The following is a 57,671-nucleotide window of genomic DNA, read 5'->3' as shown; positions in this document are numbered from 1 at the left end:
CGATGATGTCTCCCGCTTCCCCGGTGATTGTCGAGAATAACGGAGAATAGAAGTAACCATCCGGGGACGAGATATTCACGTCCAGCACGTTCGTGCCTGCATGGATGGCGCTTGTCCCCGAGGTAAAGCCCAACGTGGAATTGACGAAGTCCCATTGATAGAGCGTCGTGGGCGAAGTGCCTTGCATCCGGATGTCCGTCGCTCCGCCCCCGGTGGAGGTGGTGTACGCCTCCGTCCCTTTGCCCCCGCCATTCCAGCCTCCATTCGCCCCCTGCCCGCCGGCGCCTCCTACGTACACGTCCAATTGCTGCCCGGCGGCAAGGCTCACTTCGCCCTTGGCATACCCGCCCAGCCCCGGCATGCCGTAATTGCCGACAGTATTATAGTAGGTCCTTCCGCCTTCCGCTCCCCACACTTCCAAGGTGTAGGTCCCCGTTGATGGAGCGGTAAAAGTCTGAACGCCTCCCGTGTAGTCGAAGGTCCGGGTGGTCCCCGCGGTGGATTGGGCCGGCACGTAATCCGGGTTGGCCACTTCCTGCGTCATCGCTACCGGTTCTACCTCGACGAATTCTTGCTCATTCACATTGACAAGCGACAGGTTATCGACAAACAGGTAATCATAGGGGTAAGCGGTGCTTGCGTTCGGCCCTTTATACAGATGAACTCTTACGTAAGAGACATTGGACGGTGTCGTGAATTCGTAGCTTTGATGCACTGGGCTGCTCGTCGCCGTTACATAGCTCGTTTTGCCTAATCCTCCGCCTGCCGCTGCCTTGCCCGCCGTGTAGTAATCCAGCACCGTCCCGCCTGTGCACCGGTGGCAGCTCACATCCGCATCGAACTTGTATTTGGTATTCGGCTTGACCGGGATGTCCTTCCAATAACCGCCCGTTGCGGTTGACGTCGCGAGCGAGAACACCTCGAAGCTTCGCGTACCGGCTATCGTCCAATCCGGATCGTTGGCTCTCGTCGTGTAGGCGATGTCGGAGGCCGATCCTGAATTCCGATACGTATTCCATCCGGCCGCTGTCCCGTCGACGTTGGCATATTCGGCATCCGGGTTGGCGATCAGGTTCTGCCTGTAGGCCGGATTCAGAACCCGCTCGTATTCGGCCACCGCCTCCTGGGTGTTCCCTCCGATCGCCTTCGACGCCGTTGTTCTCTGATCGAGACTGGCGGGAAGCGAGATCACCGTCGCGTTCTGCACCGAGACAGGATCGTGTATCACCACGTTGTTGACTTTCTGATGCGACGCGGAATAGGCAGAAGCAAACTCTTGTCCGTTGTCCGAATAACGCGAATTCATCCCGGTGTTGTAAGCGATCGATTGATGGTCCGGGTTATACGGGGGAAACATTAACGTGTAGAAGACCGAGGCGTCTCCCGTCAGATACTCCCCGTTAGCCAACGTATCCGGCACATCCAGTCCGGTAGCCATTACCCTCATATACGGAGACGGTCTGGAAGGTCTGACTAATCCCGCAGGCAGCGTATCGAAAATCGTCGCAACCGTTCCCGAGGCCCCGCCGGAGTACTTATTCGCAGGGGTGCTGAAATTGCCGTTGTAGGAGCCGACCTTGATGGTGGTCTTCGGGTCCCACTTGGCGGCAGACAACGCGTTGTTCGTCCACATCGTATCGAAGTCCGTCGTAGGCACATCCAGTTGCTCTGTCGTCTTGGCTGTATTCGACTGCTTCTGGAAGTACATCACGGACTGATCCCCCTGAGAAGTCTGAAGAATCAGAAAATCAGAGACGGCTGTCACGTTGACGGACTTCTCTCTTCGCTCCTTGAACCTCGTCTGCTCCACCACCGGCCCGGCCGTAATGCTGTTCGACAAGCAATTGTCGGAATTGCCTTCCTGCCACACGACTGCATCATGCTGGTTCGGCTCCAGCGAGTATCGCAAGCGACCCGCTGCACTCGTATTGCTGCTGGCAATGTTGTAGAAAATAGTCGGATCGCCCTGGGTGACCGAAGCCGTGACCTCGTTCGTCTTCACCAAGGTCGTCATCCCATCCACCTTCGACTTCTCCAGCTTCCAGACGGCGGCTTTGTTGATCTTCATGTAGTCGAAGGTCACCGTCTGCGTCCAGGAATCCGATTCGCCGCCTACCGTATGGGAATCGTAGCCGCCCTGCACCCACCAGTAATCCATGTGGGATTCTTCCGGTTCACCGCCCACGCATGGATCTCCGCTGCAAGGGACCGCGGCTTTCGTCACATGCTTCGCACTCTGAAGCGTGACCGACTCGGTGTAAGGGGCCGCACAGGAATCCACCTTCGTTCTGGCCTCGGGCTGGCTCGGCACGGAATCATGCGCCGCACTGCCCGTGATTTTCTCCATGGCCCACCCATTAACCACAGCCGTGTACTGGGATTTATAGGTTCGCGTCTGCGTCACTTGGGGCACATATTCGACCTGAATATCAACGATGAATTCGGAGCCGCCCGAGGCGAAGTAAAGGCTTCTCGTCGTCGGAGTGCCCGACATCGCATCGAACGTCTCGTTCGAGCCGGTTCCCGTAAGCTGCGGGCTTCCCTCCTTGATCTCGGAGAAGTACTTCGGCACGCTTGTAAAATGGCCTACCTCCGGTTTATCCTTCACCGGACGATTCCAGGTGATATCGACAGACTGGGAAGGAACGGCGCATTGCTTCGTGATGGTGTTCCCGCTCTTGTCCTTCGCCGTGATATAAACGGAAGCGTTGTACAGGAAGCTGATCTTGCCGCCTTCCGGAATCGGATAATTCGTTAGGTCGTCGTAGTAGAGAATCTGACTCGCCGCTCCGCCGCTTAGATACGAGATAAGCTGCGCTTGCGTGACCGATATGGCGGTGTCCGGCGTCAGCAGACTCAAGGTCGACCAACTGGGCGGAGCTCCCGTATTCGAGGTATTCTCGGCCGCAGGATTGTCCGATCGCCATAGCTTAATCCGGATCGTGAAGTTTGTTTTGTCGGACGACCAGGCCTTCCACTTCTCCAAGCTTGTCGGATCGGCGGTTTGGGAGAGGTTAACCTGGACGGTTACTTTCTGTCCGATGGTGGTGCTGGTTGCCGGAACCTCGCCGCTGATCTCGGCTTTGGTAGGAAGTGTGGTCTGTGCGACGCAGTCGCAATCGGCAGTGCTGTAGACAGCCATGACGTAGGTGCCGCCTATGTAGGCTGCAGGATTTCGTTCGGTGACGGAGCTGTCTGTCATCCAGGAAGGCTTGGCTTGCGCTGCGGTGTCTCCGCATGTCGTTCGCTTAGGATCTCTAACGTAGGTAAGATAAGAACACTTTAGCGTGTATGTCACTCCGCCGGATGTTATGGTGGAGTCGAGTATTACGCCTTTGCCGTCTGCTGTGAGAGACTTGCTATATGAGCCTGCTGGCCAATAGCCTGTCGTGTAATTAATATCATTAGGTGGACCATAGGCACTCATAATTTGACGGTCATCTTTAATCTTGATGTCTTGATTGCTTTCCAACACAGAGCGGACAATGATCGGATATGAAGCATAGAACGTTACTGGTTTGTCATAATAATTGCGGAAGTACGACGGATTAGCCCAAGACTCCGCATCGTATATGCCTTTGCCCGAGCTGTCATCTCTGGACTGAGTATAGATTTTGCCGGCATTGGCAGTAGGCCCCTTCACGGTAAGGATGGAATTCATATATACGGTCATACCGTCTTCATAGCTTCTGAAGAGAGCATGCCCTAACATCTTTTCTTCCAGAACAGCTCGGCTCATCGTGAATTTCGATACAACAATGTTATTATTGCAATTAGTCCAGTAGTAATAAGAGCATTCTGACACATCATCCGACACGTCGAATAAGCTAAGGGGCAACTCAAGATATTGAGAAGCTCCTCCAGTAGCCGGTTTACATTGTGCTGTTGATGCTTGACTTGTACAGGCCGTACCTGTTCTCAAGTAAAACCCTGTTGTCTCATACCGGATACTCGAAGATGCTTTCTGATTATAGGTGACGAATACTAATTTGCCATCTTCGAACCAAGCCCCTGTTGGGTAAGGTTTAGTAGAATCCGATGTTACTATTTCCGCTGCCGAAACCGAATCGATTGTTAATGGTATACACGTTGTAATCACAATAATGATAGACACGAATAGTCCATAAAATCGATACATGAGTAAGAAACCTCCTCCGTCGATTGGTTACTTGTCGTAATCGTAAAAAAACATATCAAACGAAAACATGTTTTCGAGAGTTCTCAATCCAAACTTATCACTCCAACTGTCATTCGCTCCGACACTGGTCATACTTATAACAGAATAGCCATTGTACCAAACTCCAGTTTTTAATTTAAATGATTCAGAATTCGAAGAAACATTCCAGTTATCTGCAAAAGTCTGAGCCGTATCTACTGAAGAGAGAATCATAAACTTAAAATGGACTGGATACCATACAATTGGTCCTAATATGGTAAATATGGCCATAGGCTCCGGATCGGCGTATCCTTTGGCAATCACTTTGTTCTTCTTGACCCACGCCACATACGATTTCAGAACCTTTGTCCACTCCGACTTTAAATACGCATCCATCGTGATTTTTCCCGAAGCGCTCTTCATGAATGCATTAACGAAATCCGTCTCATTGATCGTGCGGTAATCAACATTAAGCTGTGCTTCATAGTACGAGCGAATCTTGTTTGCAAGGACGTCAGCGTGGTCCTTGTAGATATCGTTCCTAGCATACTTAGGAGTGATAAAAGTCCGACTCGTCTTATACTGCGAATAGAACGAATAGAAGTTCGTCGGCTCCAAATCCGTAAGACGATACCAGCTCGTGTCTTGAGTTTGGCTCAGCTCACGTCCCCATGGATCGAGTTCGACTTCCCCGGAATCAACCTTCGCCTTGTAGGCAGCATCCGTTACTCTCACCGAGTGCGCCCCTTGATCCCAAATGACTTCGGAGCCGAGCACCTCGCTTACGAAGCGAAGCGGAACCATCGTGCGCGTATCGTAGATCTCAGCCGAAGTGTCGAGCGTCGAGACGACGCCGTCTACGGATACTTCTTTAGAGCCGACCGACATCCTGATGTTCTTGCCGTTATAAGAGATAAGAACCGTTTGCGTCGTGTTGTCCCACTTCACATCGGCGCCAAGCTTCTCGCTAACGAAGCGAACAGGAACCATCGTATTGCCGGCTGCGCTGATGTATGGCTCCGTATCCGGGAACTTTACCTTTTGTCCATTGACGATCACAGGGATAGCCTTCAGATCTGTGCCGGGAGCGGCGAACGCTGGAATTGCACCGAAGATTACCGACGCCGTTGCTACAATCGCGATTGTTTTCTTGAACATATATCATCGTCTCCTTTTGGTTTCTTATATCATCCCGTTCGGGGTAATCAAGCAATTGTTGGAAGCCCCTGCTCAAGTAAAATTTAGTATAACCTGGGAGTTGCGTAAATTGAATACCTTTGTCGCGAAATGGCCGTAACTCGACGCGAAATGGCAAATGAGCTCACAAAAACAAAAAAAACGCCCGAAATGGGCGCGAAAATCGTCGCGAAATGCCACCTCTCTGTTCGTCATTACATTCGAAATTCAGTAACGATAGTCCTCGGGAATGACCCCAATACGGCTTCTACAATGTCTGCATCATAATCGACCTGTTCAACGTGGTTGATTGATGTGTTCATTCGGCACTGGGTGGCCCCCACGAATAAACCGTCTAGCCTATAAACACAACGGCATCCTTACGCTGAAATGCAAGTGGCAGTTTATCTTGGAGTCCTGATATCCTTTCGAACATTCTCTCTTTTTGTTCATCAGTTAAGTTTTTTACAGCCCATTCTTTTATCAAGACTAGTTCCCCAAATATAGATGGTACATCCTCCATCTCTACATCAACTCCTGTTGAAAAAAGGGCTGTCCACTGTAACCCAAGTGATTTAATTGCAGGTTGCCAACATTCCTTAAAAAACGATTCCGTAGAAACTGGAACAAAGAAACTCTTTTCAAAATCATTTTGTGGTTCATGTATTACAGCACTGATGGACATCTACTTATTCACCTCCAAAAACCGCACTAAATTTGTAATCCGGAAACTCTTCCTTAAGTTTATTTATGCTGTTATTAACAGCTTGACGTAATTCAGACGTATCACCATCTAGTCTAAAAACAAACTCTTTAATATCCTTTATGTCCTCAAGTTTCGGTATCTCCTGTGACCCATTAGCAGTTGTTCTTGTCGATGTGGCGTTCTCTAGAGCAGAAATCCGGTTGCGTGTTTTGGTTAGTATCTGTTTGTCTGCAAATTCCTGCGCAGTTTGTGCAGGTAATCCGGTTTTAGGGTTAACTTTATTTAGACCTTGAGCAGACTTATCTTCATAGAAGACCCCTTTATTCAAGTCAATTTCATCAAACTCACCAAGAGATTCTCCTCTTTGGTTGACTATCTCAACTTCTTTTGCACTCTTAACCTTAGCAACATTTCCCGCACCCTCAACCGCCGTCCCCCCACTCTTCCCGACCACCGGCAGGTCGTCGATCAAGCCTTCGGCTTTAACCGCCGCCGACTCCGCCTTCTCGGCCGCCGTTGCGGTCTTGGCCCCTGCGCCCAGAGGAATCAGCAGCTCCAGCAGCTTCTCCGTCCCGAATCCTATCATCTCGGCTTTCCGGTTCGTGTCCGCTTGCCCGTATTCCTCCAGCATACTGGAAAATGCGTTTTTCGTCGCCTCGTACGTTGCTGAAGCCCGCTCGGGGAACGTTCGAATCTCCAGCACTTGGCTGGCCACGTAGGCGATCAGGTCCGCCTTCAGCTTGCCGAGCGGATCGTCCGCGAATGCCGTCTCGTAGACGTAGCCTATCGCTTCCAGCCCCTCCGCTATCGGCTGGTATGCCTGGCGGGTCGCTTGCAGCCCCAGCTTCGCGAAGCTGCCGATGGTATCCAGCACGCCCTTGAGCACGCCGGATTTGAAGAAGGCCCCAACCTCGGTCGCCCCTCCCATGATGTCGAGCGTTCGCAGGTAATCGATCTGCCGGTTGCCGTAAGCCAACGCTTCGTCGATGAAGGCGTTGCCTTGGCCGAGCCAGCCGTCGAGCGTGTCGCCCACAAGCTGCAGATCCCCGCCGAGCTCCCGAATGCCCGCTCTGGCGCCGTCCGCCCGCTCCTTCAGCCAGCCCCATACGGAACCGCTCTTGCCCGAGACGATGCCCGACGCCGACAACAAGACCATAATGTCCTTGTCCGCGCGCTCGTAACGTTCCACGGCGGAGAGGATGTACGCCGACAGCGCGCCGAGCCGGCTCTCGATTCGCCCGATGCCGCTCGCGCTGCCGCCGATCCGGCCGGACAGCCCGCGCCGGGCGAGGATCGCCCCTTCCACGCGGCTGCCGACCGTCGACACTTCCTTGGCCACCGTGGCCGCTCTTCGTTCCATTCGTTCGACATCCTGCCCGATCTGCGTCAATCGCGACAGCTCCGCTTGAATACGGGACATGCGACAGCCTCCCTTCTCGTTCCAGCCGACCCATCCGCTTGGTGCATCCTGCTTAATAAGCAAGCACTCTCCGGAGGAGGCTCCCTCCCAAGTAAAAATTAGTATATATTGGGGTCTTCGCGAATTGAATACCTTTGTCGCGAAATGGCCGTAACTCGACGCGAAATGGCACACACGCTCACAAAAACAAAAAAAACGCCCAAAATGGGCGCGAATATGGTCGCGAAATGCCACCTCGCCATTCAACCGCGCTTGACGGTTCCGCCTGCGTTAACACACCCCGAGAATCCAGCCCTCCCGCGTCTGCGCCAGCTCTTTCTCCTCCGCTGCAAGCGTGTCCGCCCGCAAGTATCGCTCCAGCGTGCCGTTGCGGTCCCGATCCCGGAGCCAGCGCGCGATGACCAGAGCATCCTGAGCGTCCCTCGGCCATTCGCGGGGGAAGCTGCGGTCGTACTGCTTGTACCGCTGATACAGCAGCGCCGGGTACGCTTCCGCGAGCAGATGCCGGCCCGGAGCCGGCAGCCAGCCGTCGTACGGCCAGACGTGCAGCGTATCCCGGAACTCCGCCCTCAGCTCGCGAATCCAGGGCAATCCCGCATGCGTGGAATACGAGACGGCGCCCGTCATCTGGTCGAAGTTCCACGCACTCTTCGCCGACGAGGTGAACGTCTCCGTCAACCGCAGCTCATGGGCGTTCCGGTAGGGAGGAACGCGCTCCCGGCAGGCTCGCACCGAATGCTCCTTCGTCTCCCACAGCTCGCAGAAGTGCCGGAGGAACTCGTCCCAATCCCGCAGCCCGTGCCGCTCGAAGTAAGAGCCGGGGAACGACAGATTATGGTCGATTCCGATCGCAAGCGGACCGTCCGCCGCCGCCAGCCGACCGCGCACATACTCGTACAGCTCCCTCCGCGACCAGTTGTACGTCTTCCCTCGGCCGGCCGGGGGCGAGATTCGCATGACGTTCCCCTCGGCATCGGCCTCCACCGCCTGAATGCCGGCCGTGCGCTCGTGCGGCTCCCCTCTTCCCGAATAGTCGATTCCGATATAGCGTTCAAAGCTCGCCGCCCGCTCCATGACCCTTCCCCCTCGTTCCGCCTTCGTACAACGCCCCATAAAATAACAGCCGCCAAAAGCCGCACAGAGGTTGCTTCCCCTCCCATCATACGCTATACTGTTGCCCATATCGATATCATGCCGATGATGAGAATCCAACTCGGAGGCGTCTTCGCCAAGGGGCCGGTCGTCCAGACGTCCGAACGTTCCCCTAAGTTTACCGGGTCCGCCCGTTATCGCGGAATCAAGTGGGTTGAGCGGCGCGTCCGTTCAATCAATTTGGGTGGCACCGCGAATATAAATGATTAGCGCTCTTCGTCCCAATCGGATGAAGGGCGCTTTTTGCATTTTACTTGGGTAAAGGGAGCGGATCGCCATGTTGGACATCAAGTGGATCAGAAGCAATCAGGAGCAGGTGCAGGAGGCCGCCGAGCACAAGGGAATCGCCGTCTCGATCGCGGAGCTTGTTGCCGTCGACGACCGTAGGCGCGCGCTTCTGCAGGAGGTCGAGCAGCTTCGCATGGAGCGCAACCGGATGGCGCAGGACATCACGGATCGGATTCGGAAGGGGGAACACGCCGCCGAGCCGCTTAAGATCAGGGTGAAGGAGATCAACGGGAGATTAAGCGAGCTGGAGCCGGAGCATCGGGAGGAGGAGCGGCGGTTCAAGGAGCTGATGCTGCTCGTGCCGAACGTTGTATCGCCGGACACCCCCATAGGGCAATCGGACGCGGAAAATAAAGAGGTGAAGCGAGTCGGCGAGCCGACCCGCTTCGACTTCGAGCCGAGAGATCATGTGGCGCTTGGGGAGCTGCATCGGCTGTTCGACATCCCGCGCGGAGTGAAGACGGCCGGCAGCCGCAACTATTACTTGACCGGCGCGGGCGTCGCCCTTCACCGGGCCGTGCAGCAGCTCGCCGTCGATTACCTCGCGGAACACGGCTTCACCCTTCTCGAGGCTCCGCTTATGGTTCGCACCGACGCGATGTACAACACCGGGTTTTTCCCGCTGGGGCAGGATCAGTCGTTCCGCATCGAAGGCGAAGACAAGTGGCTCGTCGGCACGTCGGAGGTGCCGCTCGTGTCGTATTACGACAACGAGATCGTCGACGTGGCGGAGCCGATCCGGATGGCCGCCGCCACCCTCTGCTTCCGCAGCGAGATCGGCTCGGCGGGCCGGGACGTGCAGGGCTTGTACCGCGTCCATCAGTTCGCGAAGGTCGAGCAGGTCGTTCTCTGCGAAGCGGACATCCGGACGTCGGAGCGGCTCCATCAGGAGATTACGGCCAATGCCGAAGACATTCTCCGGCTGCTGGAGCTTCCGTATCGCGTGATGGCCGTCTGTACCGGCGACATGTCGCAGAAGACGTACAAGCAGTTCGACATCGAGACGTGGATGCCGAGCCGGCAGGCGTACGGGGAGACCCATTCGTCGTCGAACCTGCTCGACTTCCAGGCGCGCCGCTCGAACATCCGCTATCGGGATGCGGAGGGCAAGGCGCGCTTCTGCCATACGCTGAACAACACGGCCGTCGCCTCGCCGCGCATCCTGATCCCGCTGCTGGAGAACCATCAGCAGGAGGACGGCTCGATCCGTATCCCGGAAGCCCTCCGCCCGTATATGAACGGGCTGGAGCGGCTGGAGCCCCTCTAACGGACAACTGCCGCGTCCAGCTCCTGTTCCAGCTCCTCCGCGTAATCGCGGACCTGCTCCGCGGAGCAGCCAAGCCGTTCGGCCATGAAGCGAACGACCTCCGCCTTCCACCGCCGCACCCAGGCGATGTCGAAGAACAGAGCGCCGGTGCGGCGGATGAAGAAGTCGACCGGCTTCAGCGCCAGCTCCTCTTCGATTGCGTAGAGGAGCTCGGCCTTGATGTCGGCCGGAAGCCCGGAAGCCGCAGCATGGCCGGAAGCGGCGCCCGGCACCCGTTCCAGGACGTCGCGCGCGTTCGAGCCGTACCGGCGGGCAATCCGCTCGGCCGCTTCCGCGGAGAGGCCGCGGCGCATGCCCTCCTCCGTCATCCGCTTCACGTGCGCCGGATAACCCGCCGAGCCGCCCACATCGCCGCCCGAGATCGGCAGCGTCTTCGTGGCGCACGGCGCGAACGGCCCGCGCCCTTCCTCCCGGAGCTTGCGTGCCAGCAGGTCCGTCACCGTCTCCGCCATCTTCCGGTAGCCGGTCAGCTTGCCCCCGGCAATCGTGACAAGCCCCGAAGCCGAGACGAAAATCTCGTCCTTCCGCGACACCTCCGACGGGGACTTGCCCTCCTCGTAAATGAGGGGGCGCAAGCCCGCCCAGCCGGATTCGACGTCGGCGGCGGTCAGCGCCAGGCCGGGGAACATCCCGTTCACGGCAGCCAGCACATAGTCCCGATCCTTCCGCTCGATGCGCGGATGAACCTTGTCGCCTTCGTAGTCGGTGTCGGTCGTGCCGACGTACGTCTTGCCGTCGCGCGGAATGGCGAACACCATCCGCCCGTCCGGCGTGTCGAAGTAGATCGCCTGGCGCAGCGGGAAGCGCGAGCCGTCGAAGACGAGATGGACGCCCTTCGTCAGCCGCAGCGTCTTGCCCTGCTTCGAACGATCGAGCTCGCGCAGCGAATCGACCCACGGTCCGGTCGCGTTCACGACCTTGCGGGCGCGAATCCGGAACGTGCCGCCGCCGATCATGTTCCGCGCGACAACCCCGGCCAGCTTGCCGTCCTCGTACACCAATTCCTCTGCCCGAACATAATTCGCGACGCTCGCCCCCGACTCGATCGCCTTCTTCATGACCTCGATCGTCAGCCGGGCATCGTCCGTCCGATACTCCACGTAGTAGCCGCCGCCCTTCAGGCCTTCCCGGCGCAGCAGCGGCTCCTTCCCGAGCGTCGTCTCCTTGCCGAACATGACGCGCCGCTCCTCCCGCTTCACCCCGGCGAGGAAGTCGTACAGGCGCAAGCCGATCGACGTCGTGAACGCCCCGAACGTCCCCCCTTGATAGAACGGCAGCAGCATCCATTCCGGCGTCGTCACGTGCGGGCCGTTCTCGTATACGACCGCCCGCTCCTTGCCGACCTCGGCGACCATCTTCACCTCGAGCTGTTTCAAGTAGCGCAGCCCGCCGTGGACAAGCTTCGTCGAGCGGCTCGACGTCCCCGCCGCGAAGTCCTGCATCTCGATCAGCGCGACCGACATCCCCCGCTTCGCCGCATCAAGCGCAATCCCCGCCCCCGTAATTCCTCCTCCGACGATCAGCGCGTCGAACTCCTTATTTTCCAAGGCTGCTATCCGCTCCATCCTGCCCATATCGATGCCTCGCTCCATCTCCATCATCCTTCTCTCTTATATTATGCAACAAAGAGAACCCCGAAGCCCCCGGCTGCATGCTCGCAGCGGGTTCCTTCGCGGTTCTCCGGGTTCTCCTACCGATATATGAACTTGTGATTGTTAACCGCTGCCGCACTTACGGCTTGAACGCCATCGCCGCTTGAACGGCCTTCTTCCAGCCCGCGTGCAGACGCTCCCTCTCGCCCTCCGGCATCGCCGGCTTGAACGTTCGCTCCAGCTTCCAGCCGTCTGCGATCTCCTGCTTGCCGCTCCAATACCCGACCGCCAGCCCGGCCAGATACGCCGCTCCGAGCGCCGTCGTCTCGTTCACGACCGGACGTTCCACGTCCGCGCCGAGCAGGTCGCTCTGGAACTGCATCAGGAAGTCGTTGCGCACCGCGCCGCCGTCGACGCGCAGCCCTTGCAGCTCCAACCCCGAGTCCAGCGTCATGACGTCCAGCACATCCTTGCTCTGGTACGCCAGCGATTCCAGCGTCGCCCGGATGAAGTGCTCCTTCGTCGTGCCGCGCGTGAGGCCGAACACCGCGCCGCGCATATCGCTGTCCCAATACGGGGTGCCCATGCCGACGAACGCGGGCACGACATACACGCCTTCCGTCGACGGCACCCGGCTGGCATACGCCTCGCTGTCCGCCGACGTCTTCAGCATCCGCAGGCCGTCGCGCAGCCACTGCATCGCCGAGCCCGCCACGAACACGCTGCCCTCGAGCGCGTATTCGACCTGGCCGCCGATGCCCCACGCAATCGTCGTCAGCAAGCCGTGGCTGGAGCGGACCGCCTCGCTTCCCGTGTTCATCAGCATGAAGCAGCCCGTGCCGTACGTATTCTTCGCCATGCCCCTCTCGAAGCAGGCTTGCCCGAACAGCGCCGCCTGCTGGTCGCCCGCGATGCCTGCAATCGGCACCCGCTTGCCGAAGAAGTGGTGCTCCACCGTATGCGCGTACACTTCGGAAGAGGAGCGAACCTCAGGCAGCATCGAACGCGGAACGCCGAGCACGCCGAGCAATTCATCATCCCAAGCAAGCTCGAAAATATTATAAAGAAGCGTCCGCGAGGCGTTCGAGTAATCCGTAACATGAGCCTTGCCGCCGGACAGCTTCCAGACGAGCCACGAATCGATCGTGCCGAACAGCAGATCGCCGCTCTCCGCCCGCTCCCGAGCGCCTTCCACATGGTCCAGCAGCCACTTGATCTTCGTCCCCGAGAAGTAGGGGTCGATGAGCAGCCCTGTTTTCCGCCGGATGAGGTCTTCGTGGCCTTGCCGCTTCAGCTCCTCGCAGATGTCCTGCGTCTGCCGCGACTGCCAGACAATCGCGTGGTGGATCGGCCGGCCCGTGTGCCGGTCCCAGACGACGGCGGTCTCCCGCTGGTTCGTGATGCCGATCGCCTTGATGCGATCCGGCGCAATCTCCGCCTGGGACAGCGCGGAAGCGACGACCCCGAGCACCGACACCCAGATCTCGCTCGCGTCGTGCTCGACCCAACCCGGCTTCGGATAATATTGTTTGATCTCCTGCTGCGCGGTACTGACAATGTGCCCCTGCCTGTCGAAAATAATCGCCCGGGAGCTCGTTGTCCCCTGGTCGATAGCCAGCACGAAGCCCTGCTCCTGCGCGTGTTCCGTCCCTTGCTCCCGTTCGCGCCCCTGCCCCTGTTCCTGCGCCACTCAGCGTCCCTCCTTCTGCCCGTTCGGCTCAAAGTGCTTCCACAGCTCGTAGTTGGACGTCGTTACGGCCGTCGCCCCCGCGCCGAGCGCCAGCTCGACATCGCTCACCGTCCGGATAAGCCCGCCGGCGAAGATCGGCACTCCCGTCCGCTGCGACACTTCCGCGATAATGTGCGGAATGACGCCGGGCAGCACCTCGATGAAGTCCGGCTTCGTCCGCTCGAACAGCACGTAGCTCTTCTCCAGCGCGTTCGTGTCGAGCAGGAACAGCCGCTGGATCGCGAGCAGGCCGTTCTGCTTCGTCTTCGCAATGACGCCGGCCCGGGTCGACACGATGCCCGCCGGCTTCACGATCTGGCACAGATACTCGGCCGCGTATTCGTCGTTCTTGAGGCCCTCGATCAGATCCGCGTGCAGCAGCGGCTTCTTGCCGTGCGACTTCGCCAGCTCGACGATCGGCCGAAGCTGGTTGATGTGCGTGTCGAGAACGACGATGTATTCGTACGACAGCTTCATCAGCTTCTCCAGATCCTTCGGCTTGCGGGCGGCGGGCAGAATGCGTTGATTGTGGAACCCCATGGCGCTGGCAACCTCCTCATGACGAATGGCGAATAACGAACGGCGAATGACAAATAACGAATGACGACAAAAAAGGAGAATAACGAAACCGGCCCCAAGGGGCCTTATTCGCGTGTTCTCCTTCTCTCCGCCACTTGTATGAACTTGAACCCATTATAGATCAGCCTCCCCGGAAGTGTCTATGCTTAAAAACAGTTAATTTGCGGGATAGGCTTGAATGTATCAGTGATACACAATAGTATTAATTATGAATCACTAATACATAACATGGAGGATAAGCAATGCCCGCGAATATCAAGCTGGGAATGAACCTCGGATTTGCGATCAATAAGTATGTGGAGCCCGAAGTGTGGGCGAGGCTCGTCGCCGAAGAGATGGGCGTGCGGAACGTGCAGCTTGTCGCCGATCTGCTTAATGTATACCTTCCCGACGATTACATCCAAGAGCAGATCGAGCGGATCAATGTCAGCACGCAGCGCCACCGTCTGCAAGTGACTTCCACGTTCACAAGCGCGTTTACCCGGGTGAACCACTTCATGCATCCGGATGCAGCGGCGCGCCGGATATGGCTGGAATGGTTCAAGAAGTTCGCCAGAGCGTCGGCGGAGCTTGGCGCCAAGTCCACCGGAAGCCACTTCGGCATTCTGACCTTCGCGGACTATGACAACCGCGATCGCAGGGAATTTATCATCGCAGAAGCCTTAAAGCTATGGCAGGAGCTGAGCTGGTATTGCCGCGATCTGGGGATGGACCATGTCCTGTTCGAGCCGATGTCCATCCCTCGCGAGATGGCGAACACGGTGGCGGATACGAAGGAGCTGCTGGAGCGGCTCAATGACGGAGCGGGCTTGCCCTTCCGGCTCTGCCTGGATGTGGGGCACGCGCCCCACCCGGACGACCGCGACCCTTACCGCTGGGTGAGGGAGCTGGGAGCCGTGTCTCCGATCATCCACATTCAGCAGACGGAGCTGAACCATAGCCGCCATTGGCCTTTTACAGACGAATACAACGCCCTCGGCATTATTCACGGCGACAAGCTGCTGGCGGCCATCGAACAGTCCGGCGCCAAGGAGGCCGAGCTCGTATTCGAGCTCTCGCATCGGGAAGCGTGGTCGACGGAGTTCCGAATTATCCAGGATCACAAGGAATCTGTGGCCTATTGGCGTCAGTTCGTCAAGGACTAGGAGGCAGCGCGCGAATGGAGACAATGAAAGTTTCGACTATGGCTTCGATGATGAAGGCTTATGTGCTGAACGCCATTGGCGATTTAAGGCTGACCGAGGTTCCCAAGCCAACGCCCGCTGCGGGCGAGGTGCTGCTGCGGATCGCCGCCTGCGGAGTATGCGGCTCGGATATCCCGCGGATCTACACGAAGGGCACGTACCGGTTCCCGACCATTCCGGGGCACGAGTTCTCGGGCTATGTGGAGGCGGTCGGGAAGGATGTCGACGCCGGACTGATCGGCCGCTTGGCCGCCGTATTCCCGCTGCTGCCTTGCCGCAAGTGCCCAAGCTGCGAGGTCGGCTCCTATGCGACATGCAGCGCCTACGATTACAGAGGCTCGCGGTCGGACGGGGCCTTCGCCGAATATGTGTGCGTTCCGGCATGGAACCTCATTCCGGCTCCCGAAGGGCTCGGTGCCGAAGAGGCGGCCATGGCCGAGCCCGCCGCCGTTGCGCTCCATGCGCTTCGACGCGGGGGACTGGATATCGGCGATAACGTGCTGATCAGCGGCGCCGGCCCGATCGGCTTGCTGCTTGCCCAATGGGCGCAGGCATGGGGGGCGTCGCAAGTGCTGCTCGCGGATGTCGACGATCGGAAGCTCGCCTTCGCCAAGCAGCTCGGATTCGACCAGGTCGCGAATCCGCTGCTGGAGGACTTGCAAGCTTGGGCGCTGGAGCGGACCGGCGGGGCGGGGGTCGATCTGGCCGTCGAAGGCGCGGGCCATGCCTCTTCCTGGGAGAATTGCCTGCGTGCCGCCCGGTCGGGAGGCCGGGTGGTGCTCATGGGCAACCCGACCGGAACCATGACGCTGACGCAAACCGGCTATTGGGAGATGCTCCGCAAGCAACTGACGGTGGTCGGCACGTGGAATTCGGACTATTCCGACTTCCCCAAGAACGAATGGAAGCTGGCCGTGCAGGCGATGGCGGAGCGGCGAATTCAGGCTTTGCCCCTGATTACTCATCTCGTCTCATTGGAGCAGCTTGGGGAAGCCATCGCCATGATGAAGGATCATTCGGCGTTCTACAGCAAGGTCATGTGGACGAATACCAAATAAGCATTAAGGGAGAGATCGCGATATGAGAGCGGCTGTGTTGGAGAAGCTCGGGCATATGGCTCTGAGCGATGTGGCGATGCCGGAAGTCGATAACGACAGCATTCTGATGAAGGTGGAGGCGGTAGGGATTTGCGGCAGCGATATTCGCATCTATCGCCACGGCAATAGCCGGGTGCAGCTTCCGCAAGTATTGGGTCATGAGGCTGCCGGGCGAATCGTCGCTGTCGGCGCTCATGTGACCAGGTTCAAGGTCGGGGACCGGATCAGTCTGGGCGCGGATGTGCCCTGCGGAGAATGCCTGTTCTGCGAAGCGGGCATCGGCAACAACTGCCAAACCAACTACGCGATGGGCTATCAATTCGCCGGCAGCTTCGCCGAGTATGTGCTGCTTAACAAGATGATGGTCAACTACGGCCCGATCCACCGGATAGCCGATGGGATCGGCTATGAGGAAGCGGCCCTTGCAGAGCCTCTTGCCTGTGTCCTGAACGGGCTCGAGCTGTCGCAGGTCAAGCTGGGAGACACGGTTGTCGTCATCGGCGCCGGCCCGATCGGCATGATGCTCGTCGAGGTGGCGAAGAAGATGGGAGCCGCCGTATTGCTCGTCAATCGTTCCCGGCAGCGATTGGAGATGGCGCGGCATCTGGAAGCGTCCGCTTATATTTGCTCAAGCGAAGAGAATGCCGTGGAACGGGTGCTGGAGGAGACCGACGGGCTGGGAGCGGAGGTCGTCATTACGTGCAACCCGTCGCCGGAATCGCAGATCGATGCGATTCATATGGCGAGGAATCGCGCGCGCGTCAACTTCTTCGGCGGATTGCCCAAGGACCGCTCGCTGGTCACGCTGGATACGAACCTTATTCATTATAAGGAGCTGTTCGTGCACGGTGCCCACGGCTCCCTGCCCCGCCACCACCGACAGGCCGTCCATCTGATCAACAGCGGCTTGATCGATATGAAGAAGTTCATTACCCACCGTTACCCCTTGGAGCAGATCGAAGAAGCCATCCGAACCGCCGAGAGCCATGCGGGGCTGCGCGTCATTATTAATCCATAGAGAACGGGGGACTCGCATATGGCAGGCAAAATTTCACCCTCCATGATGTGCGTTGATTTTCGCCGGTTGGAGGAGAGCGTGAGAGCCATGGAGCAGGCCGGCGTGGAATATCTCCACTTCGACATTATGGACGGCCACTTCGTTCCGAACTTTACGCTCGGACCCGACTTTATCTCCTGCGTCCGGGAGATGACGAATATCCCGTTCGATTATCATCTGATGGTCGAGCGCCCGGAGCTATTGTTATCCGTATTCGATATCCGCAAGGGGGACATCGTCACCGTCCATCAGGAAGCCTCGATTCACCTGCAGAGGACGCTGCAGCAGATCCGGGATATGGGGGCCAGGCCTTCCGTCGCTTTGAATCCCGCCACTCCCGTCTATGCCCTGGACGAGGTGATGGACGACCTGGAGCTTGTCCTTATCATGACGGTTAATCCGGGCTTCGCCGGACAGAAGCTCGTTCCCTCGACCATCCGCAAGATCGCCGGGCTGAAGGAGAGGCTTCGCGCAGGCGGGCATTCCCATGTCGAGATCGAGGTTGACGGCAACGTCAGTTGGGACAATGCGGCCAAGATGAGACATGCGGGCGCGGATATATTTGTGGCGGGCACCTCAAGCGTATTCCGCAAGGACGAGGATATTCAAGCGCTGCTCGCTAAATTCAGAAGCTGTATTGCTTAACCTCCCGGGAGAAAGGAAGCAACGACATGACAGACAGAGCTTACCGTCTATTCGAAGAACGGCAGCAGGCAAGAGGAATCGACTTGGACGACGTCAAGGCGAAGCTGAAGTCGCTTAAGATCGAGCTGCCCTCATGGGGGTTCGGCGATTCCGGCACCCGCTTCAAGGTATTCAAGAACAAAGGGGCGGCGCGAACGCCGTACGAGAAGCTTCAGGATGCCGCCGAAGTGCATCGGGTCACCGGACTGTGCCCGGCCGTCGCCATTCATATCCCTTGGGACAGAGCGGACAGCTACGCCGATCTGCGTCGCCATGCGGAGGCGTCGGGCATATCGATTGGCGCGATCAACCCCAATCTGTTCCAGGACGAGGCTTATATGCTGGGAAGCGTGACGAACGCCGATGCCGCGGTCCGCAAAGCGGCGACGAATCATCTGCTGGAATGCGTCGATATCGCCAAGGCGACGGGCTCGCGGGACATGAGCCTGTGGTTCGCCGACGGCACCAATTATCCAGGCCAAGGGGATCTTCGCGCCCGTAAGGCCTGGATGCTGGAGGCGCTGACGGAGGTGTATCGCGCGATGACGCCGGAGATGCGGATGCTGATCGAATATAAGTTCTTCGAGCCGGCGTTCTATCACACGGATCTGGCCGATTGGGGAATGGCGTTTAACCTGGCGAACAAGCTGGGACCGCAAGCCCACGTGCTTGTCGACACCGGACATCATGCGCAGGGGACCAACGTGGAGCACATCGTCGCGTATTTAATCGACGAATGCCGACTGGGCGGCTTCCACTTTAACAGCCGGAAATATGCGGATGACGATTTGATTGTCGGATCGGCCAACCCCTACGAGCTGTTCCTTATTTTCTATCAAATCGTCAGCGCCTCCCAAGACCCCGACAGCGCTATTCGCAGCACGGCGGACAACATTGCCTACATGATCGACCAATCGCATAACATCGAACCGAAGATCGAGGCCGCCATCCGATCCGTGCTGAACGTTCAAACGCAATATGCGAAGGCGCTGCTGATCGATTTGACGGAAGTGAGCGACGCGCAGCGTCGTCAGGACGTGCTCGGAGCCGAAGCCGCGGTACGAGGAGCATTCGAGTTCGATGTCTCCCCCCCTTCTCGAAGCGGTAAGAGAAGAACAAGGACTCGCTCCCGATCCTATGCAGGCTTACAAGAGCGGTCGTTACGCGAGGCTCGTCGAACAACGGGGATAAGGTGCTTGCTGCATCGTTCCACATCAACGGCGATTGCTATATAATACATCTAATACATAAATGTATTATGAAGGAGTCGCAGGATGAGTGAGAAGCTGAAGAAGGGGCCGGTCGTTCTTTACGAGCAGATGAGGGTTAAAATACTGGAGCTGATTCGGGAACGCGGGCTTAAGCCTCACGATCCCGTTCCTTCGGAGACCGAGCTGGCTCAGATGTACGGCGTAAGCAGCCGGACAAGCAAGGAAGCGTTGCTGCAATTGGCACGCGAAGGAATTGTGTACCGTATGCCCAGAAGGGGAACCTTCCTGTCCAAGCTGCCGGAGGACGCCGCGCCGGGGGATGTCCGCAGCAGGCTGAAGATCAAGAGCAGACAGGCGGCTGGCGTTCTGCTGCCGAATATGGATGAGTATGTAGGCCGCGTGCTTCAGTCGCTGACAGAACAATTGCTTGCTTGCGGCTTCGAGCCGCTTGTTCGTTTTACTTCGGGTTTGTCGGAAAAGGAGGATGAGCTCGCGCGCGAACTGGTGGAGGAATACGGGGTGTCGGGGCTTATCGTATACCCTGGGCATCACGATAAATTAAGCGATCTGCTCCTTCAGCTTCATGCGAAGCAATTCCCCGTCGTCATTGTCGATCGGGCTTTCCGGGAGATCGGCATCCCCAGCGTTTATCACGACCATCTGAATGGCGCCGCCGAGTTGACCGCTTATTTAATCTCGCGCGGGCACCGCCGAATCGGGTTCGTCACCGAGGCCTTCGGCGGCGTCATGAGCAGAGAAGATCGGTTTAACGGCTACACGCAGGCATTCCTGAACGATTCGTTGAATTTGGATTTAAGCCTGGTGTTTACCATGGAGACGCCGAACCGTTCCGCTTGGGACACGGCGTCTCCGCTGGATCGTTATATTGCGGCCAATAGGGATATGACGGCTATCGTCTGCTCGAACGACTACGTTGCCTTGGCTGTCATGCAGTCCGCTCACCGGTTGGGCATCGCCGTTCCGGACGAGCTGTCGGTTGCCGGATTTACCGACTTCACCTTCGCCGAGCTGCTGCCCGTCCCTCTGACTACCGTCGAGAAGACGGCGGCGGAGCTCGGCGTTGCCGCCGCGCGGATGCTGTCCGAACTGGTCGGCGATCCGGCGGCTCGCCGTTCCTCGCTTGTCATTGCCACCCGGTTGAAGGAACGCCAAAGCGTCAGGCCGCTGCCTGTGCCGAATGAATCGATGTAACAAGACAATCCCCATACGACAGCAGGCCATGATCTCGCCTGCCTGCCGTATGGGGATTGCTGCGTGCGGCCGGTTAACGGCCGTTCCTTACCCGCTTACTTGCCGGTTCCCTTGAACACTTGTTTGACCGCTTCCAGATAACCGTAGCCATACAGGTCATCCGGCTGCAGATAGCTTGTCTCCGTCCACTCGTTCCAACTGTTCACCGTTACGAGAGGCGGCAACTCCGGATGGGCATCGAGGAAGCTGCGCGCCAGTTCAAACCCTTTCCGCACGTTATCGGGAGTATTGTTCCTGACGACGCCCGGGCGGAATGCCTCATATCTCGGATTGTTGTCCCAGCCGAGCGAGATATGCGGGAAATAAGGGATATCGTAATGCTCGTCAATTCGTTCCCACTCCTTGACGACATCCGCCATAATCTCGTTGTAATCCCGGTCGATATCGGTAAAATGAACAAACTGGTAATGCGTGAGACTGTCGAAGCCAAGCGGGCTTACCAGCTCAAGCGTTGTCGCCGTCTTGTCGCCGTCCACCCCGCTAAGGTCGAAGCTGCGTTCGTTCCACATCGTCAACTGAAGATGCAAGCCGGGCAAGCCCGCTTCGACGGCCCGATTACGGAACCAGTCGAACGCTTCCCGCGTCTGCTCCACGCCGCCCAAGCCGCGGAGCAGGTTCGCGAGATCATAGATCATAAAGACCGGCTTGCCGTCAATCGTATAATAGGTCGGATGCTTGAAGTAGCTTGCGATCAGCCTGTCTGCGATCCGTTCGAATTCCGCACGATCGACGGCGGCATCCCAGATGATGTTGCCTTCCTGATGGGACAAGCGAATGTCCCACAGATGATTGACATTATGATTGGCCCACATCAAATAAAATTTGACCTTATCGTTGTTGCGAGCCTTCAAATATCCGTCGTTCAGGCAGTTCTCCAGGAACGGACGTTTGTCGTACCAGTACCAGTCATAGATGAACACATTGACGCCGTGATCGGCGGCCGCTTCGATCTGCATCTCCATGATGTAGGGGTCGGCCTCGTTCACGTAGCCCCAGAGCGGCTTGCGGGGCCAGTTATGCTCCGGATACTTCCGGGCGGCTCGCTTAACCGTCTGCCATTCTCCCATCCCTTCCGGCCAGAACATGAGCGTGCGCTGCTCGTCCCCGGTATAGGCGGGCCAGATATAGGCGGCGACATCATACGATTTGTTGCTCATTTCCTGTTCTCTCCCTTTGAACAATATGGCTTAGCCATTGCCTTGTTGATCGGCCGCTTCAGGTCAGCGGGTGTAACCGGAAGTGCGGGCCATGTAAATGATCAGGTTCGCCAACGCCTTGGCCGCTTCTTCGCGCGTGACGACGTCGTTCGGCGCGAAGCTCAGGCCGTACTGCCCCGATGCGGGCTTGCCCGTAAGCAGTCCCGCTTGTTGGACCCATTCGGAAGCCGCCAGCGCGTAGCCGGGAATGGCCGCGACGTCCGCGAACGGCTCGCGCTCGCTCGCTTCGGGCCGGGCTGCCGAATAAGCGGTCATGAAGCGGGTCAGCATGACGGCCATCTCCGCTCGGGTCATCCCGGCTTCCGGCATAAAGGCGCCTTGCGGCGAGCCGTTGACGATGCCGCCTGCCGCCGCCCAGGCGACGGCATCCGCATAATACTTAAGCGGCGAGACGTCGGCGAACGGCGCGGCCGCTCCGGGTGCCGCCTGATCCGCACCGGCGATGCGCGCCAAGGTCAGCACGAAGTCGGCGCGGCCGACAGGCTGCTTGCCGGCGAATTGGCCTTGGCCGACGCCATTCACGATGTTCCGCGCTGCCAGATAGACGATCTCGCTCCGGGCGAAGCTTGAGCCGATGTCGAGCAATCCGACCGGTCGGTAAGCGATGCCGTACGTCGAGAAGCGGGTGATGTTGAACGTCACCGTGCCGTCGGCCGCATCGAATCGGCTGTTGTACAGCAGACTCGGCTCGCCGTCCTCCGGCATGTCATATGCGAGCACCGCCTGGTCGGCTTCGCCCGGCATTCCCGCATACGGGAGCGCGACCTGCACGACGCCGCCGGCAAAGCCCGTTACAGGACCGGCCGCGCCGGCTATCGTCAGCTCGAATGCCGGATGGTTCGCCGTGATCAGCGGAGCGAATCGGCCTGCCGCCTCATCCGCCCGCCGGTCTCCGGAAGCGTCGCCGTGCCGCGATATCGCAATCGTTATGTCGCCCTGCGCCCCGGCTGCGATGGCGGCAATCGCCCGGCTGTCGAACGTGAGCGTACCGATGCCGGTATCCACTTGGACCGCGGCGATGACGCGGCCGGCGATCTGCCCGAAGGCGCCGGCTGGGAATAGGATGCTGCTCCGGTCGGCGTCCCGGGACGCGTCGGAGACGAAGTGCAGCACGATCGACTGCCCGTCGTTCGCGGCCTCGGCCGCTTCAAGCGCCGCCTTCATCTGCTCCCCGCTCAGCGCCGCCGTATAAACGCCGGAGCCGTCGTTGTGCGCGGCGACTGCGGAGCGCACAACGGAGGAGCCGCCGCTATGCGAGACAGTCGGTTTCTCCGCGGCAGGGGGCGGCGTTGTCGCCGTCGGCGAAGCAGGCGGGTCTACCGGGTCTACCGGATCTACCGGGTCTACTGGGTCTACCGGGTCTACGGGATCTACCGGGTCGTCCGAAGGGAGGACCAGCCGCAGGTTGTTGTAAGACGCCGCATCGGCGATCTTGTTCGCTCCGTAGCCGAAGTCGGCGATCAGATCAAGCCTGCTGCCGTCGGACGCATAGCTTCCGATCAACACGCCGAAGCCGAGCGTCGTTCCTTCCGCCGCCGCGATGCTCTCGCCGCGTTTGCCGAGCGCCTGCCACGGGATGTACACTTCCAGCGTATAGCCGTCCTCATTCAGCTTGCCTGCCGTGCGAACGCCGGCAGCGGCGTTCATCCCGCCCCACTGCCAATGCTCGTACCAGGCTGACGGCCCCGTTTGGTCCGGACCGGTCGCCGGCACGACATCGAAGATATAAGCATCCGCATTGCCGACATGCTTGGCATTCAGCGGGTCGAACAGAAGCTGCACGACATCGTTGTTGTTCAACGGCTGACCGGCCGTCATCGGATTGTAGAAGCCGTTGTCCTTCACCTCGGCCCCGATATACAGACCGCCTTCATCCCACAAGTATTTGAACTGGCCGGATGAGCCGGACGTCGGCAGATTAAATATCGAAGTGCCGCTTCCCCGTTCGATCGTATTGGCGTAATCAAGGGCGCTCCACGAAGCCGATTGCCAGACGGACTCGTCCAGCGCGCCGTCCAGCTCCGGTGCGGTTGCCGTCTTGACCGCCAGTCGATCCACAGCCTGCGGCGCCTTCGCCTTGCCGAAGAACAGCCCGTTCAGAACGGCGCCTTGGCCGTTGAGGTCCTGAATGTGCAGCTTCATCGGCCCGCCGAACACCTTGAAGCTCACATATATACCGCCCGAGAAGGAGCTGATCTCCTTCTCGCCCATGGCGTTGCCGAGCGCATCCTCCAGCCAGATCCGCTGGTCGCGTCCGGCCGAATCCCAATCGACCATATATAAAGCCAATTGATGCGGCGCGTCGTCTGTTACGTTGATGTCGAACGTCAACGTGCCGTTAGGCGCCGAGGACAGCGCGGCGGCTGTTCGGGTATCGTCTGCCAGCTTGGCCAGCGCCCGCGAATCGGTCGTCGGCGTCTCCCAGATCAGCTCATAATCGCCGGCAGCGACCTGAACGTCGGCATAATCCGGCTGCTGAACGGACGATTCGCCCATTATCCAGCTTCCGTCATAGCCGTACCGGTTCATCCAGGAGCCGCCCGTGAAGTCGTCGGTATCGGTGACCACCGCCGCAGCCCGCGACGGCAAGTAGGTCACATCCTCGATGTCGAATCCTTCGATCGAGCTGTTCGCTACGAGATGGGGCTGATGCGTTCCGCTGTTGTCGATCGTAACCCGGCGCACGGAACCGCTGCCGTTCCCGCTGGCGCCATAGAAGTGAATGCCCGCGTAGTTGGACGTCTTGCCCGGATTCCGTCCAAAGTTGGAGATCGTCACATTCTCGATGACGGCATTCTCGGTCGAGCCGACTCCGTTGTTGTCGAACACCATAATGCCTGCCCCGTCGGTTCCGTTAATGGTGGCGTTCTTGTACACGATGTCCCTGGCGTTGACGCCGCCTTCGAAGTCGAACCCGGCTCCGTCGAACTGCTGGGCCCCGCGATACGCGTCGACCACATCGCAGCCGTCCAGGGTGACGTTCTCGCTGGTTGCGACGACGAATGCCGCCGCGCCGTAAGGATTGACGCCGAAGCCGGTGTTCTCCGCATCGGCGTCCGTAATGGTCGCATTCCTGAAGAACAGGAACGAGTATCCCCATTGGCTGGCATTGGCGACACGCAAGTTGTCCATCTCGATATCGGAGAAATACGCAGAGCCGCCGGTCGTAAATCCGGTATTGGGGTCGGTTCGCGAGTATGGCGCGCCCGTCCACCAGCCGGAATTGACATTGTCCATGACAATATCCTTCACGGTAATTCCCTTCAAGACAACCGGCTCCGTGCCATACGGCGCCCATCCGTTCAAGCTGATGCCGCTCGAGATGTGGTTGTACCTGGTCGGAATCGAATTGTACGTATCGTCCATATCGTGAATGTACATATTGTCGATCCACAGGTACTCGCGCTCTACGCTGTCGGTATAGTCGAAGTGAACGCCATCCTTCGCTTTTTGCAGCTCCAGCCCCGATATTTTCCAACCGGAGACATTAACGCCATAGATCGCATTGCTGTCCGTCAGCTCCGGCGAGATAACCGGCTTGTCGCCCTCCCCGTAAGAGGAGATCGTAATCGGATGGGCCGCCGTGCCGCTGCCGTTCAGCGTAAGCGCCTCGCCGTGCCAGATGTCGCCGGCCTTCAGCAGGATGCTGTCGCCGGGGTAGAAGGGCGTCGCCGACACCTGCGCAAGCGAGCGCCACGGGCTATGCGCCGTCAGACCGTCGTTCCGATCGTCTCCTTCGGACTCGCTGACATAATAGGTCTGCCCGGCGACCGCGATCGCATACCATAACACGTTCTTGCCGTTCTCCGACGTGACGCGCAGCTTCATGCCGCTGGCTACCGTGCCGCTCGCCACTTCGGATTGGCCGCTCCGGTCGGTCACTTGCAGCGTTGCGCCGCGCGCGCCGACAAGCTTCGCCTTGAAGTCCGCAACGGACAGGTTAGGCGTTACCTGGCTGATCGTCCTGTCCGCAGCGTTCACCGCAAATTCGGCTGAAGACACCGACGCGGCCGACGAGAGCACGGCATAGACCCGGAACGAGCGGCTGGTCGCCCAGTTGCCCTCTCCGCCGAGCACGACGAGCCGGACGTATCTCGCGCTATTCGTAATGTCATAGCTGTACGGCCCCCTCCGCGTCGCGTTGTCGGACTCGTCGACCAGCACGCTCCAGTCGTCCCCGTCGACCGAACCTTCGATGCGGAAGCGCCAGGAATCGTCATTCTGGAATTGCTGGCTTACGCTGCCGAGCCGATACACTTGGCCGAGATCGACCTCAAGCTGCTGGGGGAAGCTGCCCGAGGAGGCGACCCAGCCTGCGTCATCATCGCCGGATACCGCATTCTCCGGTCCGAAGCCGTCGCTAAAGCTTGTTGCCGTCGCCGGCTTGCCCTGCGACACTAGCGTCGGCACAACGCTCAGCGTATACGGTGCGTTATGGACGCCGTTCTCGGCGGTGACGACAGCAATCATGCCGTCCTCCACGAACCCTTCCGTCGCGGCCGTCGTCCCGTCGGCTTCGTAGACTCGCACCGCAGCGCCCGGCGCGGCAACGATGCCGGACAGCAGGTCGTCGATCGTCGTGCCGCTCTCGATGCCGCCGATCGTCAGCGATTGGGCATCGATCGCATAGCGCTCCGAGCTGATTGTCGTATCGTCGCTGACGACCGCGTATACGTTCAGCGCCTTGCTGGTCGCCCAGTTGCCGTCGCCGCCGAGCACCGTGAGCTTGACATAGCGGGCTTCGCCGGAAGCATCGGCGACATACGGACCGCGCTGTGCCGTATTGTCCGAATAATCCGCCAGCGTGAACCATTGCTCCCCGTCCAGGGAGCCTTCGATGCGGAATTTCCAAATATCGTCGTTCAGGAATTGCTGCTCGACACCGCTAAGAGCATAGCTCTTGCCGAGATCCACCTGCAGCCATTGCGGGAAGCTCCCGCTGCTGGCCACCCAGGATGTCGCCGCATTGCCGTCGACAGCTTTGCCGCCTTCGTATCCGCTGTTCTCGCTCGACGCGGTCACGGGCTTGTCTCTGGATACGACGGTCTGGATCGTCGACGATTCGACCGGGTTTACTCCGTTGATGCCCGTCAACGTGAATGCGATCTGCAGCACCTGGTTGGCGACATTGTCGGACAGAGACAGGTAAGCGCGATCGTCGGCGAACGAAGCCGCCGTAATCGCGGCATAATCGCCGACGATTTCCTGATCGTTGACATAAATTTTGTAAGCGCTATCGATTCTCTTCATCGCAACGCGCAAGCTTGCGCCGTCCGCGACATCGGCGGCCACCGTCTGATCCGCGGCGATATGCCAGTTGCCGCCGGTATTGGCGACGACATTGATGCGCAGCGATTCCGGGGACAGGAAGTAAGCGAAGACGGCGAGACCGTCCCATTCCGCTCTGTTGCCGTAGCTGAGCGGCAGACTGCGATTCATGAAGCCGACGCCAATCTGCGCCTCGGCGGCAATCGGCTTGCCGTTATAGGCGCCGTCGACATACCCCGGCAGTTGATCGAGCCGAAGATCCACGGTCAGATCGTCGCTGGCGTAGGGCTGCGTGCTGTATACCGCCGTTCCGTCCGTCGGTCCGGAGAAGCGATATCCTTCCGCCGCGGCCGTTATCGTTAACGGCGAATTTGTCGTTCCTCCCGGAAGCGCAAGCCAGCTTCCCGTTCCCGGCTCTTGGGCCTTCGCGAGGGGAGCCGGAAGCAATCCCGAGAACATCAAGGAGAAGACGCAACAGATGAGCGCGATTTTTCTCAAGGGGATACCTCCTCGTATAGTCGAGCAGTCGGGTCTTGCCGTCACCCTTTGACCGAAGCGACGACAAGCCCTTTCAACAGACGATTCTGCGTAAGCAGGAAGAAGACGATCATCGGAAGCGCGGACATGAAGCACAGCGCGTACACGGGGCCCCAGTCCACCGTGTTGTTCGTTCCCATGAACTTGTAGACCGTCATCATGAGCGGGCTGACCTCGCCCGAATTCAAATAAATCAGCGGACCGGTAAAGTCGTTCCAGTACCAGTAGATCGTCGTCACCACAATCGTTGCGGCGGCCGGTCTGAGCAGAGGCAGGATGATGCGCGCGAAGATCCCCGCCCGGCTGCAGCCGTCAATCGCCGCGGCCTCCTCCAGCGCTTCCGGAATCGTTCTCGTGAACGCTGCGAACAGCAGAGTGGCAAACGCGCAGCCGCCGGCAACGTAGACGAGAATGAGGAACGGAGCCGTATTGATCATGCCCGTCGCGACTCCGATCTTGTAGATCGGCAGCATGCTGGTCTGGATCGGCACGATCTGGCCGGCCGCGAAGAGCAAATACAGCGAGCTGATCCATCGGTTTCTCGTCCTGCTGATGATGTATCCGGCCATGGAGGAGAACAAGACGATGATCAGCAGCGTAAAGAGGCAGATCAAGATCGTATAGCCGAGCGACGGGATAAAATCGGACGTGGCGAACATGCGCGAATAGTTGTCCCAATACAGCAGATTCGGCATATGGAACGTGTCGTAGATGTGGTCCTTATCCTTGAACGTATTCAGGAAGAACAACAGGAACGGCGCCAGGAACAGGAGAGCCAACAGCATGACGGCGGCTTGCGCGATTCTCATCCCCATCTACAGCTGCACCTCTCTTCCGCGAGTCGCCTTGATCTGCAAGAGAGAGATGAAGCCCACCAGCACGAACAGAACGATGCCGCCCGCCGAAGCGTAACCGTAGTTGCTGTAGCTGAACGCCTGCTTGTAGATGAGCATCGCCAGCGTCGTCGAAGCATCGCCCGGCCCGCCGTTGGTCATTAGAAAAGGCAGATCGAATATTTTGAGCGATGTCGTTAAGCCGAGAAAAGTGACGATCGTGACCGACGACATGAGCAACGGGAAAGTGACGTATCGGAACTTGGCGAACGCTCCGGCACCGTCCAGGTCGGCCGCTTCGTACAGGTCGGCGGGGATGGAGCCCAGTCCGGCGAGAAACACGATGACGCCGAACCCTACCCCGCTCCACACCATAATGATGATGAGCGCGGCCATCACCGTATCGAAGTTGCCGAGCCACTCCCGCGTCCAGGATTCCAGGCCGAGACGGATCAGAATCTCGTTGATCGGGCCGTAATAATGATAGATGGAGCTCCAGACGACAGCCATCGTCACGAAGCTCACGACGCCCGGCAGGTAGAAGACGGTGCGAAGCACCGCCTTCGATCGGCCGGCTCGGTTCAAGGCAAGCGCCAGCAGCAAGCTTAAGACGTTGCTAATCAGCAACCCCGCAAGCGTGAAGACGATCGTGTTCGACAGCGCGGCGACGAAGCTGGCTTCCCGGAACAATCGGCCGAAGTTGTCAAATCCGATAAAAACGGGGCTCGTGAAGCCATTCCAGCGGGTCATCGAATAGTAGAGCGAGCTGACAAAGGGCCAGACCACGAAGATCAGGAACGGGATCAGAGCAGGCGCGACGAACAGCCACTCGACCAACCCGTTTTTCTTTCCAGCGTACATGATGAGTACCTTCCTTTGCCGTTCGGTTATTGCCCCGGCGGAGGCAGAAGAGACTTGTCCTGCGCGTATGCCTGATCCGCTTCGTCGAGCCAGGCCGGATCGAACGTTTTGCCGGCCATGATTTTGGTGAACAGCTTGCCGTATACGTCATAGACGGAGGCAGGCACATATTGTCCGCCAAGCAGGGAATCCGTCTCCGCCAGCGCCCGCTGGAAGTCGTGATTGCCGAGCTCTTTATACTCGATGTCGATGCCCTTGAGCGCAGGGAATACGCCGGCATCCTTATCACGTATGGTTTGCGCTTCGGCGTCGTGCATCGCCGCGACCAGATCCTTGGCCCGCTGCAAGTTCGGCGTCTTCGCGTTCACGCCCGTCAGCGTATCGCTGCCGACGCTCAGCACGGGCGCTCCGTCGTCGTTCGGCAGAGGGAAGAAGCCGGTCTCCATTCCGCCCTTATCCTGCATCTCGCTGTTGACGAGACCGGCAATGTAGGAGCCGTGAATAATCATGGCGGCCTTGCCGTCTTCGAACGCCTTGCGCTGCAGATCCCAGCCGTTGCTCATCGCGTCCGGCCCGAAATAACCGCGGTCGTAGAACAATTGCAGCTTGTCGAACGTCGCTTGCATCTCCGGTCCGTTCAGCTTCTTCGAACCGTTGTACACCTCTTCCTCGAATGTCGGACTGCTGTAATCGTTCATCGTGAACGTCTTGACCGTCATGCTCGACACCCAGGCGTCCTTGAAGCCGCCGGCGAACGGAGTGATGCCCATTCCTTTGAATTTGTCCGCGACCGCCAGCAGCTCGTCCCATGTCGCGGGAGGCGTTACGCCGTTGTCCTCGAACAGCTTGCGGTTATACCAGACGCCGTTCGTCGAGATATCGAACGGAATCGCATAGACCTTGTCCTGATAAGTGACCTCCGTCTTCATCGCGCCTTCGAGGCTCGACACAAGGGAGAGGTCGGACAGATCGGCCAGGAAGCCGGCCGTCGTGAACATCGGCAGGTGCGACGGCTGGAATTGGATGACGTCGGCTGCAGATGCGGATGCCAATTGCGCTTTGAGCAGATCGAAGTATTTATCCCCCGGCGTATTGTTGTATTTAATCGTGGCATTCAGGTATTTCTGCTTGTAGACGTTCTCGAACGCCTCCCGGTACGCCTTCACGATGCCGAGCGGCTCATCCGCCAGATTCCAACTGGATACGGTAATGGTGAACGCTTCCGAATCGGCCCCGTCGGCCGGCGCCGACTGCTCTCCTCCGGTATCGGACGCATTCGGCGAAGCTTGCTGAGATGCCGAAGAAGCGCTGCTCTCCGCACCCGATCCCGCTTTGTCGTTCGAGCCGCAGCCGGCTGCAGTTCCCAGCAAGAGCATGCTGGCGATAACGACCCCTAATTTCTTTCTCATCTGTTCATCTTCCTCCCCTGATCGAATGATGATCGAACCGCAAGCTGCAATGATCCTTGCTCTATCCATTGTAGAACGCGCTTTGGGGACGCGACAGAATCAAAAATTTGATATGAGGGGGGAATTTATTGACCCCGCACATTCGGTTTGACGCGTTCCGCCGTCCGTGATACCATGCATTAAAAACAAAGGCAGCGGGGTGTATCCGACTCCCATGATTTCCCGTCTTCTTAAGCAAAGGATCGCCTTTCGTTTGTTTATCGTCTACGTGCTCATCTCCCTCGTGCCGCTGTTCACCTACAGTCTGATCTCGTATCGCTTGTCCGCGAATACGATCCGGTCCGACTACGTGCAATACATGACCAACTTGACGTCGCAAATCTTGCGGAACATGGATGCCAATATGCTGATGCTGCAGAAGCAGTCGTCCGCATTTTTTCTGGTTCGCAATGATATCGCTTACATTCTGACGGCCAACGAGCTGGACGATATCGACCGTTATTTCGAAGTCAGGTCGAGGCTGGACCAATACTTCCTGTCCCACCTGCAGATCAATGCCAAGTTGAACGGCATTACGCTGATCGACGCCGAAGGGGAAATGAAATACGCCATTAACGCCCAATCGAAAAATTCGTTGATCATCTCCGTAAAAAACGAAGAATGGTTCCAAAAAACGCTGAAGCTGAACGGAACCCCGCTGTTTCGCGGCCCGCATATCAACGAGTTTATCTTCGGCGATCCACGGCCTAGCGTCATATCCGTATCCCAATCGATGGTCGACTATACGGCAGGCAAGCCGATCGGCGCTCTGGTCGTCGATCAGAACGCCGATCAGTTCTTTAACGATGCGGCCAACGTGCAACTGGAGCCGGAAGAGCAGATCGTCATCGTCAGCGAAACCGGCAATATCGTCTACACCAAGCAGGAGATGCCGGACTCCGCCAAGGCGCAATTGATGCTGGATATAAAGGAGAACGGCGACCTGTCGAGCATTCAATTCGGCGGACAACGCACGTTGATGATCGCAAGCGCGCCCTCTGCCTTCGGATTCCGAGTAATATCGCTGCTTCCCGAAGCCGAATTAAACAAAAAAAGCAGCTTTCTGCGCACCATTCCCTCCATTATGCTGCTCGTCGTAGCCGGCCTCGTGCTCGTCATTTCAATATTCGTCTCCTATCTGATCGTGAAGCCGCTGCGGCGGCTTATGAGCTCGTTCAAGAAGCTGGAGACCGGTAATTTCAGCGTGCGCGTTCCGGTTAACGGCAGCCACGAGCTCGCGCATATCAGTTCGGCCTTTAACCGGATGGTCGAAAATATCGAATCGTTGATTACGGAGAAGTACGAAGCCAACCTGCTGCGCCAGCAAGCCGAATTCGAAGCTCTGCAGAGCCAGATCAACCCGCACTTCCTGTACAATACGCTGTATTCCACGCGGAGCGTGATCGACAAGCGCGACTTCCGCGAAGCGGCCAACATGATCGACAGCCTGGCCGGCATCTTCAGATACAGCTTGAATCCGGGCGAACCCGTCGTTACCTTGCAGGACGAGCTGGATCATGCGCACCAATATTTGTACCTGCTCGAGACCCGGTTCCCCGGCAAGTTCCGCGCCCGCTTCGACATTGACGATAGTCTGCGGGAATGCGCCATGCTCCGCCTGACGCTGCAGCCGATACTGGAAAATGCGATCAAGCACGGACTGCACGATAAGACGGAAGGCGGAGAGATTCGCATAGCGGCGCAGTCGGACGGCGAACAGTGGCAGCTCTATGTGCACGACAACGGCTGCGGCATTCCCGCCGACAAGCTGAATTCGCTGCGAGCCGGCCTGCAGGAGCAAGCGGAAGCGGCACCGCAGGCCAATCGGCATATCGGCATCCGCAATGTCCATTATCGCATTCGCTATCATTTCGGCTCCGCCTACGGCGTTGCGATAAGCAGCCGGGTCCATGCCTATACGACCGTTATGATGAGCTTCCCGCTGCAGGGGTATCGAGAGGAGTCGTGTTCATGAATGTTCTGATCGTGGAGGACGAGCTGTTGATTCGCGGCTCGATCGCCGAGCTGCTGCGCCAAAGCGGCTTCGAGCGGGTGACGGAGGCCGAGGACGGCTTTAAAGCGGTGGAAGCGCTGCGGCGCGACAGATTCGATCTTGTACTGTCCGATATCAATATGCCCGGCATGAACGGCCTCGAGCTGCTGGCCTATATCCGCGAGCAGTTCGGCGATACGTTGTTTATCGTGCTGAGCGGGTACGACCTGTTCGAGTACGCGCAAAAAGCGGTTAAGCTCGGCGCCTTCGCCTATCTGCTGAAGCCGATCAAGGATGCCGACATCCAAGCCGTAATCGCGCAGGCGATGCAGGAGCTGGCCAAGAAGCGGGCGATGCACGAGCAGGAGGTTGCGATTCAGATCAAGCTGAAGCAAGGCACGCTGGCGCTCCGCAGACTGTTTATCGCGGAGTTGATGACGAAGAAGGCCGACGCCGCGCTCATCCGGGATCAAATCGCCCAATACGATTTCTCGCCGCCGCACAACGGCTTCGCATCCGTGCTCGTCGGAATGGAGGAGACGCACACAGCGGGGCAACGCTTGACCAGAAACGACAGCGAGCTTGTCCGGTATGCGGTTGAGAACATTTGCCTGGAGATGTTGGAGAACTCGGGATATGCCGTCTATCCGTTCCAAGTGGACGACGGACTCGGGCTGCTCGTGAACGGACTCTCGACGGAGGACAACCCCCTCTCGGCGAGACTCGTTCCGGACTTGTCCCGCATCCGGGCGCAAGCCTATTCGTATGTGAGGATTGGGCTATCGGCGGGAATCGGAGAGACGACGGAGAGCCTCGCCCGCCTCCCCCACTCCTTCGCGACCGCCAAGAGGGCATTCGCAAGGAAGCTTGTAAGCGGAGAAGGCGTATACGCCTATCGGCGCAGCGAGGCGGATCTGTCCGAGAAGCCCGAACTGGGCAGCGAAGCCGAGCAGCAGTTGACGGTCTGTCTGGACAGAAGCGGCGGCGACTCGGCCCACCGCTTCATCGACAGCCAATTCGCGTTTTTCTATACCGGCACGGATTACGATCTGAACGATATGAAGCAGTTCAACTATCGGCTGATCCTGCTTATCCAGAGAGCGCTCCGTCGAGTCGACCTCGATCCGGATCATGCGATCGGCGAGCAGTTCGCTCTGTACGCCGAAGTCGGCTCCTTGCGCCGACTGGACGACATCGTCGCATGGTTCCATCGGCTCATCGACCTCTCTCTCGCTGCATGGAACGACAAGCCGACGAATGCCACTCACAAGTTGATGGAGAAAGCGAGAGACTTCGTTAACGAAGAGTTCAGCCCCGACATGAGCCTTACACTGGCGGCGGAGCGGCTTGGCATCAGCCCGGAATATTTAAGCCGGGAATTCAAACGGGCGTTCGGCGAGAACTTCAGTAACTTCGTGCTGCGAGTCAAGCTGGAGAAGGCCAAGGGCTACTTGCGGAGCAGCACCTGCCGAATTCAGGAGGTCGCCCAATTGGTCGGCTTCAACGACGAGAAATATTTTGCGAAGACGTTCAAGATGAACACCGGGCTTACGCCCGGAGAGTTCCGTGCAAGCAAGCGGCAGCCGCAGTCTCCGACATGATAAATTCAGATCGTGTACGAAGGCTGCACGGCGACATTCAGCTCAGCGCTGCGACAACTTCCTCCGCCGTCCGAACGCGGCCCATGCGCGGGAACATCGTGCCGACGACGTAGTCGTGCTCCTCCTTGGCCATCGCGGTCATCGCGTTCACGGCGAACACCTGGTTGTAGCCGAGCTGGAACGCTTCCCGCGCCGTCGTGTCCACGCCGATCGAGGTCGAGAGTCCGCACAGCACAATCGTGTCGATGCCCCGGCGGCGCAATTGCAGATCGAGATCGGTTCCGAAGAACGCTCCCCACTGCCGCTTCAGCACCACATGGGCTTGCTCGAATCGGGCCATCTCGGGAATCGGCTCGTCCCAGCCTTGCGGCGGCTGCATGGCCGCGGCCGTCGAGTCCGTGACCGGACGGAGCGCGTCGCGGCCATCCACGAAGGACACCCGGACCAGAACGACGAACGCCCCCTTCTCCGTGAACGCCTCGGCGAGCTTGCTCGCATTGCCGACCAGCGTCTCGATCGAATTCGGCGCGGCCGGCCTTCCCGTTGCCGCGATTCCCTTCTGCAGGTCGATCACGACCAGCGCGGTCTTCTTCGGGTCCAGCTTCAACTCCGGCTTGCTTGCTTCCTTGTTCGACATTATTGGCTCTCCCCTTCGATTGGTTTGATCTGAAGCTTCTTGTACAGCTTGGCATACACCCAGGCCGCATTCAGCAGCAGCAAGGCGCCCGTCGTGAAGAACACGGAACGAACCCCGAGCCAGGCCGCGAGCTGCCCGCCAAGCAGCGCTCCCCCGAACACGCCCAGATAAGCGGCGGAGTTGCTGAACCCGAACATTCGGCCGGTGAGCGCGCTCGGAGTGATTTTCCTCAGCAGGATGTTGACGGAAGGTCCCAGCCCGCCGGCCGCCAGGCCGAGCAGGAACTGCAGCCCCGCAAGCTGCCACGGATTGCTCGCCAGCGCCTGCGGGATGAAGACGAGCCCCGCCGCGATCAACGCGACGAGCAGCACCTTGTGGGCTCCGACCCGGTCGGACAGCTTGCCGAGACGGGGCGCGGCCACGATCTGCGCCAGTCCCGAAGCGGAGAAGGCGATCCCGGCAATCAGCGCGACGTGGGCGGCGCCCCGGCTGAGCTCGTCAACATAGACGGTCATGACGGGTTCGATGGAGTACATGGCGACGGTCAGAATGAAGAAGGTAACGAACAGCGTAATCGTCAGGCTCTTCTCCGGCACGCGGCTCCACACTTCCTTCATCGAGCTTGCCTTCGCTTCCCGGCGCACGAACGACTCCTTCACGAACAAAGCGGTCGTGAGGAAGGCCAGGAACATCAGCCCGCCCGTAATGAAGAAGGAGCTCTGCAGACCGAACTTCTCGGCGAGCAGCCCCCCGACCGTCGGCCCGATCAGGGAGCCCGAGATGTTCGCCGTCGACAGCGTCCCTAGCGCCCAGCCCGAATGCTCCTTGTCCGTCTGGGTGGCGATAAGCGTCGTGCAGGCCGTGCCGTACCCGGTGATGATCCCTTGCAGCATTCGCAGCGCAACCAGGACGTATACATTGTGCGCGAATCCCATGCAGCCGATGACGATCGCCATGCCGAGACTGGCCCGCAGCAGCATCGGCTTGCGCCCGAACTTGTCGGCCGCGATGCCCCAGATGGGCGAGAAGATCGCCGAGACGATGAAGGTAATCCCGAACGCGAGTCCCGCGAACCGGGCGACGGAATCGGGCTCCTGCACGCCGAGATGCTGGATGTAGAGCGGCAGGATCGGAGCGATCTGGCTCATGCCGATGCCGGTCAGGAACAGGCCGAACCAGCAGACGAGCAGATTTCTTCTCCACATGGGCATGACGAACAAGCCTTCCTTCTGCGATGCTGGCATTCCCTAGGCGGCCCCGAACGCGCGGGGCCGCCTTGAACATCCTCATCTTATCAGCCGACAGGCTTGCCGAACATGCAGGATCTTAAACTCCATGGACGATCTTGCTGTAATATTCCGACGGGCTCATTCCTTCCGATCTCTTGAAGACGCGGCTGAAGTAGAACTCGTCCGCATACCCCAGCGCCTTGGCGACCTCCTTGACCTTCTTGCCTCCCATCAGCATCATCTCCTTGGCCTTGTCCATCTTGAGCTTGTTGATGTACTCGATGACGGTGCAGCCGGTGATGTCCCGGAACGTTCTCGACAGATAGGTCGGCGACCACTGCGCCTGCTCCGCCAGTTGCCCTAGCGTAAGCTTGTCCTGCAGATGATCCTGCATGTAGCGGATGATTCTCTCGATCTTATGGGAGGCCGCGAAGCGGCGATCCGCCTTCTTCAGCTTAAGAGCGATCGCGACCAGCAATTGCTGCAGCAGCGCTGCGGACAGGAACTCGTACCCCGGCAGCTTCGCAAGCCACGTCTCGGCCAGCCTGCGGAACGAGTCCTCCACCTGGTACGAATCCGCCAGCGTCTGCGCGGCCTGCAGAGGGAGCGGCTGCACTTCCTCGCGGATGCCCCAGCCGTCTTCGCCGATATCCACTCTCCCGAAGCTGAAGTGGACGGAGTAGAAGCGGCCCGCCGTGCCGGGCACCGTCTCGATCGCATGCGGCGCGCCGGGGCGAATATAGAGCAGCATTCCGCTTCTGAGCTTGTGCGTCTTGCCGCCTATCGTGAACGTCCCCTTCGCTTCCGCAATATAGATGAGCTCGTGATGCGACAGGGTGCGTTGAAGCCGGATCGGGCGATCGTCCGCCGAGGTCGATTGCCTCGCGTTGCAGTAATGGATATGGAAGTAGAGATTGTTGAGCTTCATGAGCCTGGAGCCTCCTCGGGCGGATGCTCTCATTATAGCAGTTCTTATCGCAATAATTGCCCGATTTCCAAGCAATTATCGGAGATACGCGGCAGCCCGATTCCGTTAAAATGATACCCATCAGAAAGCCCAACATGACTGCAATCCCGAAACGAAAGGTGATCTTATGTCCCAACCCGCAACCGAATCCGCATCTGAATCCGCAATCAAGCCCGCGCCCGCGCATGAGCCGGCCGAAGGCCCTTCGACAAGACAGGCCGCTAACGCCATGCTGCTCAGCGTCAGCTTCGCGCACTTGCTCAATGACGCCATGCAGAACTCCGTCCCCGCCGTATTCCCGATTTTCCAGACGTCGCTTCAGCTTAGCTACGCCGAGATCGGCTGGATCGCCTTCACGCTCAACGTGACCGCTTCGATCCTTCAGCCGCTGATCGGCACGTACACGGACCGCTGGCCGATGCCGATCCTGCTTCCCCTCGGCATGGCGTTCACGCTGCTCGGCATGGTCGGCCTGGCGTTGTCGCCCGGACTTGCGATGCTGCTGGTGTCGGCCGCGCTCATCGGCATCGGCTCATCGGTGCTGCACCCCGAGTCGTCGCGCGTCGCCCATATGGCTGCCGGCAAGGGACGCGGGCTGGCGCAATCCGTGTTCCAGGTCGGCGGCAATACCGGCCAGGCCCTTGCTCCGCTCATGGTAGCGTTCATCATCACGCCGCTCGGCATGCACGGCTTCCTCTGGTTCACGCTGCTCGCGCTTGCCGGCATCCTGATTCAATGGCGGGTCGCCAAGTGGTACCGCGTCCAATCGCGGCAGCGTTCCGCCGGAGGCAACGGCGTCCGGGCAACGCCGAACAGCGGGAGTACGTTCTCCCGCGGCTTCGTCCTCTTCGTGATGGCGATCCTCGTCCTGCTGCTGTTCTCCAAGTTCGTGTACCTGGCGAGCATGACGGGGTATTATTCGTTCTACTTCATGGAGAAGTATCACCTCTCGCTCGAACGCGCGCAGGTGTCCCTGTTCGCCCTTCAATTCGCCGGCATGGCCGGCACGCTGCTCGGCGGACCGCTCGCCGACCGCTTCGGCCGGAAGAAGATCATCTGGTTCTCGATCTTCGGCACGGCTCCGTTCGCTCTCCTGCTTCCGTATGCCGGCCCGATCGGCTCGGTTGCGCTCTGTCTGGCCGTCGGCGCCATCCTCATGTCCGGCTTCTCCGTCATCATCGTGTATGCGCAGGAGATGCTGCCGGGCCGGGTCGGCATGATTGCGGGCCTGTTCTTCGGCCTCTCCTTCGGCCTGAGCGGTCTCGGCTCGGTTGTGCTCGGCTCGCTCATCGACCAGACCGGCGTCGAATTCGTGATCAAGGCGTCCGCGTTCCTCCCGCTGCTCGGCGTCCTCGCGTTCCTGCTTCCCAAGGATTCGCGGATCATGGGCGGCCGCTGAGCGAAGAGAACCCCCAGTTAGACTGAGGGTTCCGGATCGCTTATGATAGACGGAGAGCAACCATTGACGACAGATAGGAGCCGTTCATGTTCATTCACAAAGGCGAGGTCCTCTTCCGGCAAGGCGAATCCGGGCCCCTGTACCAAGTAAAGAGCGGTCTGCTGAAAATCCTTCGAGTACACGAAGACGGGACACCGACGCTTGTGAACATTATTGTTCCGGGAGAGATGATTCCTCATCATTCCCTGTTGACTCGTTCTCCGTACTTCGGGACGGCCGTCGCCCTAATGACGAGCGAGATCGAGACCCTGCCCGCCGACAACTGGTATCGCGCGCTGGAACAGGACCCGCTGCAATACCGGACGATTGCGCTTAAGCTGCAGGACAAGCTGCGGATGATGCAGCAGCGAATCGATCAGTTGACCGAAGCGACTCCGGCGGCCCGGCTGCGGAAGCTGCAGGCCTGGTTCCAGGCCTACATCGCTCCGAACGCCTTGACCGAGGTGCTGACCCAGGACGAGATCGGCCAGTTCATCGGCCTTCGGCGCGAGACGATCAATCGGCTGCTGCGGGATCAGACGGTCTCCGCGACCGGCTCGGCCGGCTCTTCCAGCGATCCCTTGGGTCCGAAAAATTCGTAATGGATGTCCGCCTCCGGCACGTTCAGCTCTCTTAGCGCCCCGTTGATCGCCTGCATGAAGGGGACCGGACCGCAGAAGTAATACGAGGCTTCGCCGTCGGGAAGCACGGTCCTCAGCCACTTCGCGTCGATCAGCCCCTCGTGTTGGTAAGCCTGCTCGGCGCGATCCTCGTCCGTAGGCTGGCTGTAGCTCCAGAAAGCGCCGATCTGCGGATGGGAGCTCGCCAGCGCCTCGACCTCGTCCCTCAGCGCATGAACCGCGCCGTTGCGCGCCGAATGGATGAACACCGCCTTGCGCTCCGGCTGCCGCTCCACAAGCGTCTTGAGCATGCTGAGCGTCGGGGTCAGCCCGACGCCGCCGCTGATCAGCACGACCGGGCGCGTATCCTCAAGGTCGAGGACGAAGTCGCCTGCAGGCGCGGACAGCCGAAGCACATCCCCTTCCTGCACGGAATCGTGCATGTAACCGGACACCATGCCATCCGGATCGTCGCCATAGCCGATTTCCCGCTTGGTGGAGATTCGGTAGTAGGGCTTGCCCGGCGCGTCGGACAAGCTGTACTGGCGAAGATGGGTGTAGGGATCTCCCGGAATATTCAGCTTAACGGAGATATACTGGCCGGGAACGAAGCTCGCGATCGGACCGCCATCCATCGGAACCAGATAGAAGGACATGATGACGTCGCTCTCCTTGACCTTCCGCTCCACCTTGAATTCGCGGAAGCCCGCCCAGCCGCCCTCTTGTTTCTCGGCCTCTTCGTACATCTGCGCCTCGATGCCGATAAATACGTCCGCGATCACTCCGTAGGCTTCCGCCCATGCCCCGATGATCTCATCGGTTGCCGCATCGCCAAGGACATCCTTGATCGCCGCGAGCAGGTTCTCGCCGACGATCGGATACTGGTCGGCCGTAATGCCGAGGCTCCGATGCTTGTGGGCGATCTGCTTCACCGCGGGGAGAATATCCCCCAGCCGATCGATATTGGCGGCAGCGGCATACACCGTGTTGGCGAGCGCCTGCTGCTGTCTTCCGCGCTTCTGATTCGCATGGTTGAACACATTGAGCAGCTCGGGATGATTCGAGAACATCATTTTATAGAAGCGTCTCGTAATCTCCGTTCCGTGAACCTCCAGCACCGGCACCGTCGACTTGATAATTCGTATCGTGTTCTCGCTGAGCATTCGCAATCTCTCCCTTGATCCTTGTATTCGGCAGGCAATCGCCTTAAACATCAACAAGTATAGCCCGAGGCATAACGCCGACTTGTGATTTCGCTCACACCAAAATTCAAGGTTCTGTGACGGGAGAGCTCCGGGCGTCCCCGGCCGGCTCTTCTCGCCCCCTCCGCTGTCTCTCCGTTAGCTCCTCGCTGTCTCTCCGTTAGCTCCTCGCTGTTTCCCCGTTAGCTCCTCGCTGTTTCTCCGCTAGCTCCTCGCCATATACTATTCGCCCCCTCCGGCCCGATGGCTTTTGCAATTTTATGCGATTTTTCACATTCGTCGGCCCCGGATCGGGGGCAATTTCGGCGTTTTATGCGATTTTTAGCATATATCCAGCATTTCCAGGCGGAAATTCCTCCATGAATGTGATTTTTCGCATAAAATCAGGCAAAGTACCCGTTCCGGAGCTGCGCCAATGTGATTTTTCACATAAAATCCGGCGGGCTTGGCGAGTTCGGCGGCTGCGGTCGGTGTAGCAGGTTGGGCGAGTTCGACGGACTTAGTAGGTTCGGTGAGGCCGATCGGCTCGACGGATTTGGTGAGGTTGATGGGTTTGGCAGGTTTGGCAGGCTTGGTGGGATTAGGGGTTTGGCGGGCTTCGGCGGAGGTTCGGCAAGCTTAGTTAGTTGGTTGAATTGGTTTGGCGGGTTTACCGGGTTAGATCGGCTTGGCAGGTTCGGCGAGCTTGATGAGTTGGATGAGTTGGATGGGCTCGGCGGGATTAGTGAGTTCGGCGGGTCTGGTGGGCTTGGCGGGTTCAGTAGGTTCGACGGTTTCCGCTCCTCTTGTCATCGCCGCTTCGCTCCGGACCATTATGATCAAGATTTCAGCCTCCGCTAGCCCCTCGCCATACCATTCGCCCCCTCCGGCCCGGAATGGAGGGAATCGGGGCGTTTTATGTGATTTAATACGAAAATCAAGCCCGCTTAATGGCGGTCTGTACCTCCCCCTCCAACCGTCTCTGCGGAGCGGCATGCCTTTCCTCCACTAACTCCGCCCCCAGCCTCTTCACAGTAGGCTTTCATCGCCACGGAGGCTGCGTACGGAAAATTTTCATTGTAAGGGGGGACAACCGTCCTTGTTGGCTTAGAGGTTTAATACGAAAATTATGTCTCGCTAATGGCGGTCTGTACCGGATTTAGACAGAAAAGTCCCGCCACCGTCTAGCACCAGCCGGCGCGGTCGGCATGTTGGTGAGTCGGCTAGTCGGCGAGTTGATTTCCACATTATGGTTGCAAGAGAGGCACTCCCCCTCTTCTGAACCCTTATGCCTCTTCTCCCCTTGGATCAGGAACCTCCGCTTGCCGAGCATGCCCTTGGGTCTTAGGACAGTCCATTCCCCCTTGCGCCTCCTTATCCTGAACGAAAGGGAGAAGAGACCTAATGCTGCCAGAGGGAATAGGCGCATGGGGGGAGTGGGAAGAGATGCCGGACGGGATGGCAAGTGGAACGAACAGTCGATAGGCGGGTTTTCCGCTCATCAGCCCTGCTAACCGGCTCGTCGGGGTGCCGTTGTATGCATCTCCGCTCCCCCAACGGTTTCTCCCTCCAGCACCACTTTTTATAGGCTTCATAACGACGGACCACCTTATACGCAATATGTTCATTGTAGGGGGTGACAACCGTCCTTGTTGGCATGGAGGTTGTTAGCATATATCCAGCATTTCCGGCTGGAAATTCCTACATGAATGTGAGTTCGACGGACTTAGTGGGTTCGGTGAGGCCGGTCAGCTCGACGGATTTGGTGAGGTTGGTGGGTTTGGCAGGTTTGGCAGGTTTGGCAGGTTCGGCGATTTTATCGACGGGTTTCGCTCCTCTTGTCATCGCCGATTCGGGCCGGGCAATTGTAATCGAAATTTCAATCATAAATTCTTCCATGTGCCCGTTCCAGGCAGATAGGATTGAAATTTCGACTATATTTCGCGGTTATCTGTCCGCCCCAGGCCAATAAGATCGAAATTTCGTTTACAATTGGCGTTTGGCATCTGAACTGGGCAAATAAGATCGAAATTTCGATTACAATTCACACTTCGGTCGCCGGGGAGCCTTTGCTCCGGGGGCAGACAGGACAAGGAGGCCGCCGCCGAGGCTTCGCCCGATTCTTGGACAATCCAAACAAGAACGCCTCCCCGTCATTCCGAATGACGGAGAGGCGCCCTGTTGTTCAGGCCCGCAGCGAGGCGAGACGCTTGAAGTGATCGTACGAGGGCTTGGCGAGCCCAAGGTGTTCGCGGAGCGTCGATCCTTCGTATTCCTCGCGGTACAGTCCGCGCCGCTGGAGCACCGGAACGACATGGTCGACGAAGCTGTCCAGATCGCCCGGCAGCACCGGAGGCATGATGTTGAAGCCGTCGCAGCCGTAGCCGTTGTACCATTGCTCCATCAGGTCGGCGAGCTGCTCCGGCGTTCCGACGAACTGCATGTGCCCGCGCGCGCCGAGCAGACGCCGGCCAAGCTCGATGATGGACAGATTGTCCTTGCGGGCGAGGTCCATGATGAGCTGCACACGGCTTTTCATCCCGTTGCTCGCCTCGACCGGATCGGGGATGTCCGGCAGCGGGCCGTCGGCGGGGAAGCCGCCCAGGTCCGTCTGCAGCATGGCGGACACCATCATGACCGCCTCCTGCGGGTCGATCAAGTCGAGCAGCTCGCGCTCCTTGCGGCGGGCCTCCTCCTCCGTCGAGCCGAGGATCGGCGACAGGCCCGGCATAATCAGCAGGCTGCCCCGCTCCCGGTCGGCCGCGAGCAGCTTCTCGTTGACCTCCTGGTAGAACGCCTGGGCGGAGGCGAGCGACGTCTGCGCCGTGAAGATGACCTCGCCGACACTTGCCGCGAAGTGCTGTCCCGGTCCCGACGATCCGGCCTGGATCAGGACCGGGTAGCCCTGCGGCGGGCGCGGCACGTTCAGCAAGCCGCTCGTGGAGTACCAATGCCCGCTGTACTCGGCTCGGCGGAACTGCGACTCGTCCGCGAACGTGCCGGATGCCCGGTCCATCACAAGCGACTCCTGCGGCCAGCTGTCCCATAGTTGCGTCACGACGTCCACGAACTCCTTCGCCATCTCGTAGCGGGTCGCGTGCTCCGGATGCTTGGCGCGGCCGAAGTTGTGCGCCTCCGTGTCCACCTGCGACGTGACGATGTTCCAGCCGGCCCTGCCGCCGCTGATATGGTCGAGCGTGGCGAAGCGGCGCGCCGCGTTATACGGCTCGTTGTAGGTCGTCGACAGCGTCGCCGTCAGCCCGATCTTCTCCGTCGCCATGGCCAGCGCCGACAGCAGCGCGACCGGATCGAGCATCCCGGCCGCCGCGCGGGCCGGGAAGATGAGGTGCAGCAGATCCGCGAAGAAAATCATATCGAACTTGCCCCGTTCCGCCGTGCGGGCAATTCGCTTGTACCATTCGATGTCGAACATCCGCTCGATGCCCGATTCCGGGTGGCGCCAGCCGGCGTGGTGATGCCCGGTGAAGTAGATGAATGCGCCAAGATGAAGCTGTCCCTGCCGTTGTCGGCTCATGCTCGATCCCTTCTTTTCCTCCAATAATAAACGCTCGTTACCCCTTGTAGGTGTTGCTCCACCTGAGGCATCTCCTCTCCGCCAGCCGGACGGCCGAATCCGACAGCTTGCCGACCAGGGCGAACAGGAGAATCCCGACGAAGACGATATCCGTCTGTGCGTAAACCCGCGCATCCTGAATCATGTAGCCGACTCCGGCGCTTGCGCCCATCATCTCGGCCACCGCCAGCAGCAGCCACGATGCCCCGACCGACAGGCGGACACCGAGCAGAATGTTCGGCAGCGCCGCGGGCAGAATCAGCTTCGTCATAAGCTTCAGCTTCGAATATTGCAGAATGCGAGTGACCTCGTACAGCTTCTTGTCGGCGCTGTTCACCCCCAGGTGCGTATGGAAGTACACGGGGAAAAAAGAGCCGAGAGCGATCAGAAGCACCTTCGAGAACTCCCCCACTCCGAACCAGAGAATAAACAGCGGAATGACGGCCAGAAGCGGCACGGTCCGCAGCATCTGGATCGACGGGTCGAGCGTTCGCTCCGCCCAGCGGCCGAGTCCGGTGAAGACGCCGAGCAACAGGCCCGTCGCGCCGCCGAGCAGGAAGCCTCCTCCCGCCCGCAGTGCGCTCATCTTCAGGTGCTCCGCCATGTCGCCGCTCGCGCACAATTGCCAGAATGCCCGCGCAATTCGCGAAGGCGCCGGAAGCGCGGAGTCGGACACGAGCCCGAGCGCCGAAGCCGCCTCCCACAGAGCGAGCACCGCGAGCGGCAGCACCCAGCCGTACAGCCACTTCGGCAGCCTTGCCCTTCCTTGCTTCCCCGCCGCCGCAATGCCCGGCGACGGCTTGCCTGTCTCCGGCTTGCCCGTTGCCGCCTTCCCGGCATCGGCCGCGCCTTCCCATGCGATGTCGTTCGCACTCATGCCGCGTCACCCCTCCCCTCCGATAGAATCGCGCCAGCGCAGCAGCCGCTTCTCCGTCAGCCGCACAAGCGAATCGGTAAGCTTGCCGACCGCCGCGAAGACGATAATGCCGACGAAGATGACGGATGTCAGCGAGAACGAACGCGCGTCGTTGATGATGTAGCCGATGCCGGAGCTCGAGCCCATCATCTCCGCCACGACCAAGCCGAGCCAACTCACCGCGATCGACAGGCGAATGCCGAGGAAGAGCGAAGGCAGGGCGGCGGGCAGAATCAGCCTCGAGATCGTCTGCCACCTCGTGAATTGCAGCACGCGCGCCACGTCGAACAGGTTGCGATCCACCGAACGGACGCCGAGGAAGGCATTCACATACAAGGGGAAAAACGCTCCTTTGGCGATAAGCACGATTTTCGACGTCTCTCCGAAGCCGAACCACAGAATGAACAGCGGCGCGACGGCCAGATGCGGCAGCGTCCGCAGCAGTTGGAACGACGGGTCCAGCAGCCGCTCGGCCTTGATCGAGAAGCCGACCCACAGCCCCGCGGCAAGCCCCAGCCCGCCGCCGATCAGGAAGCCGAGCAGCGCCCGCCCCGCTGAGATGCGGAGGTTCGACAGAAGCTCGCCCGAGGAGAGCATGCGGCCGAACTCAAGGGCGATGTCCTTCGGCGGCGGAATGAGCACCGCGTTCACCCATCCGTTCGCGGACGCGAGCTGCCAGATGATCAATACCGCCAGCGGCACGAGCATCCCGATCAGGAGATGAACCGTCTTGAACGCCAGCCTGCTCCTCGTTGTCTGCATACTCCGCACCTCGCTTTTACTTCAGAGCTTCTTCGATGTATTGATTGTCGAACACGTCGGATACGTTGATCTGCTTGCGGACCGTGCCGAGGCTGAACTGGAAGTCGGCCGTGCTCTGTTGCTCGGCGATCGTCTCATCGCTGACCGGCGTGTTGATCATCGTGGAGCGCTCCTGCATTCCCTTGACCAGCTCAAGCGGGATGCTCCGCTCGTCCGCGTATCGTTGGTACGCTTCCTCCTGGTTGTCGGCCTCCCAGAGACGGGCCTTCTCCAGCGTCTTCAGGTAGAGCGTAACCAGCTCCGGATACTTCTCGGCGAAGCCGCTGCGCACGAGCTGGAACGACGGGGACAGCACGCCTTCGCTCTCGCCGTCGGCCAGGACGCGGGCCTTGCCGCTGAGCGTGTTCAGGGAGATATAAGGGTCCCACACAGCCCAGGCGTCAACCTTGCCGCCCTCGAAGGAAGGCTGCGTCTCGTCGGGCTGAAGCTGAATCTCCTGGATATCGGATTCCTTCAGGCCGGCCTTGTCGAGCACGCGGTACAGGAAGTTATAGGCGTTGCTGCCCTTGGTGACGGCGACCTTCTTGCCCTTCAGGTCCGCGACGGTCTTAATGTCGCTGTCCGTCGGAACGATGATCGCTACATTGTTCTTGCCGCTCAGCAGTTGCGAGATGATCTTGAAGTCGACGCCGGCCGCTTGAGCCGAGATCGGAGGCATGTTGCCCATGCCCGCGAAGTCGAGATGGTTCGACGCCATCGCCTCGACCATCGGCGGGCCGCTCTGGAACTCGACCCACTCGACCTTCGCGCCCAGCTCGCCGAATGCGGTCTCGAACCACTTCTCCTCCTGGGCTTTGCCGAACAGGCCTCCCTTGCCTTGAACGCCGATCTGAACCGTCACTCCGTCGTAGGAAGGGCTCTCGGACGCCGCCGGTTCGCTTGAGGCGCCGGAGCTTGCCGCGGAGCCCGCCGTGGAGCTTGCCGACTCGGAGGGCTTGGCGCCGCTTCCGCCGTTATTCGAATTCCCGCATCCCGCGACGATCAGCACCAGAACGAGTATTGCCGCTATCAGACCGTATCTTTTTCTCATGAGTACGTACCCCTTATCTATCGATGGTTTGTTGTGAATCAGATGCCGGCTCCGACATCCGTCTGCGGAGGCGACTCGACCTTCTCGAACTCGCCCAGGACGCGGGAGCGAAGCTCCTGGAAGGAGGCTCCGGTTCGCTTGCGCGGGTACGGCAGATCGATGCCGATCACGTTCCGGATGTGGCCGGGACGAGGGTTCATAATGACGACCTTCTCCCCGAGGAACACCGCTTCGTCCAGATCGTGCGTAACGAACAGCATCGTCGTCCGGCTGTTCTGCCAGATGTCCAGCAGCGCCTCCTGCATATGCGAGCGGGTGAAGGCGTCGAGCGCCCCGAACGGCTCGTCGAGCAGCAGAATCTCCGGCTTGCGCAGCAGCGCCCGGGCGATCGCGACCCGCTGGGCCATCCCTCCGGACAGCTCCTTCGGGTACGCCTTCTCGAAGCCCTTGAGCCGCACCAGCTCGATCAGCTCGTCGACCCGGCGGCGAACGTCCGCGCTGCGCAGCGACAGGTTGGCCGCGATGTTCTTCTCGACAGTCAACCAGGGGAACAAACGAGGCTCTTGGAAAATAAACCCCTTCTCAATGCTAGGTCCCGTGATCGCCTTGCCGTTCAACTCGACCGTCCCTTCGTAGGCCGTATCGAGCCCCGCGACGATCTTGAGCAGAGTGCTCTTGCCGCAGCCGCTCGGCCCGATGAAGGTGATGAATTGCCCCCGCTCGACCTGCAGCCGGATGTTGCTCAAGGCGACAACCGGCCCGGAAGGGGCGGCGAACGTCTTGTTCAAGCGCTCGATCGTCAGCATGACTGCCGCCTCCGAAATTTTATTTTTCTTACCCGATTACTTGGTTTTAACTGAATAAAAAAAGGCCCTGCGCTAAGCGGCGCGGCGCCCTGCCCGATCTCCGGCTGTCCGGTCGATCTCGGCGTCCGCTCCGCACAAACCGAATAATTGCTCGGTTTGTATTGACGACATTGTAGCAAGGGTTCCGTGTCGATGTCAACCATTTCTTATCGGTCTACTGTGAATAAAGCGACAATCGACTCCGCCCTCGCCCGGATGGGCACCTCGTTGCCCGGCATTCTCTGCAGGGTGAGGCCTTGAATCAGGCTGACGAAGTAGTAGGCCAACTCCAGCGGAGAACCGCCGACGAGGAGCCCTTCCCTCTGCCCCTGTTCCATGATCGCGGCCACCGGCTCGAGGTTGTTCGTGAACCGGCTCGTCACCGCGCGCCGGGTCTCTTCGGAGGAGGCATCCGACAGGCGGGCCGTATGGATAAGGATCGTGTACGCCCAGTTGTTGTCGATGGCCAGCCACGATTCGCACAGCAGGCTCAGCTTCTCCCGCGCGTTCCCCTCGCTCCCCGCGAGGCTCGCGACGTGCTGCCCGTAGTCGGTCTGTCCTCTTCTCAGAATCTCGGCGAAGATCTCGTCCTTCGACTTGAAGTAGTGATAGACGTTGCCGATGCTGACGTTCGCGGCGGCGGCGATGTCGTTGATGCTCACCGAGCCGATTCCCTTGATCGCGATCGTCTCGATGGCCGAATTCAGAATTTGGTTGATTCTGGCCTCCCTCACCTGGAGGTCCCTCTCGATATTTCTTGGCGACATGGACGAAGCTCCCCTCTCTCGTTCTCCATTATAGCAGAGGCGGGAGACCCCGCCAGGCCGTATTGGAAGGACGTTCCATAATCCCGCACACGATTCGGATAGAAACGCCCATGGCCCCGCAGGAGGTCTTGATCTATGATCTCCTTGCGGCGATTGTTCTTCAGGACGCCGGCGAGGAGGGATGCCTCAGGGAATGACAGCGCTGACCTACAGACAATTCGCACAGGAGAGGAACGGGTGAGCAACCAGCCTGGCAGCAAATCCAGCCATACAAGCAATCCCATACCGAGAGGAGATACGATGACGTGAGAACAACGAAACGATGGACCGCCTGGGTATGCCTTCTGGCGCTGATTGCCGGAACGTTCCTGGCCCCGATTGGAGCTCCCGGACCGGCGTTCGCCGCAGGCGGCGCCAACCTGGCGGCAGGGAAGGCGACTTCCGAGTCCGGCCACGCCGATGTCTATGGAGCCGCCAACGTGACGGACGGCAATGCGGGCACGTACTGGGAGAGCGTCAACAACGCGTTCCCGCAGTGGGTTCAAGTCGACCTGGGCAGCGCCGTTGCGATCGACCAGGTCGTGCTGAAGCTGCCTTCCGCGTGGGGCAGCCGGACACAGACGCTGTCGATTCAAGGAAGCGCGAACGGCACATCCTTCGCGGACCTGAAGGCATCGGCGAGCTATACGTTCGACCCGAGCTCCGCGAATACGGTCGCGATCGACTTCGCGGCGGCCAGTGTCCGGTACGTGCGCGCCGTCTTCACCGCCAACACCGGCTGGCCGGCCGGTCAGCTCTCCGAGCTGGAGGTGTACGGCACCTCCGCGGCCGCTCCGTCCGCCATTCCGGGGAAGCTTGAAGCCGAGAGCTACAGCGCGATGAGCGGCATCCAGACCGAGACGACGACGGATGCCGGCGGCGGTCTTAACGTCGGCTATATCGACGTCGGAGACTGGATGGACTACAGCGTGAACGTGCAGGCCGCGGGCACGTACACCGTGGAATACCGCGTCGCGAGCAACGCCGCCACGGGGCAGCTCCAGCTCCGGTCGGGAACGACGACGCTGGCCACGACGACGGTGCCGAACACCGGCGGCTGGCAGAGCTGGCAGACCGTGACGGCGAGCGTCGCGCTTGCCGCGGGGACTCAGACGCTGCGCATCTACGCAAGCGGCTACGACTTCAACCTCAATTGGATGAACTTCACGACGGGAAGCTCCGTCGATAACCAGGCTCCTTCGGCGCCGACGGGCTTAAGCTTCACGTTGCCGAGCTCCGGCACGATTGCGCTCTCCTGGAACGCTTCGACCGACAACGTCGGCGTGACCGGCTACGACATCTATGCGAACAGCCAGCTTCGCGCCAGCGTGAGCGGAACGACGCTCTCCTATTCGGACAGCCAATCGGCGTCTGCGACCGTCACCTACTACGTCGTCGCCAAGGATGCCGCCGGGAACGTATCCGCGCCCAGCAATTCCGTGACCCGGACCGGCTCGGGCGGAAGCGGCGATACGAACCTGGCGATCGGCAAGCCGATCTCGGCCTCCTCTTCTACGTTTACTTACGCGGCGGCGAATGCGAACGACAACAATACGAGCACGTATTGGGAAGCAGGCGGCCATCCCGGCACGCTGACCGTCGACCTCGGCGCGAACGCCAACGTCACGTCGGTCGTCGTCAAGCTCAATCCCGACAGCGCATGGGCCACGCGCACCCAGACGATCCAGGTGCTCGGGCATGACCAGAATTCCCAGACGTTCTCGAGCCTGGTCGGAGCCGCGACATACACGTTCAATCCGAGCAGCCAGAACACCGTGACGATTCCGGTGGGGGCGACGGCGAGCAGCGTGCAGCTCCGCTTCACCGCCAATTCCGGCGCGCCGGGCGGGCAAGCCGCCGAATTCCAGATTATCGGCACGATGGCTCCGAACCCGGATCTGAAGGTGACGGGGCTCTCCTGGTCGCCGACCTCCCCGATCGAGACCGACGCCGTCACGCTTAGCGCCGTCGTCCAGAACGCCGGCTCCGTCGCCTCCGCCGCGACAAGCGTGAACTTCTATCTCGGCAGCTCCCTGGTCGGCACCGCCTCCGTAGCGGCGCTCGCCGCAGGAGCGTCGACGACGGTCTCCGCGAACATCGGAGCGAAGGATGCAGGCTCCTACTCCGTCACCGCCAAGGTCGACGAGAGCAATGCCGTCATCGAGACCGACGATTCGAACAACAGCTTCACCTCGTCGTCCGCGCTTATCGTCGGGCAGGTGCAGAGCTCGGATCTGATCGCGACCGCGTCCTGGTCGCCGAGCAACCCGAGCGCGGGCAATACGGTCACCTTCACCGTGAACCTGAAGAACCAAGGCAATATCGCCTCCGCCGCAGGCTCCCACGCCCTCTCGCTGACGCTCAAGAACGCGGCGGGAGCGACGATCCAGACGCTCAGCGGCTCGTACTCCGGCTCCCTGGCGGCGGGCGCCTCGGCGAACGTCGTTCTGGGCACGTGGACGGCGGTCAACGGCAGCTACACGGTAACGGCGACGGTCGCCAGCGATGCGAACGAAGTCGCCATCAAGCAGGCGAACAACACCTCCACGGCCAGCCTGTACTCCGGCCGCGGAGCCAACATGCCGTTCACCGTGCTGGAGGCCGAGTCGACCTCCAATAGCACGAACGGCACACGGCTCGCCCCGAACTTCACGCCGGGCGACTTCGCGGGCGAAGCTTCCGGCCGCTCGGCCGTCCTGCTCGACGCCGGCGGCGAATACGTCGAGTTCACGCTGACCTCGCCGGCCAATGCGTTCGTCCTGCGCAACGCGGTCGCGGAGAACACGACCGGCACGATCAGCGTGTACGCGGACGGAACGGATGTCGGCAACTTCTCGGTCAGCTCCAAGTTCTCGTATCTCTACGCCACGCCGACCACGCTCGGAGAGCTCGGCTACAACAACTCCGGCTCGAAGGCTTACTGGCTGTACGAGGACGCGCAGCTTCTGCTGAACCAGGTATACCCGGCCGGCACCAAGATCAAGATCCAGAAGGACGCCGGAGACGTGTCCTGGATCTACGTCGACATGATCGAGACGGAGAACGTCGCGCCGGCCGCTTCGAATCCGGACCCGAGCAAGTACGTCGAGGTGTCGGGCAGCAAGTCGATCGAGCAGGCGCTGAACGAATTCCGCCAGGATACGACCAAGAAGGGCATCTTTATCCCGGCCGGCGAATGGACGATCTCGTCCAAGATCTATCTGTACGGACGGGCGACGGAGATCATCGGCGCCGGACCGTGGCACACGAAGCTGATCGCGCCGCAGAGCCAGACGAACACCGACGTCGGCTTCAACATCGGCTCCACGGCCAACGGCTCTACGATCAAGGACCTGTCCGCCTGGGGCAACTACATCTACCGCGTCGACGGTCCCGGCAAGTTCATCGACGGCAACGGCATGCAGAACGTCACGATCGAGAACGTCTGGGCGGAGCACTTCGTCTGCCTGTACTGGGGCGTGAATTCCTCGTACAACACGTTCAAGAACAACCGAATCAAGAACACGTTCGCGGACGGCATCAACATGACGAACGGCTCCTCCTACAACGTCATCGACAACAACTACGCCCGCGGAACCGGCGACGACTCGTTCGCCCTGTTCAGCGCGGTCGACTCCGGAGGCTCGTATAACGTCGGCAACAAGTACACGAACCTGACCGCCGTCAACGTCCGGCGCGCCGCCGCCTTCGCCGCGTACGGCGGCCAAGACAACCTGTTCCAGAACCTGTACGGAGCCGATACGCTCACGTATCCGGGCCTGACGATCAGCAGCTACAGCTTCGGCTACAACACGCTCGGCTTCGGCACGCTGGACACCGTCTTCGACGGCATCACGCTCGACCGCACCGGCGGCGACTTCTGGACCAGCGTCGGCGCCGACGACAAGATCAACGACTACCAGAACTTCGGCGCAATCTGGTTCTACGGCGGCGATCGCGACTTCAAGAACATTCTCGTGAAGAACGTCGACATCAACAACCCGGTCTACTTCGGGCTGATGTTCCAGACGAAGTCGCCGGAGAACCTGGCCATGCAGAACGTCCGGCTCGAGAACATCACGATCAACAGCCCGACCCGCTACGGCATCAAGCTGGTGGCGAAGGCGGAGGACGGCCAAGGTCCGGTCGTCGGCTCGGCCAGCTTCACCAACGTCAAGGTGAACAACGCCGGCGTCGCCGCGATCTACGGCGAGAGCAAGAGTCCGAACTTCAGCGTCGTCCGAGTCTCGGGCAACAACTGGTAAGTCGCACTCGGCACAACCGTATCGTTTATCGTTCCGAATCGCAGCAAGGGGCCCCATCGATTGCGATGGGCCCCTTGCTTGGTTTATTTGCCGCTGTATACCCGCACTTGATTGCGCCCGCCGCCCTTGGCCGCATACAGAGCTTGATCCGCCTCGCTCAGCAACTGATAGAGGCTCTCCCCCGCCCCGACCGCCGCCTCGGTCACCCCGACGCTGACGGTCACGGCGATGCTTCTCTCCCCGGTGTGCAAGGGCAAGGGCTGCTCCTCCACCCGCCTGCGCAGCCGGTTCGCCAGCGCCTCGCCTTCCTCCGCCGTGCTTCCTCCCAGCGCCACAGCGAATTCCTCTCCGCCGTAACGGGCGAACAGCATTCCTTCCGCCAGCTCCGCGCTGCACACATCCGCAACATGCTTCAGCAGCCGGTCTCCGGTCTGATGCCCGTACGTGTCGTTGACCCGCTTGAAGTGGTCGATATCGAACAGGATAAGCGCGAACGGCAGCGACGCCTCCTTGGCCGCGACCAGCGCCTGCTCTCCCTTCTGGAAGAAGGCCCGCCGGTTGTAAATCCGCGTGAGCTCGTCATAGTACGCCTGATGCTCCAATTGATCCTGCAGCCTCTTCAGCTCCGTCACGTCGGCGATGATGATGAGCTGGCCCCGCCGGTTGTTGGCATGCCGAAGAGATGTCGCGCGGACCTGGTAGATCCGCTTGGCCGGATCGGAAGCGAAAGGGTACTCGCATACGAACGCCGTCGTCTCCCACTCGGCAGGCAGCGGCGCGCCCGCGAGCTCGAGCCACGCCTGCTCGATACTCATTCCGAACATCGACTTGTCGAGCCTCGGGAACATCGACTCCGCTTGCCGATTGAATTCGATCAGCCGATTCGTCTCGTCCGTCACCACGACGCCGTTGTCCATGCTGTTGAATATCGCGTCCTTGGCGATCGGAACGATCGAGAACATTCGCGACGAATTGATCGACACGACATACAGAATCGAAGACAGCCACAGCACCACGGGAACGGGATCGATCCCCGGCGGGGTAACTCCGATCAAGTACGCGAAGGCGGTGACGATCGGAACGAGCTGGCCGCACATCAGCGCAACCAGTTGGAGCCGATAGGATTGGGCCGTCTCCTTCCAGCGGGACAGCAGGAGCAGGAAGGAGGCGAACATGCAGCCGAAGATGAAGATGCCGTGAACCGCATACCAAGCGCCGATCTCCAGATGCACGTAAGGAGCGCCGAGCACGGGGTCGACTTCGAACACCCGATAATGCAGATGGTGCCAATCGTTCGTGGCCACCATCGCCAACGTAATCGAAGGAATGGTCAGCAACGCCGCGACCCTGCGCTTGGTAACCTTGATCCCAAGGTATCGGCAGTTGAACAGCAGCCCGAGCGGAGGAGAGAACGGCATGCCCATGTACAGAACGATCGTCCACAGCTTCATCTGCTCGAGCGACGTCGCCATCAGGCCGAACGCGGAGCCGAAGCAATACACGGCCGTCGCAGCCGTGTAGAGAACGAAGTACTTCGCGATGTTCGGGTACAGATGCCGCCGGTTCAGCACGTAAATGCACAAGTAGAGATTAAACACGCCCGACGTGCTGATAAGGGTCACGAATGCGGTCAGTTGCGAGTTCACGTGAGATTACCTTCTTTAGTTGGAGTAACCCGTTTATCCTATAATGTAGCACAACTAAAAATAAATGAGAAAAGGAAATTAGATGCAATTCCGATGCATCCAACTTCCTCTTCTCATGAATCGAATGGTCTATCGTTGCGGCCGAACCGCCGTCGTCATGCCGACTCCTCCTCCAGGGACCGCCCCAGCGCATCCAGCATCTCGTTCGTGCCGTGCTCGCGGATCTCCGGCGTATCGTGCCCATCGAAGAAAGCCCCTTGTTCGGTGAAAATCAGCTTCGTCCCGCCCGAGACCGGAACGAACTCTACCGTCGTTATCGAGACGGAGATTCGGGTCGTGTCCGCGTCCAGCGTGTAGGAGTAGACGATGCGCTCTTCCGGCACGATCTCTTGGTAAACCGCGTCGAAGGTAAAGACCGGCCCCTCGGGCGGGCCCCCGCGGCTGAATTCCCGGCCCCCGACGCGGAATTCGAAGCCGTCCGGCTTCGAGAACCACTTGGCCTTGGCGCCGGGATCGGACCAGGCCCGGAATACTCTCGTCGGTGCGGCGGCATACGTCTTCTCGACAATGAAGGTGGCGTGCTTAACGAATCGTTCGGTCATGGATTGTTCGGTCATGGATTGCTCGCTCATGGATTGTCCTCCTTAAAGTGGGTGTCTTCTTCCGCAGCATTCTCTGCGGCACTCTCTGCCGCATCCTCCGTCAGCCAATCTGCCAGCGCATCAAGCCGGCTCATCCAGATCGTCCGCCTCCAGTCGACCAGCTTCTCGTGGCTCGCCTTCATAGCCTGGAACACAGCGGTCAAGTCCTCCACGTTCACGGGCGCATCCGCCGCCATTCGCCGGGACACGTGCCGCAACTGCTCCAGAAGCTGCTGCTGCCTCCCGATCCGCTCCTTGAGCCGCTCGATCTGAAGGTCCACGATCTCGTGCGGCCGGAAGCGGTCTCCGGTCATGGCGGCCTGAACCTCGTCCAGGGACAAGCCCATCTCCTTCAGCGACACAATCTGCTGCAGGCGCGGCAGGTCCGACTCCGCGTATAGCCGATGCCCGGACTCGGTCTGGCCGGAAGGCGAGAACAGACCGATCTGATCGTAGAACCGCAGCGTCCGAACGGTGAGCCCCGTCAGCTTGGCCAGCTCTCCTACCTTCCAATGTCTTGTCATTGCGTCATCCTCGTTAGCGCTAACGTTCTTACCGGTAATTTTATAATAAAAGATGACGTTACGTAAGGTTCAAGCGTTTTTTTCGCGGAGGGGGTGGGGGTAGGGTTTGAGGTGTTTGAGGTGTTTGAGGTGTTTGAGGTGTTTGAGGTGTTTGAGGTGTTTGAGGTGTTTTTTCACATATAATCGTGCAAATCGCCCGTTGTCGGGGGTCGCCAATGTGAAAATTCACATAAAATCCCGGGGGCAGCCCCTCCGCCGAACCCAATCTGCCTACGATGCAACAGTGGACGCTGCCCCCCTTCTGGACGCTTATGCCTCTTCTCCCTCCCGCTCAGGAACCTCCCCTTACGGAGCATGGCCCGAAGATCGCCAAGCCGGCTTCTTCCGGGAGTCCTCTCCGTCGATCCGCGCCGCCACTAATCTGTCCCTGCCGTCCCTCTTCGTGTACAAGCGACCTGTCACCCCTGCACGCAGCGCAGAAGCCTCCCCGACCATCGACCATTGCCGCCCCCCCCTCCATTGCCGACCATCGATCCTTGCGGCTATCGATCCCTGTCATCTTCCACTGCCGACCATCCACTATCACCGTGCCCCAACCGCCGCCGGGTGGGTGTTCCCGGCACATTCCTATCCTGAGCGAATGGGAGAAGAGACATAATGCCGGCAGAGAGGATATGGCGCTGGGGAAGGAGTTGTGATGATAGGAAAGGAGTCGTGACGCGGGGGAAGGGAATGTGACGATAGGAAGGAGATGTCGCGCGGGAAAGGGGACATCGTGCTGGATGGCACGATGATCACTTGTGCGCGGCGCTCCTCTCCCGCTCAGCAAGCGCCCGCTTAGGTCGAATTGCGGCTTAACCTGGCAATATTGGTCCTCCGCCTCTCCTGTCACCGTTCGAATGTCGAATGGGGCGCTGCGGCTCGGCCTATACCTATAGCTTTAAGCGACGGGTATCGTTCGGCCCGACAGAAGCGCAAACCCCGGCCACGGCGGATGCCGAACCGGGGTTTGCCTTGCCTCTGACGCAGGATCACCTCGCCTCTGGCGCAGGGATCGCCTCGCCCCCAGCGCAAAATTGCCTTGCCTCTAGCGCAGCAGCTCGCCGCGGCCGACCGCCTCCCGCTGGCGATCCACCGGATCATGCAGCGTAAGCGTCCTCGCGTTCCGATAATAGCGGTCGAACGCGTACTTCCGGGTCGCGGCCCGGGCGCCCATGACCTGGAACGCCTCGCTCGTGACGCCGAGCGCCGCCTCCGTGGCCGCGATCTTCGCGCGCGAGGCGGCGGCCTTGATGCCGTCCCGCAGCTCGGACTGCCCCTCGAAGGCGCCGAGCATCCGGGCCGCCTTCAGGACCAGCTCCCGCGCTCCCGCGATACGCGCGGACATGTCGCCGAGCCGGAGCAGAATGTACGGGTCCTCCGCGGCGCTCGGCACTCCCGGCCAAGGCCGGGTTTGCTTCTTCACGTAGCGGAGCGCCTCGCGATAAGCACCTTGCGCCATGCCGACGAACTGCGCGGCGAAGTTGACGTGGAACTGCGTCGCGAAGTAATCGGCGTGCCCGCCGTAAGCGCCCGGTCCTCCCATCACATGCGACGCCGGAATAAACACATTCTCGGCTTCGACGCGCCCGCTTCCGGTTCCCCTCTGGCCGATGCCGTCCCAATCGTCGATAACGGCGACGCCGGGGGCCGCAAGCCGAACGACCGGCATCATGTAGCGGTCGTCCTGCGAGCCGTCGACCTCCGCCGCGACCGAGCGCCAGAACGCCCACTTCGCTCCCGGCGAGCCGGTGGCGAAGATTTTGCGGCCGGTCAGCGCGTAGCCCCCTTCAACGGGCCTCATGACGCTCGCGAGGGCGGCGCGGTCGGCGTTCGCTTCGCTGCCGAAGCTGCCGAACAGATGGCCCTGCAGCGCCTCCGCGAAGAAGAACGTCCGCTGCTCCTCGTCGCCCATCGCATGGACAAGCTGAACGCCGGTGTTGTGCAGGGCGAACACTTGCGCGGTCGAGGAGCACCAGGAAGCGAGCTCCATCAGCACAAGCGGCAGCAGGAGCGAATCCCCGCGATAACCCGCGCCGCGTCCTCCCGCCGAGCGGGGAACGCACAAGGCCGGCAGCCCCGCCTCCTTCAAGACGGCGATCGACTCCACCGGATAAACAGCCT

The 57,671-nt window shown here is 59.8% G+C and carries 40 protein-coding genes and 1 pseudogene (2 of these 41 running past the window's edge); 12 read left to right on the top strand and 29 right to left on the bottom strand.

Annotated elements, in window-relative coordinates:
* The 5 genes from E6C55_RS07730 to E6C55_RS07710 all read right to left on the bottom strand — a co-directional run.
* Positions 1-3,142 carry the 5' portion of a glycine rich domain-containing protein gene (locus E6C55_RS07730; RefSeq protein WP_168735527.1) on the bottom strand. 2,291 nt of this gene lie to the left of the window's left edge, so the window shows 3,142 of its 5,433 coding nt (coding positions 1-3,142); its start codon is at positions 3,140-3,142; its stop codon lies beyond the left edge, outside the window.
* Positions 3,143-4,165: 1,023 nt separating this feature from the next.
* Positions 4,166-5,314, bottom strand: coding sequence for a copper amine oxidase N-terminal domain-containing protein (locus E6C55_RS07725; RefSeq protein WP_136369196.1), 1,149 nt, complete (start codon positions 5,312-5,314; stop codon positions 4,166-4,168).
* Between the two features lie 373 nt (positions 5,315-5,687).
* On the bottom strand, positions 5,688-6,017 hold the full coding sequence (locus tag E6C55_RS07720) for a hypothetical protein (RefSeq protein ID WP_136369195.1): 330 nt from the start codon (positions 6,015-6,017) through the stop codon (positions 5,688-5,690).
* Between the two features lie 4 nt (positions 6,018-6,021).
* Positions 6,022-7,458 (bottom strand): hypothetical protein, encoded by a 1,437-nt coding sequence (locus E6C55_RS34160; RefSeq protein WP_211093541.1) that lies wholly within the window; start codon positions 7,456-7,458, stop codon positions 6,022-6,024.
* Between the two features lie 270 nt (positions 7,459-7,728).
* Complete coding sequence (locus E6C55_RS07710) at positions 7,729-8,532, bottom strand: hypothetical protein (protein ID WP_136369194.1); 804 nt, start codon at positions 8,530-8,532, stop codon at positions 7,729-7,731.
* 355 nt (positions 8,533-8,887) lie between these two features.
* Here E6C55_RS07710 and serS point away from each other — a divergent pair, with 355 nt between their 5' ends.
* Entirely contained in the window at positions 8,888-10,165 is a 1,278-nt protein-coding gene (gene serS / locus E6C55_RS07705; protein ID WP_136369193.1) for a serine--tRNA ligase, read from the top strand.
* On the opposite strand, the gene E6C55_RS07700 is transcribed toward serS, so the two are convergent.
* From E6C55_RS07700 to E6C55_RS07690, 3 genes are all read right to left on the bottom strand, one after another.
* Positions 10,162-11,817: a glycerol-3-phosphate dehydrogenase/oxidase gene (locus E6C55_RS07700; protein ID WP_407923697.1), complete on the bottom strand. Its 1,656-nt coding sequence runs from the start codon at positions 11,815-11,817 to the stop codon at positions 10,162-10,164. The two genes, serS and E6C55_RS07700, sit on opposite strands and share 4 nt — an antisense overlap.
* Positions 11,818-11,956: 139 nt before the next feature.
* Complete coding sequence (gene glpK, locus E6C55_RS07695; RefSeq protein WP_230986594.1) at positions 11,957-13,438, bottom strand: glycerol kinase GlpK; 1,482 nt, start codon at positions 13,436-13,438, stop codon at positions 11,957-11,959.
* A gap of 69 nt (positions 13,439-13,507) precedes the next feature.
* A complete protein-coding gene (locus E6C55_RS07690) occupies positions 13,508-14,086 on the bottom strand; it encodes a glycerol-3-phosphate responsive antiterminator (RefSeq protein WP_136369191.1) in 579 nt (192 codons plus the stop codon).
* Between the two features lie 281 nt (positions 14,087-14,367).
* Between E6C55_RS07690 and E6C55_RS07685 the strand changes: the two genes are divergently transcribed.
* From E6C55_RS07685 to E6C55_RS07660, 6 genes and pseudogenes are all read left to right on the top strand, one after another.
* Complete coding sequence (locus tag E6C55_RS07685; RefSeq protein WP_136369190.1) at positions 14,368-15,270, top strand: sugar phosphate isomerase/epimerase family protein; 903 nt, start codon at positions 14,368-14,370, stop codon at positions 15,268-15,270.
* Positions 15,271-15,284: 14 nt separating this feature from the next.
* On the top strand, positions 15,285-16,367 hold the full coding sequence (locus E6C55_RS07680; protein ID WP_211093540.1) for a galactitol-1-phosphate 5-dehydrogenase: 1,083 nt from the start codon (positions 15,285-15,287) through the stop codon (positions 16,365-16,367).
* A gap of 22 nt (positions 16,368-16,389) precedes the next feature.
* Positions 16,390-17,424 carry an alcohol dehydrogenase catalytic domain-containing protein gene (locus E6C55_RS07675; RefSeq protein WP_136369189.1) on the top strand — a complete coding sequence of 345 codons (1,035 nt, stop codon included), beginning with the start codon at positions 16,390-16,392 and terminating at the stop codon, positions 17,422-17,424.
* A gap of 18 nt (positions 17,425-17,442) precedes the next feature.
* A complete protein-coding gene (gene rpe / locus E6C55_RS07670; protein ID WP_136369188.1) occupies positions 17,443-18,108 on the top strand; it encodes a ribulose-phosphate 3-epimerase in 666 nt (221 codons plus the stop codon).
* 26 nt (positions 18,109-18,134) lie between these two features.
* Positions 18,135-19,338 (top strand): annotated as a pseudogene (gene rhaI / locus E6C55_RS07665) (L-rhamnose isomerase).
* A gap of 83 nt (positions 19,339-19,421) precedes the next feature.
* Positions 19,422-20,570: a GntR family transcriptional regulator gene (locus E6C55_RS07660; protein WP_136369187.1), complete on the top strand. Its 1,149-nt coding sequence runs from the start codon at positions 19,422-19,424 to the stop codon at positions 20,568-20,570.
* A 95-nt stretch (positions 20,571-20,665) separates the two neighbouring features.
* Here E6C55_RS07660 and E6C55_RS07655 read toward each other — a convergent pair whose 3' ends face one another.
* From E6C55_RS07655 to E6C55_RS07635, 5 genes are all read right to left on the bottom strand, one after another.
* Positions 20,666-21,787 carry a glycosyltransferase WbsX family protein gene (locus tag E6C55_RS07655; protein WP_136369186.1) on the bottom strand — a complete coding sequence of 374 codons (1,122 nt, stop codon included), beginning with the start codon at positions 21,785-21,787 and terminating at the stop codon, positions 20,666-20,668.
* Positions 21,788-21,850: 63 nt separating this feature from the next.
* Entirely contained in the window at positions 21,851-27,613 is a 5,763-nt protein-coding gene (locus E6C55_RS07650; protein WP_136369185.1) for a discoidin domain-containing protein, read from the bottom strand.
* 41 nt (positions 27,614-27,654) lie between these two features.
* Entirely contained in the window at positions 27,655-28,467 is an 813-nt protein-coding gene (locus E6C55_RS07645) for a carbohydrate ABC transporter permease (RefSeq protein ID WP_136369184.1), read from the bottom strand.
* Positions 28,468-29,346 carry a carbohydrate ABC transporter permease gene (locus E6C55_RS07640; RefSeq protein ID WP_136369183.1) on the bottom strand — a complete coding sequence of 293 codons (879 nt, stop codon included), beginning with the start codon at positions 29,344-29,346 and terminating at the stop codon, positions 28,468-28,470.
* Positions 29,347-29,372: 26 nt separating this feature from the next.
* The gene (locus tag E6C55_RS07635) at positions 29,373-30,755 is read right to left on the bottom strand and encodes an ABC transporter substrate-binding protein (protein WP_168735526.1); all 1,383 of its coding nucleotides are present in this window, start codon (positions 30,753-30,755) and stop codon (positions 29,373-29,375) included.
* A 253-nt stretch (positions 30,756-31,008) separates the two neighbouring features.
* On the opposite strand from E6C55_RS07635, the gene E6C55_RS07630 reads away from it, so the two are divergent.
* The gene (locus E6C55_RS07630) at positions 31,009-32,769 is read left to right on the top strand and encodes a cache domain-containing sensor histidine kinase (RefSeq protein ID WP_168735525.1); all 1,761 of its coding nucleotides are present in this window, start codon (positions 31,009-31,011) and stop codon (positions 32,767-32,769) included.
* Positions 32,766-34,388, top strand: a complete 1,623-nt coding sequence (locus E6C55_RS07625) for a response regulator (RefSeq protein WP_136369180.1) — start codon at positions 32,766-32,768, stop codon at positions 34,386-34,388. The genes E6C55_RS07630 and E6C55_RS07625 overlap by 4 nt, the downstream gene beginning before the upstream one ends.
* Before the next feature lie 37 nt (positions 34,389-34,425).
* On the opposite strand, the gene E6C55_RS07620 is transcribed toward E6C55_RS07625, so the two are convergent.
* From E6C55_RS07620 to E6C55_RS07610, 3 genes are all read right to left on the bottom strand, one after another.
* Positions 34,426-35,025 (bottom strand): isochorismatase family protein, encoded by a 600-nt coding sequence (locus E6C55_RS07620; protein WP_136369179.1) that lies wholly within the window; start codon positions 35,023-35,025, stop codon positions 34,426-34,428.
* A complete protein-coding gene (locus E6C55_RS07615; RefSeq protein ID WP_136369207.1) occupies positions 35,025-36,236 on the bottom strand; it encodes a multidrug efflux MFS transporter in 1,212 nt (403 codons plus the stop codon). Before E6C55_RS07615 ends, E6C55_RS07620 begins: the two co-directional genes overlap by 1 nt.
* Before the next feature lie 115 nt (positions 36,237-36,351).
* Entirely contained in the window at positions 36,352-37,182 is an 831-nt protein-coding gene (locus tag E6C55_RS07610; RefSeq protein WP_136369178.1) for a helix-turn-helix transcriptional regulator, read from the bottom strand.
* Positions 37,183-37,450: 268 nt separating this feature from the next.
* Here E6C55_RS07610 and E6C55_RS07605 point away from each other — a divergent pair, with 268 nt between their 5' ends.
* Together E6C55_RS07605 and E6C55_RS07600 are read left to right on the top strand one after the other, a co-directional pair.
* Positions 37,451-38,620, top strand: coding sequence for an MFS transporter (locus E6C55_RS07605; RefSeq protein WP_230986593.1), 1,170 nt, complete (start codon positions 37,451-37,453; stop codon positions 38,618-38,620).
* A gap of 86 nt (positions 38,621-38,706) precedes the next feature.
* A complete protein-coding gene (locus tag E6C55_RS07600) occupies positions 38,707-39,261 on the top strand; it encodes a Crp/Fnr family transcriptional regulator (RefSeq protein WP_136369176.1) in 555 nt (184 codons plus the stop codon).
* Here the strand turns inward: E6C55_RS07600 and hmpA are convergent.
* The 9 genes from hmpA to E6C55_RS07560 all read right to left on the bottom strand — a co-directional run bounded on the left by hmpA (position 39,195) and on the right by E6C55_RS07560 (position 48,414).
* The gene (gene hmpA, locus E6C55_RS07595) at positions 39,195-40,442 is read right to left on the bottom strand and encodes an NO-inducible flavohemoprotein (RefSeq protein WP_136369175.1); all 1,248 of its coding nucleotides are present in this window, start codon (positions 40,440-40,442) and stop codon (positions 39,195-39,197) included. The two genes, E6C55_RS07600 and hmpA, sit on opposite strands and share 67 nt — an antisense overlap.
* Before the next feature lie 696 nt (positions 40,443-41,138).
* A complete protein-coding gene (locus tag E6C55_RS33715) occupies positions 41,139-41,303 on the bottom strand; it encodes a hypothetical protein (RefSeq protein WP_168735524.1) in 165 nt (54 codons plus the stop codon).
* Positions 41,304-42,161: 858 nt separating this feature from the next.
* A complete protein-coding gene (locus E6C55_RS07590) occupies positions 42,162-42,359 on the bottom strand; it encodes a hypothetical protein (protein WP_136369174.1) in 198 nt (65 codons plus the stop codon).
* A 286-nt stretch (positions 42,360-42,645) separates the two neighbouring features.
* Positions 42,646-43,995 (bottom strand): LLM class flavin-dependent oxidoreductase, encoded by a 1,350-nt coding sequence (locus E6C55_RS07585; protein WP_136369173.1) that lies wholly within the window; start codon positions 43,993-43,995, stop codon positions 42,646-42,648.
* Positions 43,996-44,032: 37 nt separating this feature from the next.
* Complete coding sequence (locus E6C55_RS07580) at positions 44,033-44,911, bottom strand: ABC transporter permease (RefSeq protein ID WP_136369172.1); 879 nt, start codon at positions 44,909-44,911, stop codon at positions 44,033-44,035.
* 6 nt (positions 44,912-44,917) lie between these two features.
* Positions 44,918-45,712 (bottom strand): ABC transporter permease, encoded by a 795-nt coding sequence (locus E6C55_RS07575; protein ID WP_136369171.1) that lies wholly within the window; start codon positions 45,710-45,712, stop codon positions 44,918-44,920.
* A 16-nt stretch (positions 45,713-45,728) separates the two neighbouring features.
* Positions 45,729-46,802, bottom strand: a complete 1,074-nt coding sequence (locus tag E6C55_RS07570) for an aliphatic sulfonate ABC transporter substrate-binding protein (protein ID WP_136369170.1) — start codon at positions 46,800-46,802, stop codon at positions 45,729-45,731.
* Positions 46,803-46,840: 38 nt separating this feature from the next.
* A complete protein-coding gene (locus E6C55_RS07565) occupies positions 46,841-47,608 on the bottom strand; it encodes an ABC transporter ATP-binding protein (RefSeq protein ID WP_136369169.1) in 768 nt (255 codons plus the stop codon).
* A 206-nt stretch (positions 47,609-47,814) separates the two neighbouring features.
* Complete coding sequence (locus E6C55_RS07560; protein ID WP_136369168.1) at positions 47,815-48,414, bottom strand: TetR/AcrR family transcriptional regulator; 600 nt, start codon at positions 48,412-48,414, stop codon at positions 47,815-47,817.
* Positions 48,415-48,719: 305 nt separating this feature from the next.
* On the opposite strand from E6C55_RS07560, the gene E6C55_RS07555 reads away from it, so the two are divergent.
* Positions 48,720-52,697, top strand: a complete 3,978-nt coding sequence (locus E6C55_RS07555; RefSeq protein ID WP_230986590.1) for a carbohydrate-binding protein — start codon at positions 48,720-48,722, stop codon at positions 52,695-52,697.
* A gap of 83 nt (positions 52,698-52,780) precedes the next feature.
* Here the strand turns inward: E6C55_RS07555 and E6C55_RS07550 are convergent, their stop codons facing one another.
* From E6C55_RS07550 to E6C55_RS07535, 4 genes are all read right to left on the bottom strand, one after another.
* A complete protein-coding gene (locus E6C55_RS07550; RefSeq protein WP_136369166.1) occupies positions 52,781-54,343 on the bottom strand; it encodes a histidine kinase N-terminal 7TM domain-containing diguanylate cyclase in 1,563 nt (520 codons plus the stop codon).
* 155 nt (positions 54,344-54,498) lie between these two features.
* A complete protein-coding gene (locus E6C55_RS07545; protein ID WP_136369206.1) occupies positions 54,499-54,945 on the bottom strand; it encodes an SRPBCC family protein in 447 nt (148 codons plus the stop codon).
* Positions 54,946-54,971: 26 nt separating this feature from the next.
* Complete coding sequence (locus tag E6C55_RS07540) at positions 54,972-55,508, bottom strand: MerR family transcriptional regulator (protein WP_136369165.1); 537 nt, start codon at positions 55,506-55,508, stop codon at positions 54,972-54,974.
* A 1,087-nt stretch (positions 55,509-56,595) separates the two neighbouring features.
* On the bottom strand, positions 56,596-57,671 hold the 3' portion of the coding sequence (locus E6C55_RS07535) for an acyl-CoA dehydrogenase family protein (protein ID WP_136369164.1). It continues 136 nt past the right edge of the window; the window shows 1,076 of its 1,212 coding nt (coding positions 137-1,212); the start codon falls outside the window, past its right edge; it ends in the stop codon at positions 56,596-56,598.

This window comes from Cohnella fermenti, assembly GCF_004801405.1.
Lineage (GTDB): Bacteria > Bacillota > Bacilli > Paenibacillales > Paenibacillaceae > Cohnella > Cohnella fermenti.
This window is presented reverse-complemented; position numbering and strand designations above follow the sequence as displayed.

Excerpts from the sequence above, each read along its gene's own strand:
- E6C55_RS07585 (WP_136369173.1), bottom strand. The coding sequence starts at position 43,995 with ATGAGCCGACAACGGCAGGGACAGCTTCATCTTGGCGCATTCATCTAC.
- E6C55_RS07620 (WP_136369179.1), bottom strand. The coding sequence starts at position 35,025 with ATGTCGAACAAGGAAGCAAGCAAGCCGGAGTTGAAGCTGGACCCGAAG.
- E6C55_RS07640 (WP_136369183.1), bottom strand. The coding sequence starts at position 29,346 with ATGTACGCTGGAAAGAAAAACGGGTTGGTCGAGTGGCTGTTCGTCGCG.
- E6C55_RS07615 (WP_136369207.1), bottom strand. The coding sequence starts at position 36,236 with ATGCCCATGTGGAGAAGAAATCTGCTCGTCTGCTGGTTCGGCCTGTTC.
- E6C55_RS07610 (WP_136369178.1), bottom strand. The coding sequence starts at position 37,182 with ATGAAGCTCAACAATCTCTACTTCCATATCCATTACTGCAACGCGAGG.
- E6C55_RS07590 (WP_136369174.1), bottom strand. The coding sequence starts at position 42,359 with ATGGAAGAATTTATGATTGAAATTTCGATTACAATTGCCCGGCCCGAA.
- E6C55_RS07635 (WP_168735526.1), bottom strand. The coding sequence starts at position 30,755 with ATGAGAAAGAAATTAGGGGTCGTTATCGCCAGCATGCTCTTGCTGGGA.
- E6C55_RS34160 (WP_211093541.1), bottom strand. The coding sequence starts at position 7,458 with ATGTCCCGTATTCAAGCGGAGCTGTCGCGATTGACGCAGATCGGGCAG.
- E6C55_RS07700 (WP_407923697.1), bottom strand. The coding sequence starts at position 11,817 with ATGGAGCGAGGCATCGATATGGGCAGGATGGAGCGGATAGCAGCCTTG.
- E6C55_RS07720 (WP_136369195.1), bottom strand. The coding sequence starts at position 6,017 with ATGTCCATCAGTGCTGTAATACATGAACCACAAAATGATTTTGAAAAG.
- E6C55_RS07680 (WP_211093540.1), top strand. The coding sequence starts at position 15,285 with ATGGAGACAATGAAAGTTTCGACTATGGCTTCGATGATGAAGGCTTAT.
- E6C55_RS07710 (WP_136369194.1), bottom strand. The coding sequence starts at position 8,532 with ATGGAGCGGGCGGCGAGCTTTGAACGCTATATCGGAATCGACTATTCG.
- E6C55_RS07625 (WP_136369180.1), top strand. The coding sequence starts at position 32,766 with ATGAATGTTCTGATCGTGGAGGACGAGCTGTTGATTCGCGGCTCGATC.
- E6C55_RS07540 (WP_136369165.1), bottom strand. The coding sequence starts at position 55,508 with ATGACAAGACATTGGAAGGTAGGAGAGCTGGCCAAGCTGACGGGGCTC.
- E6C55_RS07560 (WP_136369168.1), bottom strand. The coding sequence starts at position 48,414 with ATGTCGCCAAGAAATATCGAGAGGGACCTCCAGGTGAGGGAGGCCAGA.
- E6C55_RS07655 (WP_136369186.1), bottom strand. The coding sequence starts at position 21,787 with ATGAGCAACAAATCGTATGATGTCGCCGCCTATATCTGGCCCGCCTAT.
- E6C55_RS07570 (WP_136369170.1), bottom strand. The coding sequence starts at position 46,802 with ATGAGAAAAAGATACGGTCTGATAGCGGCAATACTCGTTCTGGTGCTG.
- E6C55_RS07565 (WP_136369169.1), bottom strand. The coding sequence starts at position 47,608 with ATGCTGACGATCGAGCGCTTGAACAAGACGTTCGCCGCCCCTTCCGGG.
- E6C55_RS07725 (WP_136369196.1), bottom strand. The coding sequence starts at position 5,314 with ATGTTCAAGAAAACAATCGCGATTGTAGCAACGGCGTCGGTAATCTTC.
- E6C55_RS07675 (WP_136369189.1), top strand. The coding sequence starts at position 16,390 with ATGAGAGCGGCTGTGTTGGAGAAGCTCGGGCATATGGCTCTGAGCGAT.
- E6C55_RS07605 (WP_230986593.1), top strand. The coding sequence starts at position 37,451 with ATGCTGCTCAGCGTCAGCTTCGCGCACTTGCTCAATGACGCCATGCAG.
- E6C55_RS07660 (WP_136369187.1), top strand. The coding sequence starts at position 19,422 with ATGAGTGAGAAGCTGAAGAAGGGGCCGGTCGTTCTTTACGAGCAGATG.
- E6C55_RS07600 (WP_136369176.1), top strand. The coding sequence starts at position 38,707 with ATGTTCATTCACAAAGGCGAGGTCCTCTTCCGGCAAGGCGAATCCGGG.
- E6C55_RS07645 (WP_136369184.1), bottom strand. The coding sequence starts at position 28,467 with ATGGGGATGAGAATCGCGCAAGCCGCCGTCATGCTGTTGGCTCTCCTG.
- E6C55_RS07580 (WP_136369172.1), bottom strand. The coding sequence starts at position 44,911 with ATGAGTGCGAACGACATCGCATGGGAAGGCGCGGCCGATGCCGGGAAG.
- E6C55_RS07685 (WP_136369190.1), top strand. The coding sequence starts at position 14,368 with ATGCCCGCGAATATCAAGCTGGGAATGAACCTCGGATTTGCGATCAAT.
- E6C55_RS07545 (WP_136369206.1), bottom strand. The coding sequence starts at position 54,945 with ATGACCGAACGATTCGTTAAGCACGCCACCTTCATTGTCGAGAAGACG.
- serS (WP_136369193.1), top strand. The coding sequence starts at position 8,888 with ATGTTGGACATCAAGTGGATCAGAAGCAATCAGGAGCAGGTGCAGGAG.
- E6C55_RS07575 (WP_136369171.1), bottom strand. The coding sequence starts at position 45,712 with ATGCAGACAACGAGGAGCAGGCTGGCGTTCAAGACGGTTCATCTCCTG.
- hmpA (WP_136369175.1), bottom strand. The coding sequence starts at position 40,442 with ATGCTCAGCGAGAACACGATACGAATTATCAAGTCGACGGTGCCGGTG.
- E6C55_RS07690 (WP_136369191.1), bottom strand. The coding sequence starts at position 14,086 with ATGGGGTTCCACAATCAACGCATTCTGCCCGCCGCCCGCAAGCCGAAG.
- rpe (WP_136369188.1), top strand. The coding sequence starts at position 17,443 with ATGGCAGGCAAAATTTCACCCTCCATGATGTGCGTTGATTTTCGCCGG.